This window comes from Pseudoalteromonas sp. H103, from assembly GCF_001469205.1.
Lineage (GTDB): Bacteria > Pseudomonadota > Gammaproteobacteria > Enterobacterales > Alteromonadaceae > Pseudoalteromonas > Pseudoalteromonas carrageenovora.
In genome coordinates this window covers 220758-278428 of record NZ_LOFG01000017.1, presented here as the reverse complement: position 1 = coordinate 278428, position 57671 = coordinate 220758, and the positions used below count along the sequence as shown (strand labels likewise).

General features: G+C 39.2%; 51 protein-coding genes and 2 tRNA genes (2 of these 53 cut by a window edge). 25 read left to right on the top strand and 28 right to left on the bottom strand.

The genetic code is table 11. From position 1 onward, the window contains the following. The 4 genes from trxB to infA form a co-directional block, all read left to right on the top strand. Nucleotides 1-268: the 3' end of a thioredoxin-disulfide reductase gene (gene trxB / locus ATS74_RS15620; RefSeq protein ID WP_058549786.1), read on the top strand. The gene continues 683 nt to the left of window position 1, outside the view; the window shows 268 of its 951 coding nt (coding positions 684-951); its start codon lies beyond the left edge, outside the window; the stop codon is at nucleotides 266-268. A 96-nt stretch (nucleotides 269-364) separates the two neighbouring features. Further along, nucleotides 365-1081, top strand: a complete 717-nt coding sequence (gene aat / locus ATS74_RS15615) for a leucyl/phenylalanyl-tRNA--protein transferase (RefSeq protein ID WP_058549785.1) — start codon at nucleotides 365-367, stop codon at nucleotides 1079-1081. Beyond that, nucleotides 1074-1778: an arginyltransferase gene (locus ATS74_RS15610; protein ID WP_058549784.1), complete on the top strand. Its 705-nt coding sequence runs from the start codon at nucleotides 1074-1076 to the stop codon at nucleotides 1776-1778. Before aat ends, ATS74_RS15610 begins: the two co-directional genes overlap by 8 nt. 90 nt (nucleotides 1779-1868) lie before the next feature. After that, complete coding sequence (gene infA, locus ATS74_RS15605) at nucleotides 1869-2087, top strand: translation initiation factor IF-1 (RefSeq protein WP_002962494.1); 219 nt, start codon at nucleotides 1869-1871, stop codon at nucleotides 2085-2087. Between the two features lie 195 nt (nucleotides 2088-2282). Here the strand turns inward: infA and clpA are convergent, their stop codons facing one another. Together clpA and clpS are read right to left on the bottom strand one after the other, a co-directional pair. Further along, nucleotides 2283-4544 (bottom strand): ATP-dependent Clp protease ATP-binding subunit ClpA, encoded by a 2262-nt coding sequence (clpA, locus tag ATS74_RS15600; protein WP_058549783.1) that lies wholly within the window; start codon nucleotides 4542-4544, stop codon nucleotides 2283-2285. A gap of 229 nt (nucleotides 4545-4773) precedes the next feature. Beyond that, entirely contained in the window at nucleotides 4774-5082 is a 309-nt protein-coding gene (clpS, locus tag ATS74_RS15595) for an ATP-dependent Clp protease adapter ClpS (protein ID WP_082660643.1), read from the bottom strand. Nucleotides 5083-5290: 208 nt separating this feature from the next. Between clpS and cspD the strand changes: the two genes are divergently transcribed. Together cspD and ATS74_RS15585 are read left to right on the top strand one after the other, a co-directional pair. Continuing rightward, on the top strand, nucleotides 5291-5509 hold the full coding sequence (gene cspD / locus ATS74_RS15590) for a cold shock domain-containing protein CspD (RefSeq protein WP_004586755.1): 219 nt from the start codon (nucleotides 5291-5293) through the stop codon (nucleotides 5507-5509). Nucleotides 5510-6035: 526 nt separating this feature from the next. Then, entirely contained in the window at nucleotides 6036-8258 is a 2223-nt protein-coding gene (locus ATS74_RS15585) for an NADP-dependent isocitrate dehydrogenase (RefSeq protein WP_058549781.1), read from the top strand. Between the two features lie 145 nt (nucleotides 8259-8403). Here the strand turns inward: ATS74_RS15585 and ATS74_RS15580 are convergent, their stop codons facing one another. The 3 genes from ATS74_RS15580 to ATS74_RS15570 form a co-directional block, all read right to left on the bottom strand. Next, nucleotides 8404-9648 carry an amidohydrolase family protein gene (locus tag ATS74_RS15580; protein WP_058549780.1) on the bottom strand — a complete coding sequence of 415 codons (1245 nt, stop codon included), beginning with the start codon at nucleotides 9646-9648 and terminating at the stop codon, nucleotides 8404-8406. Nucleotides 9649-9658: 10 nt separating this feature from the next. Further along, nucleotides 9659-11041 carry an amidohydrolase gene (locus ATS74_RS15575; protein ID WP_058549779.1) on the bottom strand — a complete coding sequence of 461 codons (1383 nt, stop codon included), beginning with the start codon at nucleotides 11039-11041 and terminating at the stop codon, nucleotides 9659-9661. A 100-nt stretch (nucleotides 11042-11141) separates the two neighbouring features. Continuing rightward, entirely contained in the window at nucleotides 11142-11927 is a 786-nt protein-coding gene (locus tag ATS74_RS15570; RefSeq protein WP_058549778.1) for a hypothetical protein, read from the bottom strand. Between the two features lie 421 nt (nucleotides 11928-12348). On the opposite strand from ATS74_RS15570, the gene ATS74_RS15565 reads away from it, so the two are divergent. Continuing rightward, nucleotides 12349-12711, top strand: coding sequence for a DUF3718 domain-containing protein (locus ATS74_RS15565; protein ID WP_058549777.1), 363 nt, complete (start codon nucleotides 12349-12351; stop codon nucleotides 12709-12711). Nucleotides 12712-12760: 49 nt separating this feature from the next. On the opposite strand, the gene ATS74_RS15560 is transcribed toward ATS74_RS15565, so the two are convergent. Further along, complete coding sequence (locus ATS74_RS15560) at nucleotides 12761-13453, bottom strand: hypothetical protein (RefSeq protein WP_058549776.1); 693 nt, start codon at nucleotides 13451-13453, stop codon at nucleotides 12761-12763. A 109-nt stretch (nucleotides 13454-13562) separates the two neighbouring features. Between ATS74_RS15560 and ATS74_RS15555 the strand changes: the two genes are divergently transcribed. Both ATS74_RS15555 and ATS74_RS15550 read left to right on the top strand, forming a co-directional pair. After that, complete coding sequence (locus ATS74_RS15555; RefSeq protein ID WP_058549775.1) at nucleotides 13563-14423, top strand: fructosamine kinase family protein; 861 nt, start codon at nucleotides 13563-13565, stop codon at nucleotides 14421-14423. Nucleotides 14424-14548: 125 nt separating this feature from the next. Then, a complete protein-coding gene (locus tag ATS74_RS15550; RefSeq protein WP_058549774.1) occupies nucleotides 14549-14752 on the top strand; it encodes a CPXCG motif-containing cysteine-rich protein in 204 nt (67 codons plus the stop codon). Here ATS74_RS15550 and ATS74_RS15545 read toward each other — a convergent pair. Further along, nucleotides 14749-15375 (bottom strand): riboflavin synthase, encoded by a 627-nt coding sequence (locus ATS74_RS15545; RefSeq protein WP_058549773.1) that lies wholly within the window; start codon nucleotides 15373-15375, stop codon nucleotides 14749-14751. The genes ATS74_RS15550 and ATS74_RS15545 overlap by 4 nt on opposite strands. Nucleotides 15376-15503: 128 nt before the next feature. Between ATS74_RS15545 and ATS74_RS15540 the strand changes: the two genes are divergently transcribed. The 7 genes from ATS74_RS15540 (at nucleotide 15504) to ATS74_RS15510 (ending at nucleotide 22917) form a co-directional block, all read left to right on the top strand. Beyond that, entirely contained in the window at nucleotides 15504-16874 is a 1371-nt protein-coding gene (locus ATS74_RS15540; protein WP_058549772.1) for an MATE family efflux transporter, read from the top strand. After that, a complete protein-coding gene (locus ATS74_RS15535) occupies nucleotides 16852-17901 on the top strand; it encodes a DUF3080 family protein (protein ID WP_058549805.1) in 1050 nt (349 codons plus the stop codon). The genes ATS74_RS15540 and ATS74_RS15535 overlap by 23 nt, the downstream gene beginning before the upstream one ends. Before the next feature lie 113 nt (nucleotides 17902-18014). Next, nucleotides 18015-18091, top strand: a tRNA-Val gene (locus ATS74_RS15530). Between the two features lie 148 nt (nucleotides 18092-18239). Next, nucleotides 18240-18316, top strand: a tRNA-Val gene (locus tag ATS74_RS15525). 325 nt (nucleotides 18317-18641) lie between these two features. After that, entirely contained in the window at nucleotides 18642-20279 is a 1638-nt protein-coding gene (locus tag ATS74_RS15520; protein WP_058549771.1) for a sensor domain-containing diguanylate cyclase, read from the top strand. A 285-nt stretch (nucleotides 20280-20564) separates the two neighbouring features. Then, a complete protein-coding gene (locus ATS74_RS15515) occupies nucleotides 20565-22055 on the top strand; it encodes a SulP family inorganic anion transporter (RefSeq protein ID WP_058549770.1) in 1491 nt (496 codons plus the stop codon). A 10-nt stretch (nucleotides 22056-22065) separates the two neighbouring features. Further along, nucleotides 22066-22917: a universal stress protein gene (locus ATS74_RS15510; protein ID WP_058549769.1), complete on the top strand. Its 852-nt coding sequence runs from the start codon at nucleotides 22066-22068 to the stop codon at nucleotides 22915-22917. Nucleotides 22918-23099: 182 nt separating this feature from the next. Here ATS74_RS15510 and ATS74_RS15505 read toward each other — a convergent pair whose 3' ends face one another. Then, the gene (locus ATS74_RS15505) at nucleotides 23100-24047 is read right to left on the bottom strand and encodes a hydrogen peroxide-inducible genes activator (protein ID WP_058549768.1); all 948 of its coding nucleotides are present in this window, start codon (nucleotides 24045-24047) and stop codon (nucleotides 23100-23102) included. A gap of 340 nt (nucleotides 24048-24387) precedes the next feature. Between ATS74_RS15505 and ATS74_RS15500 the strand changes: the two genes are divergently transcribed. From ATS74_RS15500 to ATS74_RS15475, 6 genes are all read left to right on the top strand, one after another. Continuing rightward, on the top strand, nucleotides 24388-25044 hold the full coding sequence (locus tag ATS74_RS15500) for a carbonic anhydrase (protein WP_058549767.1): 657 nt from the start codon (nucleotides 24388-24390) through the stop codon (nucleotides 25042-25044). Further along, nucleotides 25044-26648 (top strand): SulP family inorganic anion transporter, encoded by a 1605-nt coding sequence (locus ATS74_RS15495; RefSeq protein WP_058549766.1) that lies wholly within the window; start codon nucleotides 25044-25046, stop codon nucleotides 26646-26648. The genes ATS74_RS15500 and ATS74_RS15495 overlap by 1 nt, the downstream gene beginning before the upstream one ends. A 457-nt stretch (nucleotides 26649-27105) precedes the next feature. Next, entirely contained in the window at nucleotides 27106-29682 is a 2577-nt protein-coding gene (gene nirB / locus ATS74_RS15490; protein WP_058549765.1) for a nitrite reductase large subunit NirB, read from the top strand. Next, nucleotides 29669-30022, top strand: coding sequence for a nitrite reductase small subunit NirD (nirD, locus tag ATS74_RS15485; protein WP_058549764.1), 354 nt, complete (start codon nucleotides 29669-29671; stop codon nucleotides 30020-30022). Before nirB ends, nirD begins: the two co-directional genes overlap by 14 nt. Before the next feature lie 10 nt (nucleotides 30023-30032). Continuing rightward, nucleotides 30033-30902 carry a uroporphyrinogen-III C-methyltransferase gene (cobA, locus tag ATS74_RS15480; protein ID WP_058549763.1) on the top strand — a complete coding sequence of 290 codons (870 nt, stop codon included), beginning with the start codon at nucleotides 30033-30035 and terminating at the stop codon, nucleotides 30900-30902. Between the two features lie 271 nt (nucleotides 30903-31173). Further along, complete coding sequence (locus ATS74_RS15475) at nucleotides 31174-32430, top strand: nitrate- and nitrite sensing domain-containing protein (RefSeq protein ID WP_058549762.1); 1257 nt, start codon at nucleotides 31174-31176, stop codon at nucleotides 32428-32430. 9 nt (nucleotides 32431-32439) lie between these two features. Here ATS74_RS15475 and ATS74_RS15470 read toward each other — a convergent pair whose 3' ends face one another. Continuing rightward, nucleotides 32440-32889, bottom strand: a complete 450-nt coding sequence (locus ATS74_RS15470) for a PACE efflux transporter (protein WP_201023032.1) — start codon at nucleotides 32887-32889, stop codon at nucleotides 32440-32442. Between the two features lie 126 nt (nucleotides 32890-33015). Between ATS74_RS15470 and ATS74_RS15465 the strand changes: the two genes are divergently transcribed. Next, nucleotides 33016-33921 (top strand): LysR family transcriptional regulator, encoded by a 906-nt coding sequence (locus ATS74_RS15465; protein ID WP_058549761.1) that lies wholly within the window; start codon nucleotides 33016-33018, stop codon nucleotides 33919-33921. A gap of 16 nt (nucleotides 33922-33937) precedes the next feature. Here ATS74_RS15465 and ATS74_RS15460 read toward each other — a convergent pair whose 3' ends face one another. From ATS74_RS15460 to ATS74_RS15395, 13 genes are all read right to left on the bottom strand, one after another. Next, on the bottom strand, nucleotides 33938-34582 hold the full coding sequence (locus ATS74_RS15460) for an MOSC domain-containing protein (RefSeq protein WP_058549760.1): 645 nt from the start codon (nucleotides 34580-34582) through the stop codon (nucleotides 33938-33940). A gap of 73 nt (nucleotides 34583-34655) precedes the next feature. Beyond that, entirely contained in the window at nucleotides 34656-35342 is a 687-nt protein-coding gene (locus tag ATS74_RS15455) for a hypothetical protein (protein ID WP_161936781.1), read from the bottom strand. A 432-nt stretch (nucleotides 35343-35774) separates the two neighbouring features. After that, on the bottom strand, nucleotides 35775-36233 hold the full coding sequence (gene moaE, locus ATS74_RS15445; protein WP_058549757.1) for a molybdopterin synthase catalytic subunit MoaE: 459 nt from the start codon (nucleotides 36231-36233) through the stop codon (nucleotides 35775-35777). Then, on the bottom strand, nucleotides 36233-36532 hold the full coding sequence (locus tag ATS74_RS15440; protein WP_058549756.1) for a MoaD/ThiS family protein: 300 nt from the start codon (nucleotides 36530-36532) through the stop codon (nucleotides 36233-36235). Before ATS74_RS15440 ends, moaE begins: the two co-directional genes overlap by 1 nt. Continuing rightward, nucleotides 36510-36980: a cyclic pyranopterin monophosphate synthase MoaC gene (gene moaC, locus ATS74_RS15435; RefSeq protein WP_006794371.1), complete on the bottom strand. Its 471-nt coding sequence runs from the start codon at nucleotides 36978-36980 to the stop codon at nucleotides 36510-36512. The genes ATS74_RS15440 and moaC overlap by 23 nt, the downstream gene beginning before the upstream one ends. A gap of 1 nt (nucleotide 36981) precedes the next feature. Next, nucleotides 36982-37521 (bottom strand): molybdenum cofactor biosynthesis protein B, encoded by a 540-nt coding sequence (gene moaB, locus ATS74_RS15430; RefSeq protein ID WP_004587753.1) that lies wholly within the window; start codon nucleotides 37519-37521, stop codon nucleotides 36982-36984. Continuing rightward, nucleotides 37518-38144 (bottom strand): molybdenum cofactor guanylyltransferase, encoded by a 627-nt coding sequence (locus ATS74_RS15425; protein WP_058549755.1) that lies wholly within the window; start codon nucleotides 38142-38144, stop codon nucleotides 37518-37520. The genes moaB and ATS74_RS15425 overlap by 4 nt, the downstream gene beginning before the upstream one ends. Nucleotide 38145: 1 nt before the next feature. Beyond that, a complete protein-coding gene (moaA, locus tag ATS74_RS15420; RefSeq protein ID WP_058549754.1) occupies nucleotides 38146-39117 on the bottom strand; it encodes a GTP 3',8-cyclase MoaA in 972 nt (323 codons plus the stop codon). Between the two features lie 41 nt (nucleotides 39118-39158). After that, entirely contained in the window at nucleotides 39159-41849 is a 2691-nt protein-coding gene (locus tag ATS74_RS15415) for a nitrate reductase (RefSeq protein ID WP_058549753.1), read from the bottom strand. A 21-nt stretch (nucleotides 41850-41870) separates the two neighbouring features. Then, nucleotides 41871-43397: an FAD-dependent oxidoreductase gene (locus ATS74_RS15410; protein WP_058549752.1), complete on the bottom strand. Its 1527-nt coding sequence runs from the start codon at nucleotides 43395-43397 to the stop codon at nucleotides 41871-41873. A gap of 227 nt (nucleotides 43398-43624) precedes the next feature. Further along, nucleotides 43625-44818 carry an alginate export family protein gene (locus ATS74_RS15405; RefSeq protein WP_058549751.1) on the bottom strand — a complete coding sequence of 398 codons (1194 nt, stop codon included), beginning with the start codon at nucleotides 44816-44818 and terminating at the stop codon, nucleotides 43625-43627. Between the two features lie 9 nt (nucleotides 44819-44827). Then, nucleotides 44828-46567 carry a bifunctional protein-serine/threonine kinase/phosphatase gene (locus ATS74_RS15400; RefSeq protein ID WP_058549750.1) on the bottom strand — a complete coding sequence of 580 codons (1740 nt, stop codon included), beginning with the start codon at nucleotides 46565-46567 and terminating at the stop codon, nucleotides 44828-44830. Nucleotides 46568-46576: 9 nt separating this feature from the next. Beyond that, nucleotides 46577-48046: a NarK family nitrate/nitrite MFS transporter gene (locus ATS74_RS15395; RefSeq protein ID WP_058549749.1), complete on the bottom strand. Its 1470-nt coding sequence runs from the start codon at nucleotides 48044-48046 to the stop codon at nucleotides 46577-46579. Nucleotides 48047-48334: 288 nt separating this feature from the next. Here ATS74_RS15395 and ATS74_RS15390 point away from each other — a divergent pair, with 288 nt between their 5' ends. Then, nucleotides 48335-49093, top strand: a complete 759-nt coding sequence (locus ATS74_RS15390; RefSeq protein WP_058549748.1) for a HesA/MoeB/ThiF family protein — start codon at nucleotides 48335-48337, stop codon at nucleotides 49091-49093. Nucleotides 49094-49109: 16 nt separating this feature from the next. Here the strand turns inward: ATS74_RS15390 and ATS74_RS15385 are convergent, their stop codons facing one another. Genes ATS74_RS15385 through modA form a run of 3 tightly spaced genes read right to left on the bottom strand, consistent with a single transcriptional unit; the run spans nucleotide 49110 to nucleotide 51556 of the window. Further along, nucleotides 49110-50138, bottom strand: a complete 1029-nt coding sequence (locus ATS74_RS15385) for an ATP-binding cassette domain-containing protein (protein WP_058549747.1) — start codon at nucleotides 50136-50138, stop codon at nucleotides 49110-49112. A 1-nt stretch (nucleotide 50139) separates the two neighbouring features. After that, the gene (gene modB, locus ATS74_RS15380) at nucleotides 50140-50817 is read right to left on the bottom strand and encodes a molybdate ABC transporter permease subunit (RefSeq protein WP_058549746.1); all 678 of its coding nucleotides are present in this window, start codon (nucleotides 50815-50817) and stop codon (nucleotides 50140-50142) included. Then, nucleotides 50804-51556 carry a molybdate ABC transporter substrate-binding protein gene (modA, locus tag ATS74_RS15375; RefSeq protein WP_058549803.1) on the bottom strand — a complete coding sequence of 251 codons (753 nt, stop codon included), beginning with the start codon at nucleotides 51554-51556 and terminating at the stop codon, nucleotides 50804-50806. The genes modB and modA overlap by 14 nt, the downstream gene beginning before the upstream one ends. 46 nt (nucleotides 51557-51602) lie before the next feature. On the opposite strand from modA, the gene moeA reads away from it, so the two are divergent. After that, a complete protein-coding gene (moeA, locus tag ATS74_RS15370) occupies nucleotides 51603-52820 on the top strand; it encodes a molybdopterin molybdotransferase MoeA (protein WP_058549745.1) in 1218 nt (405 codons plus the stop codon). Nucleotides 52821-52893: 73 nt separating this feature from the next. Here moeA and ATS74_RS15365 read toward each other — a convergent pair whose 3' ends face one another. The 3 genes from ATS74_RS15365 to ATS74_RS15355 form a co-directional block, all read right to left on the bottom strand. Further along, nucleotides 52894-54777, bottom strand: a complete 1884-nt coding sequence (locus ATS74_RS15365) for a hypothetical protein (RefSeq protein WP_058549744.1) — start codon at nucleotides 54775-54777, stop codon at nucleotides 52894-52896. Between the two features lie 9 nt (nucleotides 54778-54786). After that, on the bottom strand, nucleotides 54787-55878 hold the full coding sequence (locus tag ATS74_RS15360) for a hypothetical protein (protein WP_058549743.1): 1092 nt from the start codon (nucleotides 55876-55878) through the stop codon (nucleotides 54787-54789). A 63-nt stretch (nucleotides 55879-55941) separates the two neighbouring features. After that, on the bottom strand, nucleotides 55942-57671 hold the 3' portion of the coding sequence (locus ATS74_RS15355; RefSeq protein WP_058549742.1) for a hypothetical protein. It continues 1303 nt past the right edge of the window; only the last 1730 of its 3033 coding nucleotides appear in the window; its start codon lies off the right edge, out of view; its stop codon occupies nucleotides 55942-55944.

The following is a 57671-nucleotide window of genomic DNA, read 5'->3' as shown; positions in this document are numbered from 1 at the left end:
AGATGCTACTGAAGAGCTTGATTTAGCGGGTGTATTTATTGCTATTGGCCATAAACCAAACACAGATATGTTTGAAGGCCAACTAGAAATGAAAGACGGCTATTTAGTTGTTGAGTCAGGCCTTAACGGTAACGCCACTCAAACAAGCGTAGCAGGCGTTTTTGCTGCAGGTGATGTATCTGACCATATTTATCGTCAAGCAATCACATCAGCGGGTACAGGCTGTATGGCAGCCCTTGATGCAGAACGTTTCCTAGATAATCTGTAATCACGCTAAATAATTTAGAAAGGGCTGATAATTCAGCCTTTTTTTATGCCTAAAATATAGTTACACTTTTAAGATAATTAATAAATTAAGCAATGTATGAGAAACCAGCTATACCAATTAAGTGAAAACGATATAGCATTTCCACATCCTGAATATGCACTCACCTCTCCTGATGGGTTACTGGCAATAGGCGGTGATTTATCAGTTGCTCGTTTAAGTAATGCTTACAAAAATGGTATTTTTCCGTGGTTTAGTGAAAACGAGCCCATTATGTGGTGGTCGCCAAGCGAGCGTGGCATTGTAGAGCTTAATGAGTTTCATATAAGTAAGAGTCTGCGAAAGCATTTAAAAAAGCACCCCGTAAAAGTCACGCTTAATAATGCATTTGCTGAAGTGATTGAAGCGTGCTGTGAGCAACGCATTGATACCGAGGGCACTTGGATCACTCAAGATATGATTGACGCTTACAAAGATGCACACGAGGCTGGTATTGCACACAGTGTTGAAGTTTGGCGTGATGGTGAACTAGCAGGTGGCCTTTATGGCATTATGCAAAATGGTGTATTTTGTGGCGAATCGATGTTTCATCATCAAACCAACTGCTCGAAGCTTGCGATGTGGGCGTTGGTTAATTGGCTAAAACGTAATAATGCACATTTTATAGATTGCCAACTAGAAAACCCTTATTTAACTTCTTTAGGTGCAAAAGTAATCCCCCGCTCAGAATTTTTGACTAAACTCAAAAAAGCACACAGTTATTGTGTTGACCAAACAATGTGGGAACCGCAGGAGCTAAACGCAATTTATGAATGAACATCTTCCGGCACGCGTTGGCTTAAGCCAAGAGTTTGCTTGTAGCTATCTACCCGATCGACAAGAACAGCTTTTGGTGATTTTAGATCCAAGTTGTTATACAACTGATAAATTTGAACAACTATTAGCGTTAGGCTTTCGCCGCAGCGGTAACCAGATTTATCGCCCGCACTGCCCTATTTGTAGCGAGTGCAACTCAGTACGAGTATTAGCGCAACAATTTATTCCATCAAAATCGCAAAAACGTAAACAAAACAAAGCAAATTCAGCATTTGAGGTTAGGTATTCAAGTGTTGAGCGTGAGCAATACTATCCGCTCTACAGTAAATATATAAGCTTACGCCATAGCGATGGCTCTATGTACCCTCCTGATAAAACGCAGTTCCAGAGCTTTTTATTATGCAGCTGGCTAGAGATCACATTTATAGAGTTATGGCATCAAGATACGTTAGTGGCCGTTGCGGTAACAGATTGTATGAACAACGCTATATCGGCTATTTATACGTTTTTTGACCCCGACTTTGAGCACTATAGTTTAGGCTCGGTAATGATTTTACAGCAGCTTAAATTTGCTAAAGAACAAAATAAAGAATTTGTGTATTTGGGCTACCAAATAGACGAATGCGACAAAATGAAGTACAAAACTCAGTTTTTGCCCGCACAAAAACAGGTTAATGATGAGTGGTTGGCTATTTAATTTGCAAAAATGCCCCCAGCGCCTTTACTTATTGGCGTATTTTGGGCAAAATCTGCAGCGTTTAACTATTAAAGAGGTGTTACGCTAAACATGGCGAAAGAAGACGTAATCGAAATGCAAGGGACAGTCCTTGATACTTTACCAAATACAATGTTCCGAGTTGAGCTAGAAAATGGTCACGTAGTTGTGGCTCATATTTCAGGTAAAATGCGCAAAAACTATATCCGTATTTTAACCGGCGATAAAGTAACGGTAGAAATGACTCCTTACGATTTATCGAAAGGTCGTATCGTATTCCGTGCTCGCTAAGTAAGTGCGTAAACGAGATTTAGTTTTTGGCTAGTGCATAACTAGCTTTAAGCGTTTATTAAATGTAATTGATGGTACTTACTAGCAATTACATTTAATAAACAAAAAACCCAGCTTTTGCTGGGTTTTTTGTTGCCTGTAAAAAGCAAAAAAATAGCTCGCTATAAGCGAGCTATTTTATTTTTACAAAGCTAGTTACGCTGGTGTTAAATTACTTTCATAATCAAAGCGTATTTTTTTATCTTTAACAGACACTTTAACTGTGCCGCCATCAATAAGTTGACCAAATAAAATTTCGTTGGCCAGTGGTTTTTTAAGCTCTTCTTGAAGAACACGCGCCATAGGTCGCGCTCCCATTGCTTTATCATAACCTTTGTCTGCAAGCCATTCGCGCGCTTTAGATGTAAGTTCTAAATTAACTGACTTCTTATCTAATTGCGTTTGCAGCTCAACAACAAATTTATCCACAACTTGTAAAATAACGTCTTTTTCAAGGTGGTTAAACCAAATAATGTTATCTAAGCGGTTTCTAAATTCTGGCGAGAATACTTTATTAATTTCGCCCATTGCATCGTGCGTATGGTCTTGCTCACTAAAGCCAATAGATTTGCGCGTTGTTTCTTGCACACCTGCATTGGTAGTCATTACTACAACCACATTTCTAAAGTCGGCTTTGCGGCCGTTGTTGTCGGTTAACGTACCGTGATCCATTACTTGCAGCAAAATATTGTAAATATCTGGATGTGCTTTTTCAATTTCATCCAAAAGTACAACCGCATGTGGATTTTTAATTACAGCTTCGGTTAATAATCCGCCTTGCTCAAACCCTACGTAGCCTGGTGGTGCACCAATTAAACGACTCACCGCATGGCGCTCAACGTACTCAGACATATCAAAACGAATAAACTCAACACCCATACATTTAGCTAGCTGTTTAGTGACTTCTGTTTTACCTACACCCGTTGGGCCTGCAAATAAGAAAGAACCCACTGGTTTATCTTCGTTCGCAAGTCCTGAACGAGATAATCTAATAGCTGATGTAAGAGCGTCAATAGATTGGTCTTGCCCAAATACCAACATTTTAAGATTACGATCAAGGTTTTTAAGCGTTTCTTTATCTGTTGATGACACATTTTGCGGTGGAATACGTGCCATTTTAGATATGATCAACTCAATATCTGATACACCAATGGTTTTTTTACGCTTAGAGCTAGGTTGCAAGCGCTGATTTGCACCGGCTTCGTCTATTACATCAATGGCTTTGTCAGGTAAGTGACGCTCATTAATGTACTTAGCGCTTAGCTCAGCGGCTGCTTTAAGGGCTTTTTGTGTATAACGAATACCATGATGCTCTTCGTAACGCTCTTTTAAGCCATTTAATATTTTAGTGGTATCGGCAACACTTGGTTCAAGTACATCAATTTTTTGAAAGCGGCGAACCAATGCGCGGTCTTTCTCAAAGATATTTTTATATTCATTGTATGTAGTTGAGCCCATACAACGTAATTGCCCACTAGAAAGTAGTGGTTTTAATAAGTTTGATGCATCCATTACGCCGCCCGAAGCTGCACCTGCACCAATAATTGTGTGTATTTCATCAATAAATAAAATCGAGCCTGGTTTTGCTTGCAGCTCTTTTAATAAACTTTTAAAGCGTTTTTCAAAATCCCCACGGTATTTAGTGCCCGCCAGCAATGCGCCCATATCAAGAGAGTAAACAACTGCATCAGCAATTACCTCAGGTACTTGCTCGTTAACAATTCGATACGCAAGGCCTTCTGCAATGGCTGTTTTACCAACCCCTGCTTCACCTACAAGTAACGGGTTATTCTTTTTACGGCGACACAATACTTGTACTGTGCGCTCTACTTCGCTATCCCGACCAATTAATGGGTCAATATGACCATCACGAGCTTGAACGTTTAAATTAGTAGTAAAGCTATCTAGTTTGCTTGCTTCTTCGTTTTGTACTTCTTGCACTTCTTCATGAATGTCGTCGGTGTCGTCACCTAACTCATCATCTGCCTTTGAAATGCCATGAGAAATAAAGTTAACAATATCTAAGCGAGAAATATCGCTCTTTTTAAGTAAATATACGGCTTGGCTTTCTTGCTCTGAAAAAATAGCAACCAAAACGTTTACGCCTGTTACTTCATTTTTTCCTGATGATTGAACATGAAAAACTGCACGCTGGAGGACTCGTTGAAAGCCAAGTGTAGGCTGAGTTTCGCGCTCTTCTTCTAAATCTGGAATTACCGGCGTGGTTTCGTCGATAAACTCTAATAGTTCAGTTTTTAGGCCTGAAATATCAACACCGCACGCGTTTAATGCTTCCCCCGCTGACGGGTTATCTAAAAGCGCAAGTAAAAGGTGCTCTACGGTCATAAACTCATGACGGCGAGTGCGCGCTTCACGAAACGCGGCATTTAAGGTTAGTTCTAAGTCTTTGTTTAGCATTGGCAACCCCTTACTGAGATAATAATTTATACCACATCAATTGGATGTTTGATCACCCTAATTGGTATTTATACCAATTGCATTAAATTAGTGGCTATTATAGCGATGAGTAAATAGCTTAGTTACAAGGAAAAAATTACAAATATAGTTGTTCTATATGAATAATTTTTAACGAAGTTAATAAGTTATTTAATCCGCTTAAATGATCACTTTTTAATAAAATTGGTATTTATTCCTGCTCACAACTACAAAGCAGTGGATGCTCGTTATCCCGCGAGTAGCGGTTAACTTGTTCAGCTTTGGTATGGGCTACGTCGAGGCTGTAAACCCCGCATATACCTTTACCTTTTTCATGAATTTGAAGCATCACGTCGGTTGCTCTATCGCTATCCATATTAAAAAACGTCATCAGAACTTCTATTACAAAGTCCATTGGCGTGTAGTCGTCGTTATTTAAAACAACTTTGTATTTTCGCGGTGGCTGAAGCTTTTGCTTTTCACTATCGCGAACTGTGTCTATAACACCTGAATCTTTCATACCACTCATAATTAAATATAGTCTTGTCTTTGGAACTCAAGCAAACTTGAATAAAAAATAAATAAAATGTTAAAAAATAACTTAAAACACTTGACTGATTGGCTAAATAAACTACAGTCAAATATAGATTGATTAAACCTTAGTCAGTCTAGCAAATTATACGGTTTAGAATAACTAAATTAGTCAACTTATAGAAGGATGTAGAAGTATGGCTTGTGGTAAAGTCAAATGGTTCAACAACGCCAAAGGTTTTGGTTTCATCGTAGAAGACGGCTGCGAGAATGATATTTTCGCTCATTACTCAACGATCGTAATGGACGGTTATAAGACACTTAAAGCTGGTCAAGATGTAACATTCGAATTAGAACAAGGTCCTAAAGGCCTTCATGCTAAAAACATTGCCCCTAACGGTGACATTTTAGAGTGATTGCAACTTTGTTCCACTAAAAGCGAGTGACCTAATTTAGATCCTCGCTTAATCCTTCAAAACACACTTCTTTGCTTCTACTGTCATTTATTGCCTCATTTTACGTAATTTCAACCCTTTTCCTTGAATTTATTTTATATACCCCAATGTTCTAACACAGAGCTATTTATATACTTGTTGGCAAGTTCAAAACCTAGCCCTTTTTAGCCAAGCTTGTTACACTCTTGGTGCTAAAAACAACGTATTAACATCGCAATTACCTAAGTGTTTTTGTATTAGGAACTTCCTATGCTAAAGGCTAATACCACTAAAACCAATTTAGTGGTTAAGTGTAGCGTTTTATTCGTTGAATTATAAACAGGAACCCAGTTCGTCAGGTGTGGTTATTCTGCTTTATTAAAAGGCAATAATGAGTACCAACACCTAACAAACTATTCATTATTTGAGAGTTGATACGGCTTCTCAAGCTTAATGAGTTCCTTTGCATTGTTGAATAAGGCCTTTGGCCTACTATCTAGGAATGATGATGACATCAAAAATTATCTATACAAAAACGGACGAAGCTCCGGCACTAGCAACTTACTCGTTGTTACCAATTATCCAAGCCTATACTAATGCGGCAGGTGTTGAAGTTGAAACTCGCGATATCTCATTAGCAGGTCGTGTAATTGCAAACTTCCCTGATTACTTAACACCAGAGCAACGCATTAATGATGCACTTGCAGAGCTTGGCGAATTAGCAAAAACACCAGAAGCTAACATCATCAAACTACCAAATATCAGTGCATCTGTTCCACAGCTTCGCGCAGTAATTAAAGAGCTACAAGCTAAAGGTTACGCGTTACCTGAATACCCTTCTGAGCCTAAAAACGATGAAGAAAAAGCAATCCAAGCGACTTACGATAAAATTAAAGGTAGTGCGGTAAACCCTGTATTACGTGAAGGTAACTCTGATCGTCGCGCGCCAGGTTCTGTTAAAGAATATGCACGTAACAATCCTCATTCAATGGGTGCATGGAGCAAAGATTCACAGTCATACGTTGCAAGCATGAACGAAGGCGATTTCTTTGGTTCTGAGCAATCAGTTACTGTAGATACTGCAACCGACGTTCGTATTGAACATGTAGCTACTAACGGCGACGTAACTGTACTTAAGCAAAGCACACCACTTTTAGCTGGTGAAGTTATTGATGCATCACGCATCAGCGCTTCTAAGCTTCAAACGTTTCTAGCAGCAGAAATTGATGCAGCTAAAGAAAAAGGCGTTTTATTCTCGCTTCATATGAAAGCGACAATGATGAAAGTGTCTGATCCAATTATTTTTGGTCACGCTGTTAAAGTATTCTACAAAGATGTATTTGCTAAACACGGTGAGCTTTTTGAAGAGCTAGGTGTTGATGTAAATAATGGTTTAGGCGACGTATACTCTAAAATTCAAACATTAGACGACGCTAAGCGCGAAGAAATTGAAGCAGATATTCAAGCTGTTTACGCAAACCGTCCTGCAATTGCTATGGTTGATTCTGACCGTGGCATTACAAACTTACACGTGCCAAGTGATGTGATCATTGATGCGTCTATGCCTGCTGCAATCCGTTCAAGCGGTCAAATGTGGAATAACGATGGTAAATTACAAGACACAAGCTTTGTAATTCCAGATCGTTGTTACTCAGGTGTTTACCAAGCAACTATTGATTTTTGTAAAGAAAACGGCGCCTTTGATCCAACAACTATGGGTAGCGTTCCAAACGTTGGCCTTATGGCTCAAAAAGCTGAAGAGTACGGTTCGCACGATAAAACGTTTGAAGCAAAAGCTGACGGTTCTATCCGTGTTGTTGATGCAAATGGCGCTACTTTACTTGAGCACACTGTTGAGCAAGGCGATATTTGGAGAATGTGTCAGGTTAAAGATGCACCAATCCAAGACTGGGTTAAACTTGCAGTAAACCGTGCACGTGCAACTGGCGTTCCTGCAATTTTTTGGTTAGACGAAAACCGTGCTCACGATGCACAACTAATCAAAAAAGTGAACAAATACCTACCAGATCACGACACTGCTGGCCTAGATATTCAAATTTTAGCACCGCTTGAAGCAACACTTTTCTCTTTAGCGCGTATTAAAGAAGGTAAAGACACTATTTCTGTAACAGGTAACGTACTACGTGATTACCTAACAGATTTATTCCCAATTTTAGAGTTGGGTACAAGTGCTAAAATGCTTTCAATTGTTCCACTTATGAATGGTGGTGGCTTATTTGAAACTGGCGCGGGTGGTTCTGCACCTAAGCACGTTCAGCAATTCGAAAAAGAAAATCACTTACGTTGGGATTCTCTAGGTGAATTTTTAGCACTTGCTGCATCACTTGAACACTTAAGTGTGACTGCTGGTAACAAAAAAGCACAAGTACTTGCTGATACACTAGATAAAGCAACAGGTACTTTCCTTGCACAAAACAAGTCGCCTTCACGTAAAGTAAAAGAAATTGATAACCGTGGTTCTCATTTCTTCTTATCTTTATTTTGGGCTCAAGAGCTTGCTAAGCAAGACGAAGACAGTGAGCTTAAAGCGCAGTTCACTCAAATTGCTAACGATTTAGAGACACAAAAAGATCAAATCGTAAGCGAGCTTAATGAAGCTCAAGGCCCTGCTGTAGACTTATCTGGTTACTTCCAACCAAATGATGATGCTGCATTTAAAGCAATGCGCCCAAGTGCTACATTTAACGAAATTTTATCTAAATTAGTATAATTTTAGATTAAATTAAAAAACCGCTTACTTTTAAAGTAAGCGGTTTTTTTGTGTCTTCATTTTATATAAAAAGGCCGCTACTTTAACTTTAAAGTAGCGGCCTTTAATAATTAACCTGAATTTTGGATAATTAAAGCTATATTAATTATTTTGTATAAGCACGCGGCATTGTTGAATCTGTAGTGTAACGCTCACGTAGTTTATCTTGGCGCGACTGTGTAGAAACCTCTTCACCGTTAATAATCATTTTACTTACATGGCTACTTAGCTCAAATGGGTCGTTACTCCATACAACCACATCGGCAGCTTTACCTACTTCAAGGCTACCTGCATTTATGCCAAATACGTCGGCTACATTGGATGTAACAGCATTAAGTGCACCTTGCTGGCTCATGCCGTACGAAACTGCATTACCGGCATCAAAACGAAGCTGGTAAATATTATGGCTGGCATCCCCGCCTACCGTTAAAATAACCTTTACTCCGGCTTTTTCAAGCACGGCTGCGTTATCTAAACTTGCATGAAGTGAGTCAAAGCTTGAAGGTAAGCTGTCCATTGCACTAATAATTACTGGCACTTGTGCTTGAGCTAGCTTTTCTTTTACTACTACAGCATCTTGCGCACCATTTAGCACTAGATTAATACCAAACTGCTTTTTAACCTTAAGAAGCTCAATAATATCTGCCGCTCGCGATACACCTACTACAAGTGGCATATCGCCGCTAAGTACTTTAGCCATTACTTTATCTTCAGTACTTGGCTTGCTGTCGTCATCTTTTTTAGGCTTTTTAGCCGCTTTAGTTTGGTGCTCTTCAAGCTTATTAATAAGCGTTTGCAATGTAAATGCACGGGAACCTTTGCTGCGTTCTCCTAAATAAACAATTAAAGCGGCTTGTTTTTGAATGTCGCTATCAAAACTACCACTTAAATCAACAACACTCGCAAGGCCCGAAAAAATACTGTCGCCACCGTGAGGAGTTATTACATCGCGTGTAACCCCGCCCTTACGCGCATAAGGTATTAAGCTAGAATGGGCGTTATAAGCAAGGCTTACATCAAAATCAATACCCGCTTTTTCTTCGCCTGCATCGCGAGAGCCTGCAACTGCACTCACTTCAACAAGGCCAAGCTGATTAATACTTGCAATAAAGCCAGGTGTTACAATTTGACCTTTTACATCAATAACTTTATCTGCTTGCACTTGTGTTGGGTTAATGGCGGTAATTTTTCCGTTATCCATTACTATACTAGCGTTTTCTATAACGCCTTGCTCTGATGAGGTATGAAGTGTTGCATTAACAATAGCAAGCGATTGGGCACTTGCCGCACCTGAGGCTAATAATCCAGCAGCAACCAGAGATAGCGAAAACGAACGTGATAAATTTTTCATTCTGGGCTCCTTATTGTTGGCCTAACATAAAATCACTTTGTGCTTGGAATGCGCTATCGTTTCTATCATAAACTTTTGCACCATCTACAAACACTTGCTCTGCTTTTGCGTAAACACTAAATGGGCTTTGATTCCAAATAACCACATCGCCTTGTTTACCTGCTTCAAGCGACCCTGTTTTATCTTCAATACCTAAAGATTTAGCTGCATTAGAGGTGATCCATTTAATGGCATGCTGCTCAGAAATATCAAAACCATTTTCGTTTGCGCGGAACATTACTTTACCGGCTTCTTGGTTTAAGCGTTGAATGGTTGTATCAGAATCTGAGTGCACAACCGCACATGAGTTTTTAACCGCATCTACAATAGCTACGTTTTCTTGAACCATGTCGTACGCTTCCATTTTAAAGCCCCACCAATCAGGCCAAAGTGCAGCACATGAACCGTTATCAGCGAGAAGATCGGCAATTTTGTAAGCCTCTACACCGTGATGAAATGTACCAGCGTGGTAGTTAAATTCTTTAGAAAGGTCAATCATCATGGCCATTTCTTCAGCTTTATAACAATGGTTGTGAATTAATACTTCACCTTCAAGTACCGCTCGAAGAGTATCGTGCTTAATGTCGCGAACGGGTGCTTCTGGGTTTAAGCCTGCTTCGTAATCAGCGTCGTACTTGTCCCATGCGCGCTTATATTCTTGTGCTTCTGCCCAAGCCATACGGTAACCTGCCATGTTACCCATACGGGTTGAAGGTAATGTACCTTGACGGCCATAAACACGTTTAGGGTTTTCACCACACGCCATTTTTAAACCATTTGGCGCTTCAGGGAATTTCATTGCTTGCATGGTATGCGCTGGTACGTTTTTAAGCGTAACGCCTCGGCCGCCAAATAAGTTAGCTGAGCCTGGTAAAATTTGTAATGAGGTAATACCGCCTTCACGAGCGCGGTTAAAGCCAGGGTCTTGTGGCCACACAGAATGCTCTACCCATACCTCAGCAGTATTCGGGCTCGTCATTTCGTTACCATCTTGATGCGACTCAACCGATGGGCTTGGGTAGGCGCCTAGATGAGAGTGGACATCAATAATTCCTGGGGTTACCCATTTGCCCATTGCGTCAATTGTAGTATCTGCATTAGCAGATAAGTCTTTGCCTACTTGCTGTACTTTACCATCAACAAGTAAAACATCCGTTTCATCTAAACGCTCACCAGTACCGGTAAGTACAGTGGCGTTTGTGATTAATGTGCTACTAGTCGCTACTGGTTTGTAAGTACTTGGGTAAGGGTTTTTATTGATTGTTATTTTTGGATCTTGTGGGCCATTTTCTTGGCAACCAACAAGTGCAGCAGCTAAACCAACTGCTAACAATGAGGGAGCAAATTTTTGCATGTTGTTAGGTTCTCCTGTTTTTTTGCTACTTTAGCTAAAGCTAAGTAATAAAGCTAAAAAAACAGGTAAAAAAGCGATTAATTGAGTTAAATGACTGTAATTATTTTTTTATATAATTGTTATACAATTTTTCAAGCGCACCTTCAGTCGTAAGTGACGGATCTTTGCTCATAAAGTGTTTAACGGTACGTGTTACAAAATCTGAGTTTTGCTTATGCTGCTTTGAAAAATCTTTAATTAAAGTATTACCGTCTTTCGCTGCGGTTACTTTATCGTGACGATGACGATATTGGCTTAACGCTTTGTTAAAGTCGCCGTTGTAGTCTTCAACTAAAATTTTATAAAAGTCACTTTTTTGTACTTTAAGACTATTAATGCAGTAGTTTAACGCTTCTTTAAAGTCAGTAAAAATCATGCCTTCTACATCAAACTCTTTGGTTTTTTCGCGCACGGTTACACGCGCTTCTTCTGTGGCATAACTGAAGCCTGTAAAAGCTAAGCGCTCTGATGCTTCTTTTCCTAGCTTCATACCCGCTTGAATGCTGTGTGCAAATTCGTCGCTCATTTCGCCAAGTTCGCTTTCTTCCCACATATTATAAACGCGCAGCGCTTTTGCATATTTGCTTGAGAGCTTTTTTTTAAGCTTAGTGAAGCGCTCATCTATGCTCATGAGCCTTTCGTTATGTAATAGTGCATGGCACTCATAACAAGCAGCAATTGATACAAAATCGGCTTCTTCGCCCAAATCTATAATGCTTTGTAGCATATGCAGCGGCGGGCAATGGTCTCGCTCTGTTGCTTCGCAGCCACAATAAAAACATTGATTAAAATGCTTGTGCTCACATGCATACGCTTGCTGATAATAGCTTGCTAACGTTTTGCTCACTGGTGCTCCTAATAAATACGCGCTAATTAATAAAACATCACAAATAATGGAGGCGATAATAACAGCCTGAAAAAATAAGTTATACCAATTACATTAAATTAGTGGCCTATTATTTCGTTAAGAAAATAGCGCAATAACAAGGAAAAATTATGACGTGTAGTTATTCTACACGAAACATTTTTAACGCAGTGAATGCGCTATTTAATACGATAGAATGATTATGTTATTTATAAAATTGGTCGCTATAAAATAATTTTACTTAAGTGTGTCAAAAAACACATTTTAAAAAGTATATATTCAAGCACCTACGTAAAGTGTGTATTTTTCACATACATGCTTACACCTTGTTGCGTTTGGTTAACAGCTTTTTAGATTAAATAGCTCAATAATAAAGCTGAACCACAAACAATGAGGAATAATTATGAATACATTAAAAGCTAGTTTATGTACAACGTTGGTAGTTGCCGCAACACTATTAGTAACTCCTGCTTTGGCAGTTCAATTTGAAGCTACTGATTCATCAGCTGGTACACAAGCATGTATGGCTGTAGCGGCTAATAAAGCGCATGTACTTCGTAAAACATCACGTAATTTAAATATTAGTAAAGCGGTTATAAGCAAAAAGCTTGAATGCAATAACTTATCAATGGGTGACTTTGTCACATTATATAATTTAGATAAAAGCGCTAACTATTTAAATATTGATACCAGTACCCGTACGTCAATTAAAGATATAGCAAAAACATTTAACCCTGAAAAAGTAATTATTACAGGACCAAAATAGTATGGCGTTAATGCAAGACTAAGCCTGTTTATAATCAGGCTTAGTTTTATTATATAACAGCTGCGATTAAACCAAATAAGCCACCAAATACACCACCCCACACCACTAACCAACCTAAGTGCTCACGGATCATAGTTTGAATAATTTCTTTCACCATTTTAGGTGTTAACTCATCTAAACGCTCATCCACTAATTTAAGTACCGTAACGTGTAAGCTTTGTGCGCTATTACCTTGTGAGAGTGTTTGGTTTACTAATGCTTTAAAGTTGTCAGTTTGAGAAATCTCACTAAGCGACAATTGCATTTTTTCTATAAATTTTTCACGCATTGGCTCAATGGCGGCTGTGCCACCAAACATACCTAGCATGCTGCCAAACTGAGACTGCTCTATGACCTCTAATAAATTGTCAAATGCAGGATTTAAATCAACGTTACTAATAATGGGTGTAAAGTCGATATTTGGCTGTGCTTTATTGAGCAGATTATTGATTTTTTGCTCTGAAAAAAACTCAGTCAATATTAAATCACGAATTGCTACTTTAAAGCTCTCAAACTTTAGCGCTATAACACCAGAGCCGTATAAAAAAGGGACTTTTTCAAATAGCATATGAATAGCTAATAAATTTGTAACCGCACCAGAGAGGGCAAATAAGCCAACCGACAACACAATTGGTTGGTCAAAAAAGTAACCTGCCACTACACACGCGCCAGCTAGCAAATTAGTGATAAAACTCTTATTCATTAGTGCTCCATTAGTATTTTTTATATCGTTAATTTTACAACGATTAGTTTGTTAAATTAATACTTTTTTGCCATAGTTTAAATACCTGTTTAAAAGGCGAGCAACAGATATGTGGAAAACTGTAAACGAGCACATTAGCCAAGCCATTCATTATGACTTTAAACACACTTATAAGCGCCAATTGCAAAGTACAAATACCGATAAACTCTTTCATTTAACCAATGGTACTCATAATTATTTAGTTAAAATAGCGCTTAAAAGCGAGCTTGAACGCCTTGAAAGCGAAGCTGTAGGCCTTAAGCTTCTTACACAAAACAGTATATTTATGGTACCTGATTGTATTGTAACAGGTGCTAACATTGAGTTTTCGTTTATTGTGCTCGAATGGCTCGTACTCGATAAGCAGCCACATACGCGCTGGGATGATATGGGAAAGCACCTTGCAATGCTGCATCAAAAGCACCCTCAAGCTATGTATGGCTTTGATGTAGATAACTATTTAGCCACCACTGTGCAACCAAATAGATGGCATAAAAAGTGGGATGTATTTTACGCAGAAGAGCGCATTGGCTGGCAACTACAACTCCTAGCTGAAAAAAACATAAACCTAGTTGAACCTGATCGCATAATAAATTTAGTTAAAGAGCAGCTACATAATCATCATATAGAGCCTTCTCTTTTACATGGTGATTTTTGGCGTGGGAATATGGGGTTTATTAAAGATATACCCACTTTATTTAACCCAGCTTGTTATTACGGTGACCGCGAGGTTGATATGGCAATGAGCGAATTATTTGCGCCATTACCTAACGACTTCTATAACGCCTATAACAAGCACTACCCGCTTTCTCCAAACTACGAAAAACGCAAACTCATATACCAGTTATACCCTATTTTAAATCACGCTAATATATTCGCAGGGCACTATCTTACTGAAGCAAAACAACATATCGATAGGCTGCTTAGTTAAGCATTTTAAAGCTGTAAAATAAGTGTCATAAGCTACATTTCAGCGCTATATTTAATGAGTAAGTAGAGGTTCATCTGTCAGCGATTAAGTTGGACCTAACTTTATTATTTATAGCGGGAGTGATTATGAAAGACTTTTTATCACAACGTATCACCTGCCCACATTGCGGCAACCATATACATTTAGATATAGACGCAAGTATGGGCGATCAAGACTACATTGAAGAGTGCAGCGCTTGCTGTAACCCTATCCATTTAAACATGCACATTGACCATGCGAATAAAAAGCTAGAGTTACATATAGACAGCGATAATGAACAAATATTCTAGCCTTGGTGGCGTAAGTAGTTTTCGACCGTATTAATTATGGTGTAGGTTTGCTGATCTACCTCAATGTTTAGCTTATCGCCTACTTGCGCTGACCCTAAATTCGTAATAGCCAGTGTTTCGGGGATCAAGTGTAACCAAAAACCGTGTTCATCTACCTCACCAACAGTTAGGCTTGCGCCATTAATAGCTACAAACCCTTTGTAGATCACATATTTTTGCCATTTTTTAGGTAAACTAAGCTGTATTTTACAGTTACTTTGCACTTTAATTATTTGGCTTATTTGTGCCGCACAGTGGATATGCCCCGACACTATATGCCCACCAAGCTCAGTACCAAACGTTACAGAACGCTCATAATTAACTAAGCTCCCTAACTCTAACTCGCCTAAGTTTGTAAGCGCCAGCGTTTCGTCAATCACATCAAAGTGAACTTGCGCCACTACATCGTGGTTACTTAGTTCAACTTTAACAACGGTTAAACAGCAGCCATTAATTGCAATGCTCGCCCCTAAATCAAGGTGCTTAACATACTCATCACCTACCGACACCACTAAGCGAATAACGCCTTCATTCAACACTTTAGATACAACGGTCGCTTGTGTTTGCACAATTCCTGTAAACATAAAATCACTTTAAATTATTACAAAGTGATAGTTTAACGTATCAACTCGCAAAATCATTCACTACTGTGATTTTTATTTGAAACACAATAGATTACAATTGCCGCCTGTTTAATCTAATAGCTGTTTTTATGACCTTTTGTAATTGGGAAGCTAAGCGTTTACTTTCCCTTGCTTTACCTGTTTTTTTAGCGCAAGTCACACTTATTTTAATGTCGGTGGTCGACACTATTATGGCCGGACAAGTAAGCCCAACCGACTTGGCCGCGCTTTCTATTGCTACGGGTATTTGGAACCCTTTATTACTGGCTTTACAAGGGATTTTATTAGCCCTTACCGGTATTATTGCGCAGTTTTCAGGTGCGGATGACAGAAAAGGCATTAGCCACTATTTTCAACAAGCGCTGTATTTAACCGCTATTTTAAGTTTTACCGGCTTTGCGATAAGCTATTTAGCCGATACCATTATTTTTAAACTCGATACCAGCCCAGCGATTGCTAATTTAGCTTACGATTACATTCACTTTGTAAAATGGGGAGTATTTGGCTTTTTAATATTTACAGTTTATAGAAACGTGACCGAAGGCATGGGTATGACCAAACCCGCGTTTTATATCAGCCTACTGGGGCTCGCTGTAAATATTCCGGTTAATTACATATTTATAAATGGCTTATTTGGCTTACCGGCTTACGGCGGTGCGGGTTGCGGTATTGCTACCGCTATCGTTTTAACTATTATGGCCATAGCCCAAGTAACCTATTGCCAAATGAGTAAAAAAATAGACGCTAAAGGGCTACTTTCATCATTCGAAAAGCCTAACTTTAGTACTATTGGTATTATAACAAAGCTGGGTATACCTATATCGTTAGCCACTTTTTTTGAGGTGACTTTATTCGCATGTATCCCTTTATTTATTGCACATTTAGGTGCCGTTGCGGTATCAGGGCATCAAATAGCTGCAAGTGTTACTACATTACTTTTCATGATGCCCCTGAGCCTATCAATCGCTATTAGTATTCGCATTGGTAACTTGTTTGGCCAAAATAATATGACGCAATTAAAAGTAGCGGTTTCTACCAGCTATATTTTAGCTATTGCTATTGCGTTATTTTTGGCACTCATTACATTTACAGGCAGAGACTATATAAGCCAAATGTATAGCGACAGCCCTGCGGTGTTAGCATTGGCCTCATCAATCATGATTTTGGCGTGTATTTATCAATTACCTGATGCGCTACAAGTTGCGGCTAATGGCATATTAAGAGGATTAAAATACACAACACCAATATCGTACATTACGTTTATATCATATTGGTTAATCGGCTTTTGCTTAGGTTTCGTATTGGCGAGAACAGATATAATTGTACCAGCCATGGGGCCTCATGGCTTTTGGGTAGGAATAATAGTTGGCCTAAGTGTTGCGGCTATATTCTTAATGCTCACAGTACATAAACGCCTTAAGTATGAGTTTAGTAATTATGAAGCACTCAGTAAAAGCTAGCATGCTCTCAGACTGCACAGTATTGGTTACTTTACTAATACTGTGCAGTTTTTTGCTGGTTGGCTGTATTAAAGCCCCAAGCGATACTAATAAAACCTATGTTGAACGCTTAAGCAGTACACTTGATGTGGCTGCTGTTGAGCCTACCCCACTTAAGCAACTGTCGTTATTGCCCCCTGCACCACTTGAAAAAAATAATATCACTTTAGGTATTGTTGAACTTGCAGGTATCAGCCACTGCAAATTAAACGTATTAATCAGTGAGCACAATAACCAATTAGGTAAAACGGCTGGTGCTGCTAGTCAACTTAAGTATCAGATAAATTTTATACAAAGCGCACAGGTTTGCTTAAACTCGATTGATAAAAACAGCTTTATTTTCAGTAAAATACAAAAAGCTAAAACCTACAAACAAACGCATCTAATGCACTATTTTAATACCATGCTTTTTAAAGAACGAGAGCTTAACCAAACATGGCAATTAACATCAACCGAGCTAAGTAAAGAGCCTGCAGGTTACAGCGATACTTTACATGCCCTTAAACAGCTGGTTGCCATAAAACAAAAAATAAGCAGTCAAGAGTTTGATAGTATAAACGCGAATGCTATTTTTAGTGCTCTTGAGCAGTTAAACAAGTATCAATTTAATCAAGCGCTAATTCAATCAGCTCGCACGCAAGTGGTGTTAAATAATAGTGCTACAAAGTTTGTAAAAACACTAAACTTAAATGACCTTTGCCCAGTGGGAAAAAACAATAAAAAAGCCAAAATAATAAGTAATGTATTTCAAAAGTTTTATTTAAAAGATATTCAGCCTTATCAAGCACAACTCACAGGTTATTTAGAAGAGCTACAACCGCTTTACAAAGAACTGTGGTTTAAACAAAGCATTACAAGCGAGCCGATTAATAACTTAATAAAACTTAAATCAAGCAATAACTTACTGAACTTACTAAAAAGCTCTGCTAAAAATCATGTAATTTGGTGGCAAGGTTTTTATAAAACGTGTGAAATAAGCCCAATATGAATAAAAAAACGACAAATAAACTTAAAAATAACAAACTTGCTTGATTCACCAACCGCCACGCTATATATTAGCCGCCGTTGTTAAGCAATTAACACCTACTTAAATAAAGTAATACGACTGTAGCTCAGTTGGTTAGAGCACTACCTTGACATGGTAGGGGTCGGTGGTTCGAATCCACTCAGTCGTACCAACACTTAAGAAAAAAGTATCACTGAAGGAACAAAACACTACCTACTCTTGATCACTCGGTCCAAAGGTCTGTAGTTCAAATCCACTCAGTCGTACCAATATTTATTCTAAAATCAGAGAATAAATTTATTTATGAATTCAAAAATTGTACGACTGTAGCTCAGTTGGTTAGAGCACTACCTTGACATGGTAGGGGTCGGTGGTTCGAATCCACTCAGTCGTACCACTTCAAAGCAATAATAAATCCAAAGAAAAAGCACTACCTACTCTTGATCACCCGGTCCAAAGGTCAGTAGTTCGAATCCACTCAGTCGTACCACTTCAAAGTAATAATAAATCCAAAGAGAAAGCACTACCTACTCTTGTTCACCCGGTCCAAAGGTCAGTAGTTCGAATCCACTCAGTCGTACTACTTTAAGTAATACAAATAAAATAACCTATACGTTTTAATTTTACGCCTTCACCTTAAATAGTTATTTTGATTGATTTATATGCTATTTATTTACAAATTGCATATAATCACTTTGTGAGATTGGAAAGTGGGTATTCATATGGATCGGGTTGTTGTTTTAGCACTATTATTTTTATGTACTTTGTTTAGTACTTATACCGGTGCACTCCCTCTGAATACTGATACAACGACTCTCAGCGATGATAACTTATGGCGGCCCACTACATCATCAGGTACTGCTCCATCTGTAGAGCAAGTAGTTTCATTATACAGAAACAGTACTGAAACAAATAACTTACTTGGAAAAAGCGACGCTGTTGTGACTAAAATAGCGCTTCAAAGTAATACCCCCTCAGATTGGTACATACTCCCACAAGCTAATTTTATCGACGTTGGTGTGGCCTATTGGCAAAGTGATAACGGGGATTTAATTAAGCTTGCTGATTTTTCGCAATCTCACATTAACCAACCCGCTATTATAATGCATGGCCAAGCTTTTAAGTTGCCTTTTGCGAGCGCTGGTAAAGGCTATTTATGGATATATTTAGATGCTAAGCACTATCCAACCCCAGTTGATTTAAAAATATTAAGCGAACCTGCATTTTTGCATCACCAATTTTATGTAAACTCATTAACTCTTATCGCTATTTCGGTCATGCTTACACTTGCTGTTATGGCCTTTGTAATGTTTTTAAGAGTAAAGCAAAAAGTCGCATTGTTTTGTGCAGGTTATGTAGGCTTGCATGGTCTAGGTTGGGCTTTTGCGTCGGGTGCTTTAAACGCAATATATGCTAGCCCTACTTTTAATAAACACTATTTAGGCATGTACTTATTTGCTTTTGCAATCAGTTGCGCCTCAGCCTATACCTACTACTTGTTTAATTTTGATAAAGAAAAAACAAATAAACTAGGTAGTGCGTTAAAATATTTTACTTATGCATCGCTTGTATGTGGTGTGTGCAGTGTGTTTATGCCGTTTTACATTGTGTTTTATGTTGCGCATTTATTAGCTGCAACATGGGTGATGCTTAGCATAACAACAGGCTTTGCAATGTTAAGCTTAAACGACTTTAGAGCTAAGTACTTTTTATTTGGTAACTTACTTTATAGCCTATCTTTGGTTGTTTATGTCGCGTTTCATTTTAATATGATAAACGCTTCATCATCCGAAATCTTTGTACTTAGTGCCTTGGCTATAGATTGTGTATGCATACTATTGTCTTTATCTGAGTGGCTAAAATTAAAGCAGCACGAATTTAACACCATACTTTATCAATCGCGCTTTGACCCGCTAACTCAAGTAGGAAATCGCTTATTATTAGATGATGAGTTAACCAAGCTCTCAATTTTTTCTTACGTAATTGTGTTTATAGATTGCGATGGCATCAAAAAAATAAATGATGCATTAGGGCATACAAAAGGCGATGAATTTTTAGTAAATGCAGCAAATTTAATGAAAAATCATGTACCACATAACACAGCTGTGTTTAGAACCGGAGGAGATGAGTTTATTTGGCTATGTAAAGTAGCGAATAAAGCTGAGCTTAGCCAAATAAAAATAGCGCTCAAAGAAAAGCTAAATTCGCTCCATCACACTATTAAACAACAGTGGCCACAATCAGGCATTAGTTATGGAATAGCTTCAAGCGATGAATGCCAAAATTATACTGAATGCTTAACCTTAGCCGATGAACGCATGTACAGTTTAAAGTCTGCCCACAAACTTAAAGCGGGCTAACGTTATAAATTACAAAGTTATAAAACGTAATCAACAAGTCATATCACTACATTCAATATAAAAAACTAAAAGAATTTGGTTTTAGTTTATGTTATTTTCAAGGTATTACAGTTAACACAAACTAATAGGAGCTTTTTCTTGAAACTTACGCCGCCCTAGGCAACCACCCCCCCCTTTTTAATCCGCACATTACGTGCAACCTTAATCGCCTCTGCGCGAGAATCCCTGATATTTAAATAAAATATTCCCCTATACTTTGGGAAACTAACTAATTAGGTTACTTACATGTTTGATCACGTAAAAAGAGATTGGCTCTCTAATGTTCGTGGCGATGTGCTTGCTGGTATTGTTGTGGCGCTTGCCCTAATACCTGAGGCTATTGCCTTTTCTATTATTGCGGGTGTTGATCCAAAAGTGGGTTTGTACGCCTCATTTTGTATCGCGGTTATTATTGCCTTTGTAGGCGGACGCCCAGGTATGATATCGGCGGCTACCGGTGCAATGGCACTGTTAATGGTGACGCTAGTTAAAGATCATGGTCTGGAATACTTACTTGTTGCCACCTTGCTTACCGGCGTAATACAAATATTTGCAGGCTTTTTAAAGCTCGGTGAGTTAATGCGATTTGTATCGCGCTCTGTTGTTACTGGGTTTGTAAACGCACTGGCTATTTTAATATTTATGGCGCAATTACCTGAGCTTACCAATGTGACTTGGCATGTTTACGCCATGACTACAGCGGGCTTAGGTATTATTTACTTATTCCCGTACATTCCAACTATTGGCAAAATACTTCCCTCTCCTTTAGTGTGTATTGTTGTTATTACGCTGGTTTCACTGTTTTTAGGGCTTGATATAAGAACCGTTGGCGACATGGGTGAACTACCTGACACTCTGCCTATATTTTTATGGCCCGATGTACCGCTAACACTCGAAACGCTGCAAATTGTTTTGCCGTATTCGATTGGTCTTGCGGTTGTGGGCTTACTTGAGTCAATGATGACCGCCACTATTGTTGATGACTTAACCGATACCACAAGCGATCGTAATAAAGAGTGTAAAGGTCAAGGTATTGCCAATATTGGCGCAGGTTTATTTGGTGGTATGGCAGGTTGCGCCATGATTGGACAATCAATTATTAACGTTAAATCGGGTGGTCGCGGCAGACTTTCTACCTTTATTGCCGGTTCATTTTTAATCATCATGGTGGTGTTTTTAGATGAATGGCTGCGGTTAATTCCTATGGCGGCATTAGTTGCAGTAATGATTATGGTGTCGATAGGTACATTCTCTTGGACATCAGTTAAAGATTTAAAAAAGAACCCGCTTTCATCAAACGTAGTGATGATTTCCACCGTTATTGTGGTAGTTGCCACGCATAACCTAGCCATTGGCGTGTTAGTTGGTGTATTGCTAGCTACATTATTTTTTGCCAATAAAATTGGTCGCTTTATGGTGGTTAAAGCTAACCATGATGGAAGCAACGATAAAATAACTTACGAAGTAGTTGGCCAAGTATTTTTTGCCTCAGCGGAGCAATTTATAGCGTCGTTCGATTTTAAAAATGCGGTTTCTAACGTGGTAATTGATTTAACCCATGCTCACTTTTGGGATATCACCGGTGTATCGTCACTCGATAAGGTGGTTATTAAGTTTAGGCGTGAAGGCGCAACAGTTAATATTATTGGTATGAATAGCGCAACCGAAACCGTAATTGATAAATTTGGTGTGCATAACAACCCTGAAGAAGTCGATAAACTACTTGGCGGACATTAAGGAGAATGTAATGACTAAAATAATTACTTATGTAGATGGCTCAGCCATTACTAAAAATGTAACCGATGCTGCTATTTGGGCTTCAAAAAAGCTCAATAAACCCATTAGTTTTGTGCATACAATTGAAAAAACGCAGCAAACGAATGTTGGCGACTACTCTGGCAGTATTGGGCTTGGTGCACAGTCAACATTGCTTGATGAAATGACTAAGCTTGACGAACAACGCTGCCAAGTAAGTTTAAAAATGGCTGACGAATTATTAAACTCGGTAAGTGATCACGCTAAATCGGCAGGTATTACTAACTTTGAATTAATTAAGCGCCACGGTGATTTGCTCGATACCGTTATAGACTTAAAAGACAACACACGCCTTATTGTTATTGGGCAAAATGGTGCGGGACATAGTAATAGCTTTGCAGTGCTGGGCTCACACATTGAAACCTTAGTACGTAATGCAACACAACCTATTTTGCTTATTCCTGAAACATTTAAACAACCTAAATCATTTATGATTGCGTACGATGGCCGCGAAACAGCCGACAAAGCACTGCAACAAGTGATTGATGGCGGATTGCTACATGGCTTGCATTGTCATTTGGTGAGTATCAAAAATAACGAAAAAGACCTCGCAGAAAAGTTTATTAATGCGCAGCATAAACTTCTCAGTATGGGGTTTGAAGTATCAGCAAGCTTTTTAGAAGGCAATATTTTTGACTCGCTAATGCAATACCAAGAGCAAAATAATATTGATTTAATTGTAATGGGTGCGTTTGGGCACTCTAAACTAAGGCAGTTTTTTGTAGGTAGTAACACCATTAAAATGCTCGAAAATAGTAATGTTCCCGTGGTAGTCCTTAAATAGTTTTGAAGCCTTTGATGATTAGTAAAGCCTAAAGTGAGCATGCTTTAGGCTTTATTCGTACCAGCTAAGAGCTACCCAAAACGCGGGTTAAAATATTTATTAACGTATTTAAAAAGAGAAATTACGCTTCAAAAGCCCACTATTACAAGTATATACAACGCCAAAAACCTGCTTGCTATAAATTATTGGTCAATAACGCTTACTACATCACTTAATTTAGTTTTCATAATCGTGCGGATATATTGGCTTAGCTCTCTAAAAAATACACGGCTCGACGATGTATTTCGCCAAATAAGGTTATGCTGGCGAATTATGCGCATATTTCTTAGCTCACATACTTGCAGCTCATTTGGACGATGTATTTCTGAGTGAATATATAAGCCTGGTAAAAAGGCAGACCCCATACCCATGACCACCATTTGCCTGAGTGTATCTAGGCTAGTGCCTTCATAGTCTCGGTGTAAAACCGCCCCCACCTCATGGCAAAGCTCTTGCACCTGATCGTGAAAATGATGCGTTCCTTCAAGTGTTAACACGACTTCACCTTTAATATTAACAGGATCAATAATAGCGTTTCCGGCTAACTCGTGATCACTTGCCATCACAAATTTAAGGGGCTCTATAAATAAAGGAGCTTCGACTAATTGGGTTGATTCTTGTACTTTGTCTGTAAGTATTAAATCGTAATCGCCATTATAAAGCCCTTGTAGTAAATTTGCAGAGGTGTCTTCGCGAACATAAAATTTCAATTGAGCGTACTTTTTATGCAACTCTGGTAAAATATGTGGCAATAAATAAGGCCCTACCGAAGGTGGCACGCCTAATCGGTACGTTGTTTGTGAGTCATCATTTAAGTCTCTGGCTAGTTCGTCAAAACGCATGCTTGCTTGGAGTAAAACCTCAGCCTGAGAAAGTAACGCTCGCCCTTGGGGTGTTAAAACCGTCCCGCTTCGTGATCGTTCAAACAGCTGTAAGTTAAGCATTTTTTCAAGTGCCGCTATTTGATTGGTTAACGTAGGCTGGCTAATTTTTAACGCTTGCGCTGCACGTCTAAAACTCAACGTTTTTGCAACTTTGGCAAAATATTTTATCTGTGAAATTGAAGGAGACTTTAGCGAACCTTGGTTCATTTATCATTTACTTAAAACTCGTCTGATAGCATAAAGCTATCACGAACACACCTATACTGCTATAAATTTATCAGGCAAGAATAACTATGCAAAAAATTAAATATTAAATTATATCAAGCCGCTTAATTAAGTGAGCTATTTTGAGGGTTGAAAAACGAGTTGATAGCTATGCAAAAAATTGGCTATTTAGTTGTTCTCGGCAATTGCTCCTGCATTGCTCTACCTTCTGCATCCATGCAGTCGTAAATAAGAATATTTTAATGCAGGTAGCAACACGTTTAACCCAATAAAATGGTTAAGTATTATTTCAAATTGATATTACACAAAATAGGAGCTGTTCATGGAACATATTATTTCGGGCGTAGCTAAATTTCAGAAAGACGTTTTTCCAGCTAAAAAAGAAGCTTTTCAAAAGCTAGCAAATGGCCAAAACCCAGAAGTGTTGTTTATTACCTGTGCCGACTCTCGCATCGATCCTAACTTAGTAACCCAAACTGAGCCTGGTGAATTATTTATTTGTCGTAATGCGGGTAATATCGTCCCTCCTCATAGTAATCAAACTGGCGGTATGACCGCATCAATCGAATTTGCAGTGGCAGCATTAGGTGTTACCCACATTATTATTTGTGGTCACTCTGATTGTGGCGCTATGAAAGGTGCAATTAACACTGAAGGCCTAGCAAGTTTGCCCCATGTTAAAGAATGGTTAGGTCACAGCCGTGTAGCAACAGAAGTTGTTAAAGAAAAATGCGGATGTAGTTCACTTACTCACGAAGAGCATTTAGGCCTTGTAACCGAAGAAAACGTAATTCAGCAATTGCAGCATATTAAAACTCACCCTGCGGTTGCGGCAAAAATAGCAACTGACCAAATTAAATTACACGGTTGGGTGTACGACTTTGAATCGGCTGAAATTAAAACCTACGACGAAGCAACAAGGGAATTTAAACCCGTAAAAGACACCTACGAAGAAACTATCGCTAAAGAAGAGCAATAATGAAGAGTTTATTCTCAAATGTTCGAGGCGACATAACCGGCGGTATTACCGCAGGGGTTGTTGCTCTACCTCTTGCCCTCGCTTTAGGTGTTGCCTCGGGGCTTGGCCCCATGGCTGGTTTATACGGTGCTATGGCCGTTGGTTTTTTTGCTGCCCTTTTTGGTGGTACACCTTCTCAAATATCGGGCCCTACGGGGCCAATGGTTGTGGTACTTGCGGGTTTATTTGCGAGCTTATCGGGTAATGCTGAACTTATATTTACAGCGGTTATTTTAGCGGGCTTAATACAAATTGCCTTTGGCCTTTTAGGTATTGGGCAGTATATTCGCTTAGTTCCCTACCCTGTTATTTCTGGATTTATGACCGGCATTGGCGCAATTATTATTATTTTACAATTGGGTCGAGTGTTTGGCCATGAGCCGCCAAGTGGCACTATTGGTGCCCTATCTTACTTACCAACAGCACTGGCTGATATTAACTTTGCTACTTTAGCACTGAGTATTGGTACATTATTTATTGCCTATAAATGGCCTGCAAAATTAGGTAAATACATACCTGGTGCGCTAGCGGCTTTAGTTATTGGGACTTTAGCAAGCTTATTTATTAGCGTACCAATTTTAGGCGAAATCCCTACTGGCTTACCGAGCTTACACTTACCCGCTTACGACACACAAAGCATATTTTTAGTTCTCGAAGCCGCAGTGATCTTAGCTATTTTAGGCTCTATAGATAGCTTATTAACCTCACTTGTTGCCGATAATATGACCCGAACTCGCCATAATTCAAATAAAGAATTAGTAGGCCAAGGTATTGGTAATACGGTAGCAGGTTTGATTGGTGGTATTGCCGGCGCAGGTGCAACCATGCGTACCGTAGTTAATATAAGAAGTGGTGGTAAAGAGCGTCTTTCAGGCATGATCCATTCACTTGTATTATTAGCTGTAATTTTAGGTTTAAGCCCACTTGCAAGCCAAATACCTCATGCAGTACTGGCGGGTATTTTAGTAAAAGTAGGTCTAGATATTGTTGATTGGAGTTACTTAAAACGTGCTCATAAAGGTCCGCGTTGGGACTTTGCTCTAATGCTTTTAGTGTTAGGTTTAACCGTATTTGTAGATTTAATAACAGCTGTAGGCGTTGGTGTTGTTTTAGCAGCGCTCGCATTTGTACGTCAAATTGCACAAATTCAGCTAGAGCAGCTTAATAACCTACCTGAAAATTTAGAAGACGAAGCCGAAAACGAGCTACTTAAGCAAACTAAAGGCAAAGTTTTACTATTTAGCTTTGGTGGACCACTTAGTTTTGGCGCCGCTGCGGATGTAGGACACCATGTTCGCGAAAGCGTAAAACCAGGCTCTAAAGTGCTAATACTCGACTTTTCGCGCGTCCCAACTATGGATGTATCGGCTGCTATGGCGGTAGAAACAGTGACTACCGACGCGCTTTCATCAGGTCGTAGTTTATATATTTGTGGCGCAAACCAAGCCGTACAACATGTATTAAATAGTATTAATGCTAAGCACAGCGAAACCATTATATTTAAAACCCGACTTGAAGCACTGGAGCAAGCGCTCAAGAGCACCATTAAAAATGCAAATGAGTAAGCTATTAGTTTAAACGTTTTTAAACTAATAGCACTTAAGGGCCACTGGCCCTTAAGTGCTATTAGTTACTTTGACGTTTAGATTCTGCCAATAATATTTTTTGCACGCCCACCGTAATTTAACCCAATACACTATGAATGATAATGCGCCTTTTATTGACTGATAATGCACATAATAAAGACAATACTTGCACTGCCGTAGTGCTAGTTACGCACCAAAGTAAAACAAAATAGTAAAATTAAAACACATAAAAACAAAGCTACCTTTTTAAAAACAGCCACTTAAAAACATGGCCGTGTTTTTGCAAACAATTAGTTAACAAGCCCGTTATTTTAACGGCATACATTTAGGTTGTTATGACCACAGGCAAAGAAGCCCGCTCGCAGTTACATGAATTTGTATCTGTGGCGGGCTTTTTTGTTTTTAAAATTTAAACCGTCACATTAAGGAATGCCTAATGCAAACCTCGCAAAAAATACTCATTATCGGCAATGGTATGGTCGGACATCATTTTGTTGAGCAAATGCGCCAAAGCGATGACAAAGCAAATATTACAGTACTTTGTGGAGAAGCAAATCTTGCATACGACCGCGTTTATTTATCAAGCGTGTTTGATGGCAAAACAGCCGCCGATTTAGCACTAACAACTTTAGATAACTATCAACAACTTAATATTAATGTACATACTAAACAGTGGGTTGAAGGCATTGATAGAGTAAATAAAGTAGTAACTACCCAAACTGGCGATCAATACCCGTACGACAAACTTATACTTGCTACGGGCTCGTTCCCGTTTGTGCCGCCAATTAAGGGGAACGATCAACCCCATTGCTTGGTTTATCGCACCCTAGAGGATTTAGAGCAAATAAAAGCCAGTGCCGCAGCCAGTAAAAGTGGTGTAGTAATTGGGGGTGGTTTATTAGGACTTGAAGCCGCAAACGCCATTAAACAATTAGGGCTTGATACGCATGTTGTTGAGTTTGCACCGCAGCTTATGGCTGTACAGCTCGACGGGCAAGGCGGCACGCTATTAAAAAATAAAATAGAAAAACTAGGTGTTACTGTTCATACCTCAAAAGCAACCAGCGAAATAGTAAAAGGTGAAACTAGCCGCTTTAGATTAAACTTTTCAGACGGTACGTTTTTAGAAACCGACTTAATTTTGTTCTCAGCTGGTATTCGCCCTTATGATCAACTGGGCAAAGTGGCTGAGCTTGAACTTGGCGAACGTGGCGGCATTATTATTAATAACCAGTGCCAAACCTCAGACCCTGATATTTTAGCTATTGGCGAATGTGCCTTGTGGGACAAAAAACTATTTGGTTTAGTGGCACCTGGCTACAACATGGCCCGCGTTGCAGCAAGCCAGCTAAGTGGCGGCGAACTTGAATTTTCAGGTGCCGATATGAGCACTAAATTAAAACTGCTCGGTGTTGAAGTAGGATCTATTGGCGACGCTCATGCAAAAACACCCAACTGCAAAGAGCTTATTTACCAAGATCCAATTAGAGACTGCTATAAAAAAATCATTTTAAATGAAACCGGCGATAAGCTGCTTGGTGCAGTACTTGTTGGCGATACTAGTGATTACGATACGCTACTGCAGTACATGTTAAACGACATGGACTTACCAGAGCATCCTGAGTGTTTAATTTTACCAGACAGCGCTGGAGCACCTTCATTAGCGGGCAGCGCCCTACCCGATACCGCCACCATTTGTTCGTGTCATAACGTGAGTAAAGGCGACATTGTGGGTGCTATTGATGGTGGCTCATGCGATTTAGCTGCTGTTAAATCGTGCACAAAAGCAGCCAGTGGTTGTGGTGGCTGTGCCGCTTTACTTAAATCGGTAGTAGATGATGAGCTAGCGAGTCGTGGTGTTGAAGTAAACAACCATGTGTGCGAGCACTTCGCGTATTCGCGCCAAGAGCTAATGCATATGGTTAAAGTAGAAAGCATTAAAACCTTTGATGATTTATTAGCTAAACACGGTAGTGGGCATCATGGTTGTGAAATATGTAAGCCTGCAATCGCTTCTATTTTAGCCTCAACGTGGAATGACTTTATTTTAGAACCTGCCCATGTTGGCCTGCAAGATACTAACGACACCTACCTTGCTAACATGCAAAAAGACGGCTCGTACTCTGTAGTACCTCGTATTGCTGGCGGCGAAATAACACCCGACAAACTCATTGTAATTGGCCAAGTAGCAAAAGACTTTAATCTTTATTGTAAAGTGACCGGCGGACAACGTATCGATCTATTTGGCGCACGTTTAGAAGAGCTACCCGTTATTTGGGGAAGACTCATTGAAGCTGGCTTTGAGACAGGTCACGCTTATGGTAAGTCTCTTAGAACGGTTAAATCCTGTGTGGGAAGTACTTGGTGTCGTTATGGTGTACAAGACAGTGTTGGCCACGCAATAGAAATTGAAAATCGCTATAAAGGGTTACGCTCACCGCATAAATTTAAAATGGCCGTGTCGGGTTGTACCCGCGAATGCGCCGAAGCACAAAGTAAAGATATAGGTATTATTGCCACCGAAAATGGTTGGAACTTATATGTGTGTGGTAATGGCGGAATGCGCCCTCGTCACGCCGATTTATTTGCTACCGATTTAGATACAGCCACTCTTATTAAATACATAGACCGCGTTTTAATGTTTTACATAAAAACCGCCGACAAATTACAGCGTACTTCTGTATGGATGGAAAACCTTGAAGGCGGTTTAGACTACCTTAAAAGTGTAGTAATAGACGACAGCTTAGGTATTTGCCAAGAGCTTGAAGAACAAATGGAACTTATTACTCAAACATACGCGTGTGAGTGGAAAAAAGCAGTAGAAAGCCCTGAAGCTTCTAAGCGTTTTCGTCAGTTTGTTAATAGCCCTAATCCCGATGACAATATTTTATTTGTACAAGAACGTAATCAAATTCGCCCAGCTACAGACGCTGAAAAACGCGAACAACTAATTACTCAAAACCGTATTCCGGTAGTGGAACTTGAAGAGGAGCAAGCTGATGTCTTGGCATAATATTGGAACAATCGACGACCTAGTTGCTAACAGTGGTGTATGCGCATTAGTTAATAATCAGCAAGTGGCCATTTTTTATGTACCACAAAACAAAGAAGGCGTGTTTGCCATTAGTAACTACGACCCAATTGGAAAAGCGAACGTATTATCGCGCGGTATTATTGGCTCTATAGAGGGAAAACTGGTTGTGGCTTCGCCGTTATATAAACAGCATTTTTGTTTAGCAACAGGCGAGTGCCTAGAGGCCGAAGCAATACATTTACCGGTTTTTGATGCAAAAATTGAAGACGGTAACGTACTTATAAGCGCCGAGCCGAAAGTAATTAAAGCGGTTGCTTAAGGAGATTATTATGAGCGTGCTTTCTTATTTTTCGGGTATTGAAAATGTATGGCTAAACAAATTTGTAAATAAACTTACCAATGGCGATAAGCTTAATCCCAAAGGGGGCAAAAACGGCCATGTTTATATTATTGGAGCAGGCCCGGGCGATGCTGAGCTAATTACCGTAAAAGCGCAGCGTTTAATACAAGCAGCCGACGTCGTTTTATATGACTGGCTTGTAAGCGAAGATTTACTAAAAACATTACCTAAAACAGCGCAGCGTGTATTTGTAGGCAAACGAGCCGGTATGCATTCAATGACACAGGCCAATATTTGCGCCCTACTCGTTAAATATGCTCAACAAGGGTTAAACGTAGTACGTTTAAAAGGGGGCGATCCGAGTATATTTGCTCGCATAAACGAAGAAGCTGATGCGCTTACAAAGCATAATATTAGCTTTGCGATTGTACCTGGTGTAACCACTGCATGTGCGACCTCTGCATATACAGGCATTCCGCTTACAGCACGTGATGTAGCGCGAAGCGTCACGTTTTTAACTGCTCAATTTGCAGATCCTAAAAAACTGCCTAATTGGAGCAATTACGCCTTTGTGCAAGGTAACAATAATCCAACTTTAGTGGTTTATATGGGCTTAGGACGATTAAAAGAGCTAAGTAGCGGCCTTCAATCGGTAAATTGGCCAAGTACTACGCCAATCTCACTTATCGAAAACGCCACAACGAGTAAGCAAAAAGTAATTACCAGTACATTAGAAAATATAGTAAATGATCACCTTAGTCATAACCTGCAAGGCCCTACTCTTATAATTGTTGGAGAAGTAATAAACCATAAAATGGCTATTACCCCTGAGCTTTTAGTTCAAACGGTCAATACTTAATGCAGATTTAATACATAATGCACTTTTCGCGCTTATTTCCTCCCCAGGGGTAAGCGTGCTTTTTTATATACAATGTTAGCAGTGCAATATTCCCTTTTTATGCACCAAAAAGGGTAAATTTGCGTGCTTAAAATAAAGTGATTAATACTTTTAAAATAAAAATATAACCACAAGCGGCTGTTTTAGATTGATTTTAAATTCAATAGTTAATTTTTTTCATGATTGGAACAAGGGTTGCACTTTAAAAACAAAAAAGTGCGGAACAAAACCTATGCAGACAAGCAATCCTCTCACAAAACAGTTTTTACTAGCGGCAAAGTACCAAGAAATTCACGCTTTAAAGCAACTGCAAAATAGCTGTGCCTCGCTCACCAAGCTAGGTGATTTTGTGCACCAGTTACAAAAAGAACGTGCTATGAGCAACATCTTTTTGGCCTCAAAAAGCTTACGTTTTAGCAATGAGCTCACACAGCAAATACCCATTACACAAAGCGCTCAAGATACCTTTTATGATTCTCTTAAAACAACCTTTATATCGGATAATGCCGACCCGGGTCATTCAAGGTTATATAATTTAATTACTTACAGCTTACAGGCACTAGACGTGCTACCCGCTTTGCGCCACCAAATAGGCAGACAAAACGTAACGCCTGTACATGCAACTCAATCATTTACGCAACTTATAGCTAGCTTATTAAATATTATTTTAGAAGCTGCTGATGGTGCAAGCGATCCACATGTTACTCGTCTATTAGTTGCTTATTTTAATTTTATGCAAGGTAAAGAATACGCTGGCCAAGAGCGCGCTTGCGGAGCACAAGCTTTTGCTGCGAGTAAATTTACAGAAGATCAAAAAACGCAACTCGCTCATTTTGTTCAAGAGCAAAGCCATAGTTTTTCGTTTTTTAATGAGTACGCAGACGATCATTTACTTAAATGCTATACCTCATTGATAGAGCACCCTGTAAATAAACAAGTAGATCAGCTAAGAAGTTTGCTACAAAAACTTGATGACGAAAATGCACAGCCTTTATCGCAGCTTAGCGAAGTGTGGTACGAAGTAACCACAACGCGTATTGATATTATGCATAAAATAGAGCAAAACATTAGCGATCATTTAATCGACTCCGCTGCAATGCAAATTGCATGTGCACAACGAAAATTAAATTCCAACAAACAAATACTCAATACCTTAGAGCAACAATATATGCCTGCAACCGACGGGCAGCTAGCGCTTAAAAACAATGAACCTACTAATACAGCGGCAAGCAAGCTCAATAGTAATAAAACCATGTACGACTTAATTTTAGAGCAAAGCCAACATATTAAACAAATTAACCAAGCACTGGTTGATGCAAAACGAGTGATCACCGAGCAAAAAGTGATTCACCAAGCAAAATATATATTAATAGAGCAATTAAAATTAACCGAAGAGCAAGCCCATAAACAATTGCAAAAACAAGCTATGGACTCCCACAGCTCGCTTTACAATGTCGCTCAAAAAATTGTTGAATTGAGTGATGATTAACACTAAATGCTATACGTTAACTGCATGCGCTGATTTTTTTGATCGTAAAATGTAAGCGCGTGTATGGTCGTACACTAAATTAAAAGTAAAAGCGTAAAGGGTTATAAAAAAAGTAACCCCAATATCCATTATAAATGCTTGCCAAAAATTAACGTTTAATATGTATGCCATTACTGGAATGGTAAATATAAGCAAGCCACCTTGAAATAAAATTACGTGAAAAACTCTAAACAATAACGAGCGCTTTTCTTTAGCGCCTGTGGCCACTCGGTCAAAAAACCAGTTAAAAATAAAGTTCCAACACATAGCAATTGTCGCAACAATAATCATAGTGCCCGATAAAGCCCCAATTGCATGATCTGTAAATAGCGCTAAACCTAAAATTGATAACGACACGGCTAAAACCTCAAACAAAACTGCCTGGAATACTCGCTCTGTTGCCCCCATTTTCTCTGTCATAGTGTCCTCTTTTATATCTTAATATTCAAGTGTAGTAATAATGACAGATTTATAGTGATACAAAAGTTAGCAACCATCATTTGTAGTGATAAGATGAATGTATCGTGCTAAATAAAGTAGAATCAAATGTACAGCTTAGAGCAACTAAAAATATTTGTAACCGTAGTAGAAACTGGCTCTTTTTCAGCAACAGGGCGAAAGTTAAATCGAGCGCAGTCGGGTATTAGCCAAGCTATTTCTAATCTTGAAATTGCAATAGATCAACCATTGTTTGACCGTAACAAAAACACTCCCACGTTAACAAAAAGTGGAAAAACCTTGCTCCCTGTGGCTTATTCAATACTGCACCAACAAACTTATTTCGATCAAAAAGTTGAGTCTCTTGCTAAAAACTACGAGCAAGACGTAGTAATAGCTATTGACGAAAGTATAAGTAATCACGGAATATTAAAAATAATAGCCCCCCTTGCTCAGCAGTACCCTATTACAAACTTTGAGCTAATATCGGTCACTACGTTTGATGTAGAAGAGTTTGTAAAAACAGGTAAAGCGCAAATAGGTATCATATATAGTGATGGTGAATTAAAGGTAGATATGGACTTTTTTTTGCTAGGCCAGGCTCGTTTTTTAACGATTGTGTCACCGCAACATGCGCTTGCTAAACTTAATAAAGTAAATAGCAGTGACTTAAAAGCATATAGGCAATGTGCTCACCGCAGCCTTAATCAATCAGAGTTATGGTTTAGCTATGCTATAAGCGCTAAGGTTTGGTACGCCAATACTCATCAAACACTCATAGATTTGGTAACACAAAATGTGGGCTGGGCACTGGTACCTGAGTTGGCTATAAAACAACAACTTAAACAAGGTGACGTTGTTGCTCTACCTGTAGTACATGAGCAAGGCGGTTGGCTAACGCCTGTAGGCTGTGTGGTATCAAGAAGTAAACCTACAGGCCCAGTAACCGAAAGTTTACTCACCCTTTTACAGCAACATTTTTTAAAAGAGGATAGTTGGCAAGCAAAAGCTTAATAGCACTTATAAAGCGTTATATACCGAGTTTCTTTTTAATCTTAGTTTGCCACTCAAGCGCAAGTTCTGGGAGCTCAAGTGCTGCGAGTAATACGCTTTCATAATCTGGGTATTGTTTATCAAAAAAAGCCTGAAACAATGTTTTTACTGAAATGTTATGCTCCGCTTTATGAACAATGGTGACTGCATCCCCTGTTTTAGCCATACCTGGCTCAAGCACTCTAAAGTAAACACCCGTGTGGTAATACTGAGTAAACAATTTTAGGCTTTGTTTATTATTAAGTGCAATGGCAAGCTTAAAGCACGGCACACGGGGCTGGCTTACTTCAAGCAGTGCAGTACCTACACTAATATGATCGCCTATATGAATATTTTGCTCATCAAGGTCTGAAATTGTAAAGTTTTCGCCAAAGGCACCTACTGCTAAATCATCATTCTCAAGGGTGTGTTTCCAGTAAGCATAATGATTATGCGAAAACGCATAAACCGCCTTATCTACCCCGCCGTGATTGACTAAATCGGCTTGTTCATCACCTATTATATTTAGCTTTTCAATAACAACAGGCTCATTGGTTGGCGTTTTAAAAATACCGGTTTTAATGGCTTTTCCGTTATGAACAACCGTTTTTATTTTAGAGATATTGGTAGAGATTATTTTCATATAAAACCTTTAATTAATACTTTAACAGCCCAGAGCTAATTTATATTATTATCAAAACCTATATTAACAGGCATTAACTAGAGCTAAGCGCTAAATAAAGCAGGCCAGAAAGAGGCAAACTCATGATAAATACATAGCCATAAAAAAAGGCTATACCACCCGCAGACGTTTTATCTACATCTGAGCTTATAATAGCGCCACCTATTGGAATGAGTAAAAATATATTAATACAGGTACATAATAAAAATGCATCCCCAAATGCAGAAATAACTGACGCAGCAACGCATAAAGCTAGCACGAGCATATTGCTCAGTCCGTCTTCAATTTGTCGCTTCTTTTCGATGATTTTTATAATAAAAACACTAACAAGTAGTCCCAAAAAATAAAATGAGGGCAAAAATGTTTCATACCAGTTTTCAACTATAAAATGACCAATTAACCAATAAAAGAACCCAAATACCAAAAGAAATGAAACAATTGAAGTAAGGATAGTGCTCGTATTTACTTTTCTTGTCATCACGTATCTCAAATTTAGCAATAACGATAAAAGAAGAGACCCAGCAGTAACTATAAAAAGTAAAACGAATGAACCCCAAAAATCGTCGGCCGATAGATATGCAAGACTCGGCGTTACACCTAATACAAGTTGGTTAATTGGCTTATTTTCTGATGAATATTTGGCTTTTGCGTACAACGCAAAGTAAATACAGAACGGTTGTAAAAAAATAGCCAATAGTAAGAGAGTGTAAATTTTCATCATTCATCCTTGATGATCAACAAAGTAAGATTATAAGTCAAAAATATATAACAAAGTTAAAATAAGAAACACTACAAATACAGGGGTAAGTACATAGAAAAGGATATTTGCTATGGTTTTGTGTTTTTCTCTAAAGCGAAGCATACCATTGTAAGTCGCTCTAAAAAGCGGGAATGTAATAAAAGCTCTAAAAATTACCCATATGACTAAGCTACAGTGGAATTTTATTTCAAACCAAAACTGCTCCGGATTAATTTTTAAAGATTGACTCGGCGAGCTCTTGGACCCAATTGACCAGCCAGTTAATAGTTCTAACATAATTATAAAAATAAGTAGAGCCGCTATCCAAAGGTAAGCAGACTCTATAGATTCTCTTTTTGAGATGAAATTTTTCATTAATATTTTATAAACGCATTTATTTAAGCTTACACAGACCTACTTTTCCCACTTGTTTAACGCTTGCTTGTCGCTTTGTTTAAACTCAACCCAGTTTGATGAATCTTTAAAGTGTTCTTTTTTCCAAAACGTGGCGTGGTTTTTTAAGTAATCCATTATAAATTGTGCGCCTTCAAACGCGGCTTGGCGGTGGCGGGAGGTGACCCCTACAAATACAATTTGCTCACCAAGGGCTAAATAGCCGACTCGATGAATAATGCTTATACGGGCAAGTTGCCAGCGTGTTTGCGCTTGCTCGGCTATCGATTGCAGTAGTTGCTCAGTCATACCTGGGTAGTGTTCAAGCTCAAGCGCGATTACGTTATCGCCGCTACTAAATTCTCGTACAAGCCCTGTAAACGTCACTACGGCACCATCACTTTTGTTATTACTGCAAAGTGCATTGTGTTGCTCACCTACTGAAAAATCGTGCGTTTGTACGTTAATGCTTATACTCATTAGCCACCTGTAACGGGTGGAAAAAAAGCAAGTTCATCCCCTGCTTTTACAAGCTCATCGCTTGATGACATAGTTTGATTAAGTGCACACAATACATCGCGCTCTTCAAGCCATGCCTGCCAATGCGGGTTTTGCTCAACCAGCATGTGTTTAAACGCTTTAATGCTAAGGGTATGCGCTGTATCAATGGTTAACTTATCGCACTTTAGTCGTTCTTTAAGTTGGCCAAAAAAGAGTACATTTACATGCCCTGCAGCTGCATTCGTATTATTTAAATTAATCTCGCTGCCAGCTGCCATGCTTGCCTCCTGCTTTTTGCGTTACACGCATACCGTGTATTTCCATAAGCGGGTCGGCAGCTTTACACATATCAAATAGTGTAAGGGTAGCCACAGATACAGCGGTGAGCGCTTCCATTTCAACGCCCGTTTTACCCGCCAATTTACAGTAGCTAGTGACTTTAATTTGGCTATGTGCTTCATCAAGCTCAAAATCAACAGCTACTTTACTAAGTGCAAGCGGATGACAAAGCGGAATTAAATCGGCGCACTTTTTAGCGCCCTGAATACCCGCAATACGGGCAACGCCTAGCACGTCACCTTTTTTATTTTGATTAAGCAACACTTGCTCAAAAGCTTGTTTGCTCATTTTAATGTAGGCCTCGGCAGATGCATCGCGCAGAGTGACCTCTTTTAGCGATACATCAACCATGTTTGCTTGGCCATTTTCGTCTACGTGGCTCAGCATATTATTGCTCTCGCGATTCGCATTTTTTACCAATCGTAATATGCGGGGCAAAGTTACATGGCTTGTGCATTGAGTCTAACTGATCTTTTATAATACCTGTCCAGGCTGTTTTACATGCGCCCGTAGAGCCAGGCATACAAAAAATAACGGTGTTATTGGCAAGGCCTGCCAACGCACGCGATTGAATAGTTGAGTTACCAATTTCGCCGTACGAAATATGTCTAAATAGCTCACCAAATCCATCTACGCTTTTATCAAACAGCGGTGCAAATGCCTCTGGTGTTGAGTCGCGCTCGGTAAAGCCCGTACCACCGGTTACTAAAATGGCGTGAATGGTGTCATCGGCAATCCACTGCGATGCAACTGCTCGCATTTGGTAAACATCATCTTTAACTATGTCTTTATCCGCTAAGTGATGGCCTGCTTCAGTAAGGGCTTTAATTAAATAATGGCCTGAAGTATCCGTAATTTCATCGCGTGTATCGCTTACTGTCATTACGGCAATGTTTAATGCAATTTGTGACTCAGTTGTGTGGCTCATAGGGTTCTTCTCAATAAATTAGGTTTGTGTTGGTCAAATTGCTCGTTAACAGCTTTAAATTGCGCCGGTGTATTGGTATTAACAAGTGCGTGCGCTTTATTACATTTTAGCGTTTGCACACCAATACTACGGGTAAACTGTTTAATTGATTTATGACTATTTGCGTTTATGAGTAATTGTTTTAAATGACGTTTAACGCTTTGGGTGTTACGAATATACAGGGGTAACGGTTCATTTTCAAAGTGCCACGCATGTATTTGTGGCTGATTTTTTTGAAAGTGGGAATTATCGCTTCCTGCAGATGCAATTTGCGATAATAAAGTGCAAGTAAGCAATGGCATATCAACAGCTGTTACAAGTATATCTTGCTCTGTCGCCATTAAAGTTGAATAAATCCCGCCAAGCGGGCCAGAGCCTGGGTATATGTCAGGTATATATTGCGCAGTAGCACTTTGTAAATTACGGCTTATAAGTACATCACTTGCTCCTGCTGCTGTTAATAACTCACATGCATTTTGCAGTAAGGTTTTATTTTTTAAAATGAGGTTGGCTTTATCGCTGCCCATTCTTGATGATTGCCCACCAGCGAGTACAACTCCCGTAAACACGGCTTTATTGCTCATTTTAGCCGCCCAACATAGCTAAATGAGTTGTGGCGCCCGTTAAGCGCTTATCAAGCTCATGGCTAATGGTTTTATTGCCCATTGCTGCTTGAATTGCGTTTACAGTGGCTGGCGTATCTTGCGAATTTAAATGCGGGCGTAAGTCTATTCCCTGCTCAGCAAATAAACATAAATGTAGCTTGCCTAATGGCGATACTCTTAATCGGTTACAGCTTTTACAAAAATCTTTACTGTAGGGCATAATTAAGCCAATGCGGCCCTCAAAATCGGGGTGACAAAACTCCTCTGCAGGGCCATTTAATTTACCTCTCACTACCTGTAACCAACCTTGTGCTAAAAGCTGCGTTTTAACACTTAGCCCGCTTAAATGATTTTGCTCAAAAAAGGCGGCACCATTGCCTGTTTCCATTAATTCGATAAAGCGTACCGTTACTTTTTTATGCTTCACCCAGTCTAAAAAATCCTTCAATTGGTTTTTATTAAACTGCTTAGCAAGCACTGCATTTATTTTTATATCTTTTATGCCCAGCTCAATTGCCCGGTCTATACCTTTTAGAATATGGGTTAGCTTGTCGTGCCCTGTAATTAATTTAAACATGCTTGGGTTTAAGCTATCAATACTAATGTTTAGCGCATCTAGGCCAGCGCTGTAAAACTCATCAATTTTATTAAATAAGTTAAAACCATTCGTTGTTATGGCTACTTTTTCTATGCCTGGCGTGTTTTTACATTGCTTTATAATATCGGTTACGTCGTTTCGTAAGCATGGTTCGCCACCTGTAATACGCACTTTTTTTGTGCCAAGTTGCGCAAACGCATTTACTAAGGTGTTTATTTCGCTTTTATTTAAAAAGTTACGCGGGGTATCGCACTGATACCCGTTTGGTAAACAATAGGTGCAACTAAAATTACACACATCGGTAATTGAGAGGCGCAAATAGTTAAACTGCCGACCAAATTGATCATTAAGCATATGCTTCCTTGGTATTTATATTATTTTTTCTAAATAGCACTTTAAATGACAACCGCAACATCAATACTGTTAGCGTTTTTTGTACCATGTTGCTTTATTAATTGGCTTAACTGCGTTTTACACGAACCACAGTTAGTGCCGCATTTTAATTTAGCCCCCAACTGATCCACTGTATTTGCACCACTTTTAATGGCATTTATAATGGGCTGCTCACGTACTTTAAAGCAGCTACATACTTGTGCGCCTTGGGTAAACTCTTCATCGGGGGTGGCATACAGCAATGACTGTAATTGGCTAAAGGTTATTAAAGTCTCTGCAAATAAATGATTTATCCACTCAAGTGATATGTCTTTTTGAGCTGACGAAACAACCGCAACAAACACTAACTGCTCGTTTTGAATACATTGAATATGCATTGCTTTTGCACTGCCCATTGCTGACCACAGCCCTTGTAACCCTGTAAGGGTTTGGCAATAATAAAGTAAGTCATTTTGTGCCTCATTAAGTGCTAACTGGTAGTTGACACAATTACTTGCGTTAACTTTAAGCCAAAAATCACTGGTTATTTTAAGCTCTGTTTTGCTAAAAATTTGCATGTACTGAGCAAACTGCGCTTTAACTAAATCAACGGCACCATGTTTGCATTCAGCTTGGCCCGAAATAGGGTCAACAACCGATTGATAAAGCCCACTTACCGTAGCGGATGAGGCAAATTGCTTGTTCCAGTGAATAGGCATAAAACACTCACCTTTACGCACGGCATCCGTTACTTTTGCATGAGCTGTAACCTGCCCAGTTTTAGCATTGGCAGTTATTAAATCGTTTGCTTTTATATTTAGTCTGCTGGCATCAATGGGGTTTATTTCAATGTATGGGCGGGTTATATGAGTAGAAAGCGCTGTACTTTTTCCGGTGCGGCTCATTGTATGCCATTGGTCGCGTATTCGCCCTGAGTTCATTACAAAAGGGTAATCGCTTGATGTTTGCTGCACAGGAAGTTTGGGCGTTATAGGTATAAAGCGGGCTTTTTTATCTGCGGTGCTAAATTGTTTATTAACAAAAACCTGCCCGTTTTTATATGGCTCATTTTTTAGTACCGGCCACATAACGGGTTTTAAGTTATCGTACTGCTGCTTCGAAAGTCCCACTAAAGCTGATAAATTTAATAGCCTATCACCATTATTTTCAAAATCAGTAAGTTGTGCCCATTCTTCAAAAATGCCACTTGGGTCTGTAAAATCAAATCCTTCAAAGCCCATTTTTTTGGCAACTAAACACATTATTTGCCAATCGTTTTTAGCTCCTGAGAAAGGCTCAACTAGCGGGCGTTGCCTTGATATTCTGCGCTCTGAGTTAGTTACTGTGCCGTTTTTTTCGCCCCATCCGGTTGATGGAAACGCCACATTAGCAAATTTTAGCGTATCACTTTTGGCTATACAGTCAGACACAACCACCAGCTCACATTGCTCAAGTGCATGTTGTATTGCTGCGTTATTAGGTAAGCTTACCATTGGATTGGTTGCCATTACCCAAATAGCTTTTATTTTTCCTTTGGCGATTTCATCAAACATATCAATAGCATTACACCCTGCTTTTTGAGCTATTGTTGGTGATTGCCAAAAACGCTGCACTAACTGTTGATGCGCTTCGTTTTCAATGTCTAAATGTGCTGCTAATTGATTTGCCAAGCCACCTACTTCACGCCCACCCATTGCATTAGGTTGCCCAGTTATTGAAAACGGGCCACAGCCAGGTTTTAACAATTTGCCCGACGCTAAATGCGCATTTATAATAGCATTACACTTATCAACCCCTGAGCTTGATTGGTTAATACCCATTGAATAAAAACTAATGGCGGTTGGACTTTTTGCAAATAAGGCGTAAAAGTCACTCACTAGCTGCGCGTCAATATCACAAAAGTCACTTACCGCTTTTACACTCCACTTTTTCGCCTCTACAAGCGCTGTTTCAAAGCCATTAGTATGCTCGTTAATAAATTGCGTATCCAAATAGTTATGTTCACTTAAATAATTAAGTAAGCCGTTATAAAGTGCTCCGTCGCTGCCTGGTTTTATATTTAAAAAGGTATCGGCAAGCTCGGCTGTATCGGTTTTTCGCGGGTCGATAACCACTACTTTCATGTTTGGATTAAGCTTTTTTGCGCGCTCCATACGCTGGTATAGTACCGGGTGAGTCCAAGCTGCATTTGAGCCAATTAAAATAAGTAGCTCAGTTTGCTCTAAATCTTCGTAGGTACATGGTACTACGTCCTCACCAAATGCACGTTTATAACCGGCAACCGCCGATGACATACACAGCCTTGAGTTTGTATCTATATTGCCTGAGCCTATGTAGCCTTTCATTAATTTATTGGCAACGTAGTAATCCTCAGTGAGTAACTGCCCCGATACATAAAACGCAACCGATTCCGGCCCATGCTCTTTAATAATGGCGTTAAATCTATTAGCAACGAATTTTGTTGCAGCATCCCAGCTGGCAGGCTCGTTATCAATAAGCGGTGATGTTAAGCGGTTATCACTGCCGGTGGTGTCAAGCAAATGCGTGCCTTTAACACACAAGCGGCCAAAATTAGCTGGGTGCTCGCGCGTGCCTTCAAGTTTTGTTGGGGTATTATTTAATAATGAAATATCAACCCCGCACCCTACACCACAATAAGCGCAGGTAGTTTGTTTAAGCAAAGGCGTGTTTGAACAAGTGTTTAAAGTTTCCATACTGCTCTCTTATTGTGAGTGTTAAGCGCTCTGTGATACAGGTTCATCTACAGGGGTAAGGGTGGCTATTTTATTATTGAGTGCACGACTAATAACGCTTTGCACTAATTTTTCACACCCTCCACAGCCAGTACTTGCTTTAGTGGCTTGCTGCACATCACTTAAATCGCTGCAGCCTTGCATAACAGCGTGTTCAATGGTGTGTTTTGTAACCTTGTGGCACGCACAAATAATGGCATCACTTGGTAAATCATCAGCACTTAGCTCACCAGTATCTCCTGCAAGCGGCATTATTAAAGACTCTGCGGGCACACTAAGCTCTATACTATTTAAGTGATATTGCAATAAGTTATCGTATTCGCTGGTATCGCCAACCAGTACAGCACCTATGAGTTTATTGCCTTGCTCATTAGTGACTACTTTTTTGTAAATACCGTTTGGCTGATCTTCAAAGTAATAGCTAATTGCGCCTTCACTGCGTGCATGGGCATCACCAATTGAGCCCACTTCAACACCCATTAATTTAAGCTTGGTGCTCATATCGGCGCCGCTAAATTCATCAGTCTTGTTTGAATAGTTGCTTAAAGGTGTGTTTGAAGCTGTACTTGAAGAAAGCTGTTTTAAAACATGCCCCGCCGCTACTTTTGCCATAGCGTAGCCCGGTGCTACAAGGCCAAAAATAAAGTTATTCCAAAGGGCGCATTCGCCTATTGCGTATATGTTTTTATCACTCGTTTGGCAATGGTTGTTTATTACAATGCCGCCGCGCTCACCTAATTCTAAATTAAACTCGCGAGCTAAATTGTCGTATGGGCGAATACCGGCTGAAAATACAATCATGTCAGTTTCTAGGGTTTGACCACCCTTAAAGCACATTTTATAACGGCTGTTTTCACCTTCAGTAATTTGCTCTGTAGCCACTGAGGTATGCACTGTAACGCCGAGCTCGGTAATTTTATTTTTTAGTAACCGCCCACCAGCACCATCTATTTGTACGCCCATAAGTTGTGGCGCAAATTCTATTACATGGGTTTGCAAGCCAAGCTGCTTTAACGCATTTGCAGCTTCTAGTCCTAATAAACCGCCACCAATAACCACGCCGACTTTACTGCCTTGTGCTGATTTTTTTATAGCGTGTAAATCGTTAATGGTTCTGTAAACTAGGCAATGCTCACGATCTTTACCTGGAATGGGTGGCACAAATGCAAATGAGCCTGTTGCCAGTATTAACTTGTCGTACGCAAATGATTCGCCTTTTGAGGTAGTAACCGTTTTTGCATCACGGTTAATATCAACCACTTTAGAATGAGTATGGAAACCAACTTGCCAATCTTGATAGGTTTTACTAGAGGTAAGTGCTAAATCGTCTTCAGTTTTGCCTTTAAAAAATGACGAAAGTTGTACGCGGTCATAAGCGAGGCGGTCTTCACCACTGAGTACTGTAATATCAACATTTTTGCTATCACTTTGTTGCGATACTAGCTGCTGTACAAAATGATGCCCGACCATTCCGTTTCCTACGACTACAACACGCTGCTTGCTTGACATTAAAATCACCTGTTTGATTTAAAGTACTAAGTGCATAAATTAATACTTCAAACGTATAATTTGTTATGTAGTTGTTATAGCAATATGCAAGCCAGATATATAAATAATATATTTCAGTAACTTAACCAAGTTGGTGCAGTAAAAAAGAAGTGAAAGCACCACAAGCTGGCGCTATTGCACCAACTTGTAACGCTTTAAATTAAATAACCAGAGTCCTGGTTAAATACTTAAAATTTAGCGCTTACCCACACCCATAGCTTTTGGGTATCGGCTTTGCCTGCCGCGCTATCGCCTGCTGAATAATCGGCATATTTAGCACCTATGGCATAGGTTTTATTAATAGGCTTAACGTATTGCACATTAAGCTCCGAGCCTAAATCATCAACCCCATTGACGCTGTCGTTTGCATCAAAGTTGTGATACGCCACTAACCATTTACCGTCAAAGGCTTTACCATTTAAACTCACATAAGTGTCATCAAGCCCTTGTGTTGGTGTTGCTAAAAACGTATCAGCCCAACCATTAAATTTATGCATTGTGGCAAGCGGCGTAGCAAAACCATAATCGCCATTATCAGAACCCAGTGACTCAATACCGGCTTTTAATGTAACGGTTTCAATGCCTAAACCACCTAAATCAATACCGCCTTCAAACGCATAATAATCTGCGTCAAAATCACTCATGCTAGTTGATGCAGATTGCGTGGCGTACTCTGCTTTGTAGTAAAATTTAATATCGCTGAGCGTTTTATTACCATTAAAAGAAACACCATAGGTATCTAAGCTGTCATCATCTACTGCGTCGTTACTTAATAAATAACTGTATAAAACCACCTTACCTACGCTTGTTTTAAAACTTGCATTGATTAGGTGATCTGATGAATCAATATCTTTGCTATCAGCAAATATACGGTTGCGCTTGCTTATGTAGCTATAGTGCAAGTTAATATCATTAAACGTGTAATTTACTGTTGCAGCATCAAAAGTCTGTCTGTCTTGCCTAAAGCCAACGTGGCCCACAAACCGCTGCCCATCAAGCGCTATTACTTGCCTACCCACTTTAATTGATAAAGCATCTTTTGCATATTTTATAAAACCTTGATCTACTTCTGTGGTTTCTGGGTCGGCTATTACTGAGTAATTAGTATTTTTACCCAGTGTATTGTTGTAATCGTCTACACCTAACAAGCTTCGGCTGTCTTCAACTTCAATAAGTGCAGAAAAACCATTCACTTCATCTGTTTTATGAGTAAGGCGTGTAAGCAGCGTTAAGCTACTTGCATCTTTTAACGCGTTATCTTGCTCTGCGCTTTCAAAACGCAGTCTAAAGTTAAGATCGGTTTGCGCCGCTTGACTTATTGAAGGCGCAGTTAAGCTACCCAGTATAAAAATAATAGGTAAGTTTTTTTTATGATTGAACATGTTTATCTCTTAATTTTTAATTATGAGTACACACACCAAGGCTATAAACAAACACAACGAAATACTTTTCCAGACTAAAACCGGATCGCGTTTCATTATTGAGTCTTTCGGGGCGGTACTTTTTAAATGTGGATTAGGTTTATTGATATCACTTATAAATTCAGAAAATGCGTGGTATCTGAATTCAGGTTTGGGAGCCAATGCTTTCATTAAAGCCTGATCTAACCAAAACGGGATATCTGCTCTGTGTTTACGAATACTTGTGTATTGCCAGTGACTGTAATCTTTTGGTACGTGATTATGAGCGAGTGGTTGATACGGCAATTTTGAACATAATAATTCATACGCAACAACGCCTAGCGAAAATAAATCACTCTTAAAATCGGCGTGCATAGTAATAAGCGTCTCTGGTGCGGTATAATCTACCGTACCTTGCGGGCAATCATCAGCAATTTGCTTTACCGACTCATCCATAGCCGCAACACTTACAGTGCCGTAATCGATTAATGTTACTTTGCCGTGAGCGTCTATCATCACGTTATCGAGTTTTAAATCGCGATGCACCATATCCAAACGCTGAAACGCTCTAAGTGCTTGTACTATTTGTTCAATAATACTACGCACTTGGGTAATTTCTGGATGCGGCACATCATGCTTCCAATCACTCAATGTTTGCCCGTCCATGTATTCGCAAATATGATATAAAAATCGGCTTTGCGATTGCGTATTTAAAACCTTCATTACATTGGGATGATTAATACGTTGCCCTACCCAGCCTTCTCTTATAAAGCCTTGAAGGTAGTGCACATCGTCTTCAAAATTTACCGAAGGCGCTTTTAATACAACAGGAGGCGTATCGGGTGTTTGTTGCACTAAATAAATATGCGAGCGGCTACTAGCGTGTAATTCACGGATAACAGTAAAGTCATCAATTTTTTGTCCAACCTTTAACGGTGGCGGAATTTTTCGCCTAGTTAAAGAGTGATATAACTCATCTAAATTTTGTTTTGCAATACTATTCACTTTTACAAGTAGGCAGCTTACGTTGTCGTCACTGCCTCTTGCTATGGCAAGCTCAGTCACTGCTTTTGCTGCGTGTTCTAAATTAGTATGCTCATCAATTAGCTTTTGTATATCACTGTTTGGCAACACATCGTGTACACCATCGCAGGTAAGTATATAAATATCATCAGCTTTTAAATCAACTTCGTATACATCAATTTCTTGATGAAGCTGCGCGCCTAAAGCTCGCGTTAGGGTATCGTTTACTTTATGGTCGCGTGTTATCGCCTCCATACTTTTTGCACGTAAACGCGTAATTCGGGTATCACCTAAATGAAAAATATAACCCGTAGCCGATTTTAAAATAAGCGCTGTAAACGTGGTCATCCAATCGGCTTGGCGCTGGCCAAGGTGATTGTAATTAACCGATTGCGAATACAGCCACTGATTTAAACTGGCCAATACCTTAGATACCGACTTTTTAACGGCCCAACTTGGTGGTGTATTTAAATACTCATTTATAAAATGCGTTACCGATAACTGTGACGCTTGTTTAGCATTTTTTGCTGATGAACACCCATCGGCCAAGCAGGCAATCACCCCTTTTGACTCTTTTTCTTGCGCTTGAGTATTAAGAGCAGCAAACGCATCTTGGTTTTCGGTTTTTATACCTTTGCTACTGTGCCCACCAAACTCAATGTTAAGTTCGTTTGTAAGTGCGCTGGCTTTTTGGGTTTCATCAAACATAAGTATGCCTTAAGTCACAGAAATAAGTTCAACGGTGCCATCTTCGTTTACTTCAGTGATGTGGCCATCTGGTTCTTTCATGAAAAATAATGCACCTAAACCTAACAATGCACTGGCAGCGATAATCATAAAGAATGTTTGGTAATCAACTAATGAGAGCGCCGTTAAATATACAACAGCCCCTACATTACCGTAAGCTCCCGTCATACCTGCAATTTGCCCAGTTAAACGGCGTTTAATAAGTGGCACAGCGGCAAATACAGCCCCTTCCCCTGCTTGCACAAAAAACGAACACGCCATGGCAGCTGCAACTGCAAGCCAAAGCGGCCAGCTAGCGTCAACTAAGCCCATAACAAAATAACCTACAGCTAAGCCTGTGGTAAGTACAATAAGCGTTTTACGACGACCCATTCTATCTGAGATCCAACCACCACCAGGGCGAGAGGCTAAGTTCATAAATGCATAGGCTGAGGCAAGTAAGCCTGCGTACACCATATCAAGGCCAAATACTTCCATAAAAAATAATGGCAGCATAGATACAACGGCAAGCTCTGAGCCAAATGTTGTAAAATAAAGAATATTTAAAACAGCAACTTGCTTAAAGTCGTAACGGTGTGATTCTGGAACAGGTTGTTTAAAAATATGACCGTTAATATCAAACGTTTTATACACTTCGTAAATATAAAGCAGCACTAAAAACGCGTATGTACCAATTACAAAATTTTCAGAAAGTAAATTTGCGCCTGTAGGAGAAAGCTTCCAGGTAAGTAGCGCTAATGCACCGTACATAGGTAGTTTCATTATAAGCAGTAGTACAAAGTCGCCTTTACTGGTTACTTCCATTGCCCCTACTTTTTTAGGCTTAAAGTATGTACCGCCTTTAGGCGTATCAGTTACGTTTATGTACCAAATAATACCAAATATTACACTTAGTACGCCTGTTACACCGACCGCATAACGCCAGCCATCTTCGCCACCAAACACAAGCGCTAATATTGGTAGTAGCATAGCGGCGGCTGCAGAGCCAAAGTTACCCCAGCCTCCGTAAATACCTTCGGCTGTACCTAACTCGTTTGCCGGGAACCACTCGCTCACCATACGAATACCAACAACAAAACCCGCACCAATAAAGCCAAGGGCAAAACGGGCGATAGCTGCTTGCTCAAACGTTGTTGCAAGGGCAAACATAAAACACGGAATACTACACACAATAAGTAGTGCTGCGTACACAATACGTGGACCAAATTTATCGGTAAGCATACCAACCACGACACGAGCAGGAATAGTTAAGGCAACATTTAATATAAGCAGTGTTTTAACTTGAGCCATAGTAATGCCAAGCGAACCTGCAATAGCACCCAATAATGGCGCATGGTTAAACCATACAAAAAATGAGATAAAAAACACCATCCAGCTTAAGTGAAGTATTTTCATTTTTCCGCTAAACGATATGAGATTAAACCCAGTACTCGGTTGCATGTTATTTTTTCCTTGTAACGATTATTGTTTTAAATAGTACATACTACTTTGGTAGCATTTATACTGTGCGAATTGTTAAATTAACGTTAACCATAGTCAGCAATTACTAAGCCAACAATTAATAAATAACAAATTCAGTAAGTTACAATTTTCGCTATTGATAATAATTTCGCTTTGCACTATTTAAGTAGCAGCGATGGGCGTTAACAGTGCAAAGATTTTTAAAGCTTTACTTGCTCTAGGTTTTAACTACTTGGTATTGTTACAAAAAAATTTGAGCGCACATTTATGCAAAAACCGCCATTAACGTATCAACAGCAATTACGTTATTCTCGCCACATTATGCTTGTACAACTTGATATAGATAGACAAGAAAAACTATGGCAATCTCATGCGCTTATAGTAGGTTTAGGTGGCTTAGGCTGCCCGGTTGCACAGTACTTAGCTGCATCAGGTGTGGGAACATTAACGCTTGTAGATAACGACGTTGTTGATGCTACAAACTTGCAAAGGCAGGTGCTTTACAAACAAACAGATGTGGGAAGCTTAAAAACACACGCCGCTAAAGCGCAGTTAACTAGCTTAAATGATGAAATAGATATACATACAATCGATGCATTTTTAGATGAGCAGTCAAAGCTTGACGAGCTATTAAGTAATATTGATATAGTCATTGATTGCTCTGATAACTTGCCTACACGTAATTTACTCAATAGCGCCTGTTATAAGGCTAAAATACCGCTAGTTTCAGGCTCTGCAATTAGAATGGAAGGCCAAGTTGCCTGCTTTACCATGAAACAACATAGCCATTGCTACGAGTGCTTATCGCAGTTTTTTAATGAACAAACACAAAGCTGCTCTGAATCTGGCGTGCTCTCCCCTATTGTTGGGCTAATTGGCAGTATTCAGGCAACTGAGGCACTAAAAATACTTGCGGGTTTACCAAGCGGCTTAAGTGAACATTTATTGCTGGTGGATGGGCTCAGCATGGAGTTTAACCGCTTTAAAATTCCTAAAAATAGCCAGTGTCCCACCTGTAGTAAGTAACTCGTGTTTTAATTTTTTACTCTAGGTTATGAATAGCGGCGTAAAGTGTATCGCCCTCTTTGTAATTACTTTGATCCCATACTCTTGCTGAAAGTAAGCAATACAATGTTTGCCCATCAACATTAAGTGTAAGCTGCCAATTGCTATCAATCATTTCAGCATTAATAAGTATACAAACCAATATGTTACTATGCTCTGTGAGTATTGGTTTTATAGCACTAATTGATATTTGTTCGCTTTCAATAATTAGCTTGCCGCCCTGCTCAACTGCGCTTGGGGATACAAATAACTGCTGCTCACTTTGTTTTATTTGAAGGTGATAAACAGCATATTTTTCATCAAATTTAATAATGTCATAATTAAGTAAGCTCAGTGGTGTTTGCTTATTATTAGCATAAATAGCCTTGGCAACTAACGCACTTGCTCCTTTGTTTATCACCTTGCCTTTTTCAAGCTGAATTAGGGTATCGCAGCAAAACAGTAGCTCCTTTAATGAGTGGCTCACTATTATAAATTTAATATTAAATTTAGCTGCTAACTCACTTAATGTTGTTAGTGTTTTAAAACGAAGTGGCCAGTCGAGCGCACTAAACGGCTCATCTAAAATTATAAGTTTTTTACCTGCTAACATTGTGCGTGCAAACACCACTCGTTGACGCTCCCCGCCCGATAAACTTTGTACGTTGCGTTTAAGGAGTGGTTGTAACTCAAGAGCTGTAATCACTTCTTGCTCAGATATGTTAGTTTCCCTATTAGCGCAGTGCTTTTGAGTAAAAGCTAAATTGCCGGCAACATCTAAATGAGGAAATAACGGACAAGATTGCACTTGCAGTGTTACCCCGCGTTTATCACTAGGTAAATGATGCACAGGTTGATTATTAATATAAATACTTTGCTTGCCTTCAAGACCACTAATACAACGCAGCAATGTAGACTTACCTGATCCGGACGGACCAAAAACACCTGCAATATTAAACGACTCTAATTGCAAGTTTATATCTAAATCAAAGTTATTAAGTGCTTTAAATAGGGTTAATTTAATCATGTTATTGTTTAACCCCAACTATGCTTTTATTAAACTTAAATAACAGCACCAAACACGCAAATGAAATAGCCAATAAAATAAGAGAGAGCTGATGCGCAGCCGCATAATTTAACGATTCAACATGGTCGTACAAAGCAATTGAAACAACTTGTGTTTGCCCTTGAATATTACCGCCAATCATTAATACCAAACCAAATTCACCGAGTGTATGAGCAAACCCCAAGGCAAACGCACTACCAATACTAGGCTTTAGTAATGGTAAAATTAAATACACAAAACGCTTAAAATGACTAAGCCCAAGCGCTATTGCAGCCTCGTTATAGGTTTGATTTATTTGTTTAAAACCTGCAACCAAAGGCTGCATTACAAACGGCAATGAATAAAAAAGAGAACCAATAACCACACCTTGAAAACTAAACGCAAGCTGGGTACCCGTTAACCAAAACCAAAACTGCCCAAAAGCATGCGTTGGCGAAAAAAGAACCAATAAGTAAAAACCTAATAAAGTGGGCGGTAATACTAAAGGCATAGCAATTAATGCCTCTAAAAAAGGTTTAAATTTACCTTTGTAGCCTGCTAATTTATAAGCAACCGGAATGCAGAAAACGAGTAGTAATATAGCGGTTATAAAGGCCAGTTTTATTGTTAACCACAGCGCAGTTAAATCACTTTGAAGCATTGCTGTCCTTTGATCTGTATCCTAATTTAATAAGCTTAAGTTGAGTGCTACTTGTCATTAAAAACTCCATAAGCTTTTTTGCACTCGCCATTTTTTTTGTCGATTTTATAATAACGCCTTGTTGGATAATATCGGGGTATTCACTCGTCTCTAGCACTTTATAATCTAAATACTTGGGGTTTTGTGTATTGCTATACGCAGCTTTTAACGTAGACACCGCCACCAGCCCAATTGACACATTGCCACTTTGAACAAACTGAAAGGCCTGCGTAATGTTATTACCGTATACGTAACTTATTGGCTTTTTAAAGTTGGCATTAGCATAAAACTGCGATGCCCGACCATAAGGTGAAAAACGAGGGTTAGCAATGGCTACTTTATCATTTACTTTATTAGCATTGGGCTGCCACAATGCAAGCTCACCTAATGCGTAGGTAACTAAGCTACTTTGACTAGCAAACCCTTGTTTTACTAATGCTTGCGGGCGGAGATCATCAGCTGATAAAAACACATCAAACGGCGCACCATGTACAATCTGAGAATATAAAATCCCGCTTGAAGCCGCTGATATTTTTACTTGTACGCCGGGTAAAGGAGATTCTTGCAGTAAAGTTTGTAAGACAGTTTTAAAGTTACTTGCTACTGCGACATGCAATGTTTCTTTTGCACTTAACGTGCTTGAGAACACGCAAAATACAAACAAAAAATAACCCAGCCATGTATTGTAAAGCTTTGACATTATAAGTATTGTTTTAAAAATAAAATGATTTAAGTAAGCAATATATATGAACGATGTTTGCAATGCACCCGGTTTATTACCAATAGAAACGGCAATTCAAAACATACTAAGCTCTATCAATGCAATTTCGCACAATGAAACCATCTCCATAATGCAAAGTGTTGGCCGGGTTTTAGCCAATGATGTTAAATCTAATATTAATGTGCCTGCTCACAATAACTCTGCTATGGATGGCTATGCTGTTTGTATTTCAGATAAAAGCTTAACCTATACTCAAGTAGGGAGCGTATTTGCAGGGCAAACATTTGAAGGCACACTCACTCCCGGACAGTGCGTAAGAATAATGACGGGAGCAGCCATTGCACCGGGTGCTAATGGCGTTGTAATGCAAGAAAACGCATCGGTTAATGGTGATCAAATCACATTTACTGCGCAGCCTGCCGTTGATGAAAATATTCGTTTTGCCGGTGAAGACATTGCAATAAATGACGTTATTTTAAATGCAGGCGATAAACTTAAAGCCGTTGATGTAGGCTTACTCTCCTCTTTAGGTATTGCCGACATAAATGTCACTCGCAAATTAAAAGTCGCCGTGTTTTCTACAGGTGATGAGCTAATTGAGCCTGGACAGCCCCTTAAAAAAGGCGCTATTTATGAAAGTAACCGTGCCGTAATAATTAGTGCATTACAGCAACAAAACGTAGATGTGCTTGATTTAGGTATCATCAGCGATGATAAAGCGCTCATTACTCAAGCTTTTTTAAGTGCAGATGAAAAAGCAGATGCTGTAATAAGTTCAGGTGGTGTATCGGTTGGCGAAGCTGACTTTACTAAAGAAGTATTAAATGAAATTGGTAATATCCATTTTTGGAAAATAGCCATGAAGCCAGGTAAACCCTTTGCTTTTGGTAAGTTACCCAACAGTTACTTTTTTGGCTTACCAGGTAACCCCGTATCAGCCGCAGTAACGTTTAATCAACTAGTAGAGCCTGCACTACAAAAGCTCTCTGGACTTGGGCAAGTAACCCCTAAAATGCGTTTTAATGCTATTACAACATCAGTTGTTAAAAAACGCCCTGGCAGAGCCGACTTTCAACGCGCTACAGCTTCAACAAATGAGCAAGGTGACTTGCTTGTAACGCCATTTAATAAACAAGGCTCAGGCGTACTTTCGTCACTCAGTAGAGCAAATTGCTTAATTGTAGTACCCGCACAAAGCGGTAGCATTGCAAAAGGTGAAACGGTAAGTATTGAGTTTTTGTAAAAACACCTTTTCAATAAACGAAAAGCCCAACGAGTGTTGGGCTTTATGTTTATAAGTTATCTCTAAAAACTATTTAAAATAATGATTCGAAATCACCGTTAGAAAATAATACACCTGGGATGCCTCTCACAGCAGTAACTTCAGCAATTTTAGTATCACCAAAATATAGACCTCCACTGTAGTTACGACCTTTTTGTTTTACATCTAACCAGCGACCATTTTCACCTTTAGCAATAAGATTAAGGTTGCCACTTACATCTCTTATACGAAGATCTAAAGCTCTATTTTGTACACTCACAAAAATATCTGTTGAAGTAAGCTCTGATAAGTTTGCGGCTTCACCTACATAAGCAAATTTAAAATCACTTGCACCACTTAAAGGAAAATCTAGCTCGAAGGTAAATGCTAAATCGTCATTTTCTTCACCTATAAACGGTGAAGCTTCTACAGCCGTAATATGAAAATCTGTATTTTGAATACTGCTTTCGTAATTACCAACAAAATCAAACGTTGATAATGTGTTTGATACTTCACCAAATGAGTTTACAAAGCGCTCTAAACTTAGCGATAAATCACCATCAAGTTGACCCGCAGCTTTAGTTATAATGACATTAGTAGTTAACTGAGCAATTCCTGTCTCGGCATCTGGGTTTAACTCGTTAACTTCGTCAATTCCATCAAACTGTATCAGTAACTCGCTAACGTCAACGCTAAGTACCGTTGCACCATTTGTAATTGAAGCAGTCATTACGCCTTCAATTTTATCACCTAGTACGCCGCTCACACGAAATGTCGGAATAGATAAATCTATAGTAATAGGTAAATCATCATATGTACCGGTTATAGCCCAAGTATAAGGCGATTTACTATAGTCTATATCTAGATCTCGAAGTTTATATTGCCCTGCTGGTGTCGAATCGTCTGCTAATGGCGAATAATTAGTAATAACTTCGTTTAGTGAATTAATCAGTGCATCAAGCGTTTGTTGAGTATCTTCATCAAAAGCGCCCTCAAGCTCTTCAAATTTAGAATCAAGCTCATCTGAGTAACTTTTTTCTTGAAGCCTTGCAACACCTATAATATTACGAGTATCAACAAGTAATTCTCTTGAATCTAAACTTTGCGTAACTTGTGTTCGTTCTTGCCAATTAGAGTAGGTAGTTACACTTGCTATCGTTTGTTTCACTTCACCGGCAACGTTTTGTAATAACGCATTACCTTGATCACTAAATAAATTATCAGTAACGTATTGCGCTGCCAACTCGCTATAATCCTGCCATGCTTGCTGATCTTCTTGCTTGGTAGCAAAGTCAGTAAATGCATTATCAACACTAAAGCTTGCATCTGTAGCACCCGCAATTATTGCAGCGTAAGTAAATGCATTAGTTACCATTTCAGCTTCAACACTTGCACTTAAATTACTGTGTGTTAAATGATAAAAAGGAGTTGCTGCTAAACTTGCTGCAACAGCACTATAGCCTTGATCAGAAATCACTTTACTAAGCGGCGATAAATAAACTGTATTTTGACCCGGTGCACTAAAAGCGCTCGCTTTGTAGTTTAAAGTGACAGCTGTTGGCTCTTGATAATCAATCAAACGGTTTTCGTTTAAATCGTTAATATCTCCACGAACCGTTCTACCACAACCTGTAAAACGAGGGCATGTTAAAGTGCTATCATCAGGAATAAATTCAAAGCTGTTAAAGGTAAGTGGATCTACACTAACGCTTGCGGTATTAATATTGTCTACAGCAATCGACTCTTGAACAACACCATCACTATTTATAACATTTAAAGTGCCTTGAGAAGGCTGCCAATTTGCAACATAAAAATTTACAGTGGAAGATGTTGAAGCAACAGTAACGGCAACACTTTGAGTATCTTCACTATCAGATGAAGACCCACCACAACCGGCTAATGCGATAGCAACCCCTAAAGGTAAAATTTGTTTTAGCATCTTCATTCCTTAAAACTTAATGTTCATATACCAATTCACATTTGCATAATAGGCTTTATCTAAATCTAAACTATCAGTTTGTAAATTAAGACCAAAATACTCGTTTTCTATACCAACCAAAAAAGCCTCACTTTTTGTTTCGTAACCAGCTTGGACTTTCCAATGGTCCCAAAAGTGAATACGCCCTTTTAATTGATTAAATGTGTCTTGATCGTAGCGTTTAATTGTTAGCTGAGTTGAAAAGCGCTCATTAATTCTATAATCAGCAAATGCTTGTAAACGCATTTCCATTTCTAAATCATGTGATTGAGTGTTTCCATAAGCAGACGTTTGTAATGAAACCGTTGGTTGAGTAACAATATCGCCATTATCATCTTCTCTAAAAGGGATCTCTGTTGTTTGCCCTTTTACTGAACCACTATCGTCGTAATCCGTTTTATATAGTAAATCTTTTACGCTAAACCCTACTTGAAGGTCATCGTTTACTTGCCAATCAGCAAAAATATCCAAACTGTAGCCTAAACCTTCTGGTTTTTGTGAGGGAGTAAATTCTTTAAATAAAATGTCTTTTGAAAAGTTGTAGTCTACGGTTACGGTCCCTTCAACTTCATCACTGTAAATTTGACCATTTACAGTTGCATCTTGAAAGTGAGAACTGGCAAAAATAGATAGTTTAGGTGTAATCGTTAATGCATTTTTGTCTAAAAATTTAAAGTCATACGATACAAAAACACCGTTAGAGGTTGCTTGTTTAGCATCTAAATAATAAGTGTAAAACCTATCTTCAAAAGCTAAATCGTTTTTTTCTGTATGAGTATATAGCGCAGTATCAGGATCAAAATTAAGTACGTAATCGTAACGACTTTGTAGGCCAACTTTAAAATTTCCGTAACCAACACCGACTTCAAATATATTGTAGGTAAATGCACTATCACCTGATTTAAGTGGCGCGTCAAAATCATCAACAAAAGCTTGTACTGGTTGTGCTTCGGTATAAATTTCTGCGTCAAAGTGGGTAAAAATTTGAAATTGATTATCTGCGGATGCAAGAGGAGAAACAAGAGCTGTCGAAAATCCTAACAAGAGAATTTTTTTTTTCATAATAAAATCGCTTTCTATAAAAAAAGGGAAAAGCGCACAGCTTTTCCCTTTTATAGTTTTAAATTACTTACTTGCGTCGATTAAATCAACATCTGTGTAAGGCACTACATCACCATCAATGTAAGTGATTGATACACCGTTAGTAACTTTAGTCGCAGTACCAAATGACATCATTTCGCCATTGTACATTGCCTTCACATCACCTGTGTAGCCTTCAGACTCCATACCAGTTAGAGATAAAGTGTAACCCATTGCTGTATCACCTTTAACCATAACATCTAATGTACTTTCGTCTTCATCACCACTGCTATCAACCATGCCCATAACTTTAAAGTCTAGGTCGCCAGACATACCTTCAAGGGTAACTGTACCCATATCAGTAGCATCATTAGCAGTTATATTTAACATACCCGCAAAACCAGACTCACCGTCCATAATTTCAACGTGGTTCCAGGTTTCAGTATTAACGATTTCCGCATCATCAACAGTGTCAGCATCTACTTCACCATCAAAAGTAAATATTAAACAAGAATCAATTTGAGTCTCGTCAATAGTACCGGCTGCAAAATCAACACAATCTGTAAGTGCGTTTGCTTGTGAATCTGCAGTCATTAACTCAACCGTAGCATCACCACCAACTAACGTAGCACCCCAAGCAACAACTAACTGCTCGCCTTGGTAAGAAGCAAAAGCACTGATCGTTTCACCTGTGGTTTCATTGTTAAGTATCAGTATTAAGTCGTCCAAGCTGTAAGCATAAGTCCAGTTAGGTTGACGAGTAGACGTACCTTCACCTGAGTTACCCATATCAGCTAGCTCATCAATAACGTCTGCTAAAACATCAGCGGCATCAATAACTGCTTGACCACCAGTGTTAGTAAGTACAGTCATTGTTGAAAGCGACTCAGAAGTAGCTTTAACTGAAGTAAGTACTGCAAATTTAGCAACCGCTTCTTCAGCAGTAATTTGTAAATTATAAGCTGTTACAAATTGCTCATTTGCTAATTCGCCTTGAGCCTCAGCAGCTGTTTGCATTGCTACTAATGCATCTACCATTGCTTGAGCACCTTCGCCTTCAAGTTCTAAGTAGTCATTTGCAGCAGCAAGTGCTTGTGCAATAGCAATTTCTAGTGCATCAACCGCTGCCGCAAATTCTGAAGCAGCCTCAACAGCATTCATTGCAAGCTCTTGAGCTTCGGCTGCATTTTCAGCTGTATCTACCATTGCATCTTCAGCTGTAGCAAGTGCGCTTGTAGAAGTAGCTTCAGCCATATCTGCAGCAGTCTTTTTAACGTCAGCTACACCAGCAGTGTCTTCTGCTACTAACTTAGCAGCAGCAAGTTCAATATCAAAATCTTCAATTGCGGCATCAGCTTCAGCAACTAATGCAGCAAGTGCAACATCATAGGCCACGGCATCAGTAACAGCTGTTAGCGCATCAGTATTTAGTGATGTTGCAGAGTCAAGAACTTGTTGATAATCAGAACTCTCTGCAACTAAAGCATTTGCTGCAGTTACATAACCTTGAGATTTAACATAAATAGAACCAGCTTTAACAGATAAGCCAGCTGTATCTGCTTCGTTTTTAAGAAGCGTAACGGCACTAACAAATGCTGCTGCGTTATCTGCAGTAAGCGCGTCGCCACCCATTGCTTGTACATCTTCAAGTGAGCTTTCAGCGCTATCAATATCCATTTCAAGAGCTGTAAGTGAAGTTTGAGAAGCTGTTATCTCTGCTGTTAAAGCAGCAGCTAAAGCAACGTAAAAATCTTCATCTACAGTACAACCTGAAT

Coding starts and splice junctions, on each gene's coding strand:
- nirB (WP_058549765.1), top strand. CDS start 27,106: ATGCAAACCTCGCAAAAAATACTCATTATCGGCAATGGTATGGTCGGA.
- ATS74_RS15425 (WP_058549755.1), bottom strand. CDS start 38,144: ATGAGCAATAAAGCCGTGTTTACGGGAGTTGTACTCGCTGGTGGGCAA.
- clpS (WP_082660643.1), bottom strand. CDS start 5,082: ATGAAAGATTCAGGTGTTATAGACACAGTTCGCGATAGTGAAAAGCAA.
- aat (WP_058549785.1), top strand. CDS start 365: ATGAGAAACCAGCTATACCAATTAAGTGAAAACGATATAGCATTTCCA.
- ATS74_RS15460 (WP_058549760.1), bottom strand. CDS start 34,582: ATGAAAATAATCTCTACCAATATCTCTAAAATAAAAACGGTTGTTCAT.
- moaA (WP_058549754.1), bottom strand. CDS start 39,117: ATGCTTAATGATCAATTTGGTCGGCAGTTTAACTATTTGCGCCTCTCA.
- ATS74_RS15360 (WP_058549743.1), bottom strand. CDS start 55,878: ATGAAAAAAAAAATTCTCTTGTTAGGATTTTCGACAGCTCTTGTTTCT.
- ATS74_RS15405 (WP_058549751.1), bottom strand. CDS start 44,818: ATGTTCAATCATAAAAAAAACTTACCTATTATTTTTATACTGGGTAGC.
- ATS74_RS15495 (WP_058549766.1), top strand. CDS start 25,044: ATGAAGAGTTTATTCTCAAATGTTCGAGGCGACATAACCGGCGGTATT.
- ATS74_RS15415 (WP_058549753.1), bottom strand. CDS start 41,849: ATGGAAACTTTAAACACTTGTTCAAACACGCCTTTGCTTAAACAAACT.
- ATS74_RS15390 (WP_058549748.1), top strand. CDS start 48,335: ATGCAAAAACCGCCATTAACGTATCAACAGCAATTACGTTATTCTCGC.
- ATS74_RS15585 (WP_058549781.1), top strand. CDS start 6,036: ATGACATCAAAAATTATCTATACAAAAACGGACGAAGCTCCGGCACTA.
- ATS74_RS15555 (WP_058549775.1), top strand. CDS start 13,563: ATGTGGAAAACTGTAAACGAGCACATTAGCCAAGCCATTCATTATGAC.
- ATS74_RS15575 (WP_058549779.1), bottom strand. CDS start 11,041: ATGCAAAAATTTGCTCCCTCATTGTTAGCAGTTGGTTTAGCTGCTGCA.
- ATS74_RS15505 (WP_058549768.1), bottom strand. CDS start 24,047: ATGAACCAAGGTTCGCTAAAGTCTCCTTCAATTTCACAGATAAAATAT.
- ATS74_RS15565 (WP_058549777.1), top strand. CDS start 12,349: ATGAATACATTAAAAGCTAGTTTATGTACAACGTTGGTAGTTGCCGCA.
- clpA (WP_058549783.1), bottom strand. CDS start 4,544: ATGCTAAACAAAGACTTAGAACTAACCTTAAATGCCGCGTTTCGTGAA.
- ATS74_RS15545 (WP_058549773.1), bottom strand. CDS start 15,375: ATGTTTACAGGAATTGTGCAAACACAAGCGACCGTTGTATCTAAAGTG.
- ATS74_RS15470 (WP_201023032.1), bottom strand. CDS start 32,889: ATGACAGAGAAAATGGGGGCAACAGAGCGAGTATTCCAGGCAGTTTTG.
- ATS74_RS15440 (WP_058549756.1), bottom strand. CDS start 36,532: ATGGCAGCTGGCAGCGAGATTAATTTAAATAATACGAATGCAGCTGCA.
- ATS74_RS15510 (WP_058549769.1), top strand. CDS start 22,066: ATGACTAAAATAATTACTTATGTAGATGGCTCAGCCATTACTAAAAAT.
- ATS74_RS15385 (WP_058549747.1), bottom strand. CDS start 50,138: ATGATTAAATTAACCCTATTTAAAGCACTTAATAACTTTGATTTAGAT.
- ATS74_RS15365 (WP_058549744.1), bottom strand. CDS start 54,777: ATGCTAAAACAAATTTTACCTTTAGGGGTTGCTATCGCATTAGCCGGT.
- ATS74_RS15580 (WP_058549780.1), bottom strand. CDS start 9,648: ATGAAAAATTTATCACGTTCGTTTTCGCTATCTCTGGTTGCTGCTGGA.
- moaE (WP_058549757.1), bottom strand. CDS start 36,233: ATGAGTATAAGCATTAACGTACAAACGCACGATTTTTCAGTAGGTGAG.
- ATS74_RS15520 (WP_058549771.1), top strand. CDS start 18,642: ATGGATCGGGTTGTTGTTTTAGCACTATTATTTTTATGTACTTTGTTT.
- ATS74_RS15500 (WP_058549767.1), top strand. CDS start 24,388: ATGGAACATATTATTTCGGGCGTAGCTAAATTTCAGAAAGACGTTTTT.
- ATS74_RS15560 (WP_058549776.1), bottom strand. CDS start 13,453: ATGAATAAGAGTTTTATCACTAATTTGCTAGCTGGCGCGTGTGTAGTG.
- modA (WP_058549803.1), bottom strand. CDS start 51,556: ATGTCAAAGCTTTACAATACATGGCTGGGTTATTTTTTGTTTGTATTT.
- moaB (WP_004587753.1), bottom strand. CDS start 37,521: ATGAGCCACACAACTGAGTCACAAATTGCATTAAACATTGCCGTAATG.
- ATS74_RS15410 (WP_058549752.1), bottom strand. CDS start 43,397: ATGTCAAGCAAGCAGCGTGTTGTAGTCGTAGGAAACGGAATGGTCGGG.
- moaC (WP_006794371.1), bottom strand. CDS start 36,980: ATGCTGAGCCACGTAGACGAAAATGGCCAAGCAAACATGGTTGATGTA.
- infA (WP_002962494.1), top strand. CDS start 1,869: ATGGCGAAAGAAGACGTAATCGAAATGCAAGGGACAGTCCTTGATACT.
- moeA (WP_058549745.1), top strand. CDS start 51,603: ATGAACGATGTTTGCAATGCACCCGGTTTATTACCAATAGAAACGGCA.
- ATS74_RS15400 (WP_058549750.1), bottom strand. CDS start 46,567: ATGTTTGATGAAACCCAAAAAGCCAGCGCACTTACAAACGAACTTAAC.
- ATS74_RS15455 (WP_161936781.1), bottom strand. CDS start 35,342: ATGATGAAAATTTACACTCTCTTACTATTGGCTATTTTTTTACAACCG.
- modB (WP_058549746.1), bottom strand. CDS start 50,817: ATGCTTCAAAGTGATTTAACTGCGCTGTGGTTAACAATAAAACTGGCC.
- ATS74_RS15475 (WP_058549762.1), top strand. CDS start 31,174: ATGCAGACAAGCAATCCTCTCACAAAACAGTTTTTACTAGCGGCAAAG.
- ATS74_RS15535 (WP_058549805.1), top strand. CDS start 16,852: ATGAAGCACTCAGTAAAAGCTAGCATGCTCTCAGACTGCACAGTATTG.
- ATS74_RS15550 (WP_058549774.1), top strand. CDS start 14,549: ATGAAAGACTTTTTATCACAACGTATCACCTGCCCACATTGCGGCAAC.
- ATS74_RS15465 (WP_058549761.1), top strand. CDS start 33,016: ATGTACAGCTTAGAGCAACTAAAAATATTTGTAACCGTAGTAGAAACT.
- ATS74_RS15395 (WP_058549749.1), bottom strand. CDS start 48,046: ATGCAACCGAGTACTGGGTTTAATCTCATATCGTTTAGCGGAAAAATG.
- ATS74_RS15610 (WP_058549784.1), top strand. CDS start 1,074: ATGAATGAACATCTTCCGGCACGCGTTGGCTTAAGCCAAGAGTTTGCT.
- nirD (WP_058549764.1), top strand. CDS start 29,669: ATGTCTTGGCATAATATTGGAACAATCGACGACCTAGTTGCTAACAGT.
- cspD (WP_004586755.1), top strand. CDS start 5,291: ATGGCTTGTGGTAAAGTCAAATGGTTCAACAACGCCAAAGGTTTTGGT.
- cobA (WP_058549763.1), top strand. CDS start 30,033: ATGAGCGTGCTTTCTTATTTTTCGGGTATTGAAAATGTATGGCTAAAC.
- ATS74_RS15540 (WP_058549772.1), top strand. CDS start 15,504: ATGACCTTTTGTAATTGGGAAGCTAAGCGTTTACTTTCCCTTGCTTTA.
- ATS74_RS15515 (WP_058549770.1), top strand. CDS start 20,565: ATGTTTGATCACGTAAAAAGAGATTGGCTCTCTAATGTTCGTGGCGAT.